The following is a 57,671-nucleotide window of genomic DNA, read 5'->3' on the forward strand; positions in this document are numbered from 1 at the left end:
GTTCATAACTTAAATCCTTTTTATTTGAACCAAAAAGAACTTTAAATAGTTTTGGAACCCTTTTTAGTTGATTCATCGGAAATGCAATACATACTGCAGCAAATGTACCGATAAAAATAATTAATGCTGCGGCAGGATTTAATAAGGCTGTTATGTCAGCGCCCTTGACGACCATCCCTACTACCACTGCTACAAATCCTAAAATAAGTCCAATAATTGTTGCAAAATCCATTCCCATTCACTCCTAGTCTATACAAGAAGTTCTCTATTCTCGATAATCGCTACATCTTCTTATGTATATATATTACATAAAAAATGCATTTCATGAAAGATAAGAAATGAATTATATAAAAAAATACTACAAATTCACACATTTTCTGACATTTTCTTTGCATTTCTATTACGTTATGACTCTTATATTCCTTTTCCAACAAACTAGATTTATAATAAAAAAAACATTACACATTTTATGAAGAAGGGACTGTGATTACAAGGCATCATGAAAAAGATAATAATTATTTCTGCCACTACTATTGTAATCGGTATCACATCTTTCGCTTACTTTGGTTCTAAAACACCACTAAATAATGAAGCAAAAGCTGTCGAAAGTCAAAAGCATAATAACCATAAAAAAGAAGAGATTCCTGCTTTTCCAAAAGCTGATCATAATGCAAAGAAAATAGACAATGACTTTTCAGTTGTAACAAATCCAAAATCTAATCTTGTCTTAATTAATAAACATCGAAAACTACCAGATGGATACATTCCTGAAGACTTAACGAGACCAAATGTACCATTTATTAGTCCAAAAGATAAAGAAAAAACATTGCTGCGAAAAGATGCTGCAGAGGCACTTGAAAACATGTTTAAAGCTGCGAAAAAAGAAGGGCTTGATCTTACAGCTGTATCTGGTTATCGTTCATACAAACGCCAAAAATCGTTGCATGATACATACGTTAGACGTCAAGGAAAAGCCGAAGCTAATTCGGTAAGCGCAATTCCTGGTACAAGTGAACACCAAACGGGTTTAGCAATGGATATTAGTTCAAAATCAGCTAAATTTCAATTAGAGCCTATCTTCGGGGAGACAGCAGAAGGAAAATGGGTCGCAGAACACGCTCATGAATTCGGCTTTGTCATTCGTTACTTAGAAGATAAAACAGATACAACAGAATATGCATATGAACCATGGCACTTACGCTACGTTGGTAATCCATACGCTACATACCTATATAAACATCACTTAACATTAGAAGAAGCGATGGAAGACAAAAAATAAAAGAGCAAATTGCTCTCTTATTTTTCTTTCACTCTATTATTGTATTAATTTCTTCTTCCATTCTTCAGGCCATGGTTCGCCTCTTCCTGTTTTTTTCGACGCTTGAACCATCATTCCACGACCTACTAAACAAACCTCTCCTGCTGCATTCTTCACCATATAATGTAAATCTAAAGAAGAATTCCCGACCGATCCTGCCTTTACATACACCTTCAGCTGTTCATCAAAATATATTTGCTTAATAAAATTACATTGTAAATCCGCAACAACGATCATCGTTTCTGATGATGCATGTGTCCACTCTTGCATAAATCCAAGTTCTTTAAACAACGCAATACGAGCTTCTTCAAAATAAGTAAAAGCAACGACATTATTTACATGTCCAAACATATCTACTTCACCAAAACGAACCTTTACAGGGTTGTAAAACGAAAAACCACTTTCCCATTGCTCAAAGTCTTCAATATAAGAAATCCTCTTCATTGTTATCTCTCCTTTTCACCTTTAAATAAACAGAATAAACAGAAAAATACAGTTATAAATATTGCCTCTTCGATATGAAGAGGCAATATTTATTAATAGTTATTATCGCTACCAAAGAAATCTTTGAACGATTGAATTGTTGTATCACGGTTTAATGCCGCAATTGAAGTTGTTAAAGGAATACCCTTCGGACATGATTGCACACAGTTTTGAGAGTTACCACAGTTTGCTAGTCCTCCATCTCCCATAATTGCACGTAAGCGATCTGCTTTATGCATTTCACCCGTTGGATGTGAGTTGAATAAGCGAGCTTGTGATAACGGTGCTGGTCCAATAAAGTCAGACTTACTGTTTACGTTTGGACATGATTCTAAGCAAACACCACATGTCATACATTTTGAAAGCTCATAAGCCCATTGACGCTTTTTCTCAGGCATTCTTGGTCCTGGCCCTAGGTCATACGTACCATCAATTGGAATCCACGCTTTAACGCGTTTTAGAGCATTAAACATGCGACTACGATCAACTTGCAAGTCACGTACAACCGGGAATGTCTTCATCGGTTTTAAGCGAATTGGTTGCTCTAATTGATCGATAAGTGCCGTACATGATTGACGTGGTTTTCCGTTAATCACCATCGAACATGCACCACATACTTCCTCTAAGCAGTTCATATCCCATGCAATCGGAGTTGTTTGGTTCCCTTTTGAATCAACAGGATTACGACGGATTTCCATAAGTGCTGAGATAATATTCATATTCGGACGATATGGAATTTCAAACTCTTGGTCAAACGCTTGCGCATCTGGCCCGTCTTGTCTCGTAATGATGAGGCGGATTGTTTTCTCAGACATGTTGTTTATCCCCCTTCTCTTCACCCTTAGCAGCTACATCGTGTTTTGAAGAATAATCACGTTTACGCGGTTTAATTAATGAAATATCAACGTCTTCGTAATGGAATGCTGGTGCATTTCCTTCTCCCTCAAATTTTGCCATCGTAGTTTTTAAGAAGTTTGCATCATCACGATTTGGGAATTCAGGTTTGTAATGCGCCCCACGGCTCTCATTACGGTTATATGCGCCAATTGTAATAACACGTGCTAACTCAAACATATTTGCAAGTTGGCGTGTAAATGAAGCACCTTGGTTACTCCATCTTGCTGTATCGTTAATGTTAATACGTTTGTAACGAGCCATTAATTCTTCAATTTTCGCATCTGTTTCTAATAATTTTTTATTTTCACGAACTACTGTAACGTTATCTGTCATCCATTCTCCAAGCTCTTTATGAAGAACATACGCATTTTCGTTACCATCCATCGTTAAAATATTGTTAAATTTCTCTGTTTCGATTAATTCATTTTGTTCATATACAGTAGATGAAACAGCATCCGATGATTTAGAAAGACCTTTCATATATTCAATTGCGTTTGGTCCCGCTACCATACCACCATAAATTGCTGATAATAGTGAGTTCGCACCAAGACGGTTACCTCCGTGCATAGAATAATCACATTCACCTGCTGCAAATAAACCTGGAATATTTGTCATCTGTTTATAATCAACCCATAGTCCGCCCATTGAATAGTGAACAGCTGGGAAGATTTTCATTGGTAGTTTACGAGGATCATCCCCTGTAAATTTCTCATAGATTTCAATAATTCCACCTAGTTTAATATCTAGTTCTTTTGGATCTTTATGAGAAAGATCTAAATACACCATGTTTTCACCGTTAATACCTAGTTTTTGCTCTACGCAAACATCAAAGATTTCACGTGTTGCGATGTCACGAGGTACAAGGTTTCCGTAAGCCGGATATTTTTCTTCTAAGAAGTACCATGGTTTACCATCTTTATATGTCCAAACACGTCCACCTTCACCACGTGCAGATTCACTCATAAGACGTAATTTATCGTCTCCAGGAATTGCCGTTGGGTGAATTTGAATGAACTCACCGTTTGCATAGTATGCGCCTTGTTGATATACAGCAGAAGCTGCTGTACCTGTATTGATAATGGAGTTTGTTGATTTTCCGAAAATGATACCAGGGCCCCCTGTTGCCATAATCACGGCATCTGCTCCGAAACTTCTAATCTCCATAGTTTGTAAGTCTTGTGCAACGATTCCTCGGCACACACCTTCATCATCAACAACAGCTCGTAAGAAATCCCAACCTTCATATTTCGTTACAAGTCCTGCTACTTCGTGACGACGTACTTGCTCATCTAATGCGTAAAGTAATTGCTGTCCAGTTGTTGCACCAGCAAATGCTGTACGGTGATGTTGCGTTCCACCAAATCGACGGAAATCAAGAAGTCCTTCTTCCGTACGGTTAAACATAACACCCATACGGTCCATTAAATGAATGATACCAGGTGCTGCTTCACACATTGCTTTAACTGGTGGTTGGTTCGCTAAGAAGTCCCCACCATAAATTGTATCGTCAAAGTGGATCCATGGAGAATCCCCTTCACCTTTCGTATTTACGGCACCGTTAATTCCGCCCTGAGCACATACAGAATGTGAACGTTTTACTGGTACTAAAGAAAACAGTTCAACATTTACTCCTGCTTCTGCCGCTTTAATCGTTGCCATTAAGCCAGCCAAGCCACCGCCGACTACTATAAGTTTCCCTTTCATGCTCTCCCACTCCTTACTGGTTTGCTAGCTGTGGATCGATGAACGCTAATAATGCACTCACACCTACATAAGATAAACCTAAGAAAATAGCTAATGTTACATAAGTAGAGATTCTTTGTGAACGTGGAGATACTGTAATTCCCCAGCTGATGCAGAATGTCCATAGTCCATTTGCAAAGTGGAAAATTGTTGAAACAACACCAACTAAGTAGAATGCAAACATAGCTGGATTGTTTAAAATATCTGCCATCATATCATAGTTTACCTCTTTACCTAACATTGCTTGAATACGAGTTTCCCAGACGTGCCAAGAAATGAAGATCAGCGTAACGATACCTGAAATTCTTTGGAAGACGAACATCCAGTTACGGAAATAACCGTAAGAAACCGCATTGTTCTTAGCTGTAAATGCAATATATAAGCCATATATAGCATGGTACAGTATCGGTAAAAAGATGATGAAAATTTCTAGCGCATACCGGAATGGAAGGAGCTCCATAAAGCCTGCAGCTTTGTTAAAAGCCTCTGCTCCTCGTGTTGCAAAGTTGTTTACAATTAAATGTTGCGTCAAAAAGACACCAACCGGGATGACCCCCATTAATGAGTGCCACTTACGAAACGTATACTCGCGGCCTTTCATGTCCCCATTACCCCCCTTGAATGTTTGACTGCTGTTTTCAGATTAGTTTACAACAATAATGTTTTTTCACTATTGGCATAAGAAAAACTGAAAAAATTATTCGAAATATTTCAGCATAATTTGATACCAAGTTCATTTTACTCCTATTTTTGTCGAAGCGTCAAGAAAACGTATACATAATTTGCATATAATTTGCCAATTCTTTTTTTCTTCTTATATATTCAGATTTTCCTAAAGAAAAATCTGTTTTTATAAATGTGAAATGTTATATAATAATCCCTATAGAAAGAGGGGAATATTGTGAGCAAAAATACAATCGATACAACATCTTTAGAAGATGTTTCATTGAACGCCTTCGCTTATGAATTGCTACGTGAAGAATTACTACCTGATTTAATCGGCAACGATTTAGATGGTATTTTATACTGGTCTGGTAGAAACCTTGCAAGAAAATATCCGCTAGAAACAATTGAAGAAGTCATTCAGTTCTTTGAAAAGGCTGGCTGGGGCACTTTAAGCATTGTTGAACATAAGCGTCGTGAAATGCAGTTCCAACTTAAAGGTACACTCATTGCAGAACGTCAAAAACAAAAACGACATTCTTCTTATCAACTAGAAGCCGGATTCATCGCTGAACAAATCCAAAAGCAACGGAACGTCGTTGCAGAGTCATACGAAGAAAAGAAAAAACGTTCTGACTCTATTACATTTCTTGTAAAATGGGATATAAAAGATCTCATTGAAGTGTAAGCATTACCTACAGTCAACTAGACATATCAGTTTAGTTGACTTTTTTGTATTTTCATTCAGATGTGTTTATTTTAAATCTTCAGAAATTATATCAAAAAACAGAAGACGTTGTAAACTACAACGTCTTCTTATCTGTTAAATACGTATAAATCGTCTCCGCGACATTTTTTGGCATACCCGCTTCGACAAATTCCTCTATAGAAGCTTCTTTCATCTTCTTTAATGAACCAAAATGTTTTAACAATACCTTTTTCCGTTTATCACCGATTCCTGGAATATCATCCAACGCTGATTGAATGACAGATTTCCCATGTAATTGACGATGGAATGTAATCGCAAATCGATGCACCTCATCTTGAATACGCTGCAATAAATAAAATTCTTGGCTATTTCTCTCAAGCATCACAGGTTCCGGTGGATCCCCAATAATTAAATGGGAGGTTTTATGTTTATCATCTTTTACAAGACCTGCCATCGGAATATATAATCCGAGCTCATTCTCTAAAATATCACTTGCAGCCGCTAGATGGCCTTTTCCTCCATCAATAATAATCAAATCAGGTAAAGGTGAATTTTCTTTAAGCGCCCTTGTATAACGGCGCCTCACAACTTCCCTCATAGACTCATAATCGTCTGGTCCTTGAACCGTTTTAATTTTATATTTTCGATACTCTTTCTTCGCCGGTTTCCCATCGATAAAAGCAATCATTGCAGAAACGGGATTTGTTCCTTGAATATTTGAGTTATCAAACGCTTCAATACGATACGGTGTTTCAATCCCAAGCTGCTTCCCTAAATGATCTACCGCTTTAATCGTTCGTTCTTCATCACGTTCAATTAAGTAGAACTTCTCTTCAAGAGCAATCTTCGCATTTTTATTTGCTAATTCTACAAGGTCTTTTTTCTTACCACGTTTCGGCTGTGTTGCTTCTACTTCTAAAAACCGCTCTACTAATTCCGAGTCTATACTTCCTGGAACGACAATTTCCTTCGGCTTAAAATGACTACTGTTTTCATAAAATTGGCCGATAAAAGTTAAAAAACCCTCTTCTGGTTCATCGTAAATTGGAAACATAGAAACATCGCGTTCAATTAGCTTTCCTTTTCGAACAAAGAAAACTTGAACACACATCCATCCTTTATCCACTGCATATCCAAACACATCACGATCCACTAAGTCACTCATAATCATCTTTTGTTTTTCCATAATCGCATCAATATGAGCAATTTGATCACGCAACTCTTTTGCACGTTCAAACTCTAGTTTCTCTGAGGCCTCATACATTTTTGTTTCTAATTCTGAACGAACTTCTTTATGTCCACCATTTAAAAACTTAATAATTTCATCTACAATTTCTTTATTTTGTTCTTCCGTCACTTCTTTCACACAAGGTGCTAAACATTGACCCATATGATAATACAAACAAACTTTATCTGGCATATTCGTGCATTTCCGAAGTGGATACATACGATCTAGCAGTTTTTTCGTTTCATGAGCAGATTGTGCATTTGGATAAGGACCAAAATATTTCCCTTTATCCTTTTTTACGTTTCGAGTAATGAGTAAGCGCGGTTGCTTCTCCGCCGTAATTTTAATAAAGGGATATGTTTTATCATCTTTTAATTGAATATTATATTTCGGATCATATTTTTTAATTAGATTTAACTCTAAAATAAGCGCTTCTAAATTCGAAGAGGTTACAATATATTCAAAATCAACAATTTCTCCTACAAGCCGCAGTGTTTTCCCATCATGTGAACCAGTAAAGTACGAGCGCACACGATTTTTAAGCACTTTTGCCTTTCCGACATATATAACCGTTCCTTGCTTATCTTTCATCAAATAACAACCAGGTTGATCTGGTAAAATGGCCAACTTCTCTTTCAAATGTTCGTGCACTCGTCTCCCTCCATTTCTACATACTTAGCATTTTTATTTCCCCTTGAAAACATACTATGCCCAAACACCCAACATACGTTCTTTTATTGTAACGGAAAGACTGTAAAAAAGAAAATAAAAAAAGCTACCAAATGGTAGCCCCTTTATTTTAGAAGTGTTTAGAAACTAATTCTACTAACGCTTCTTTCGGTTTGTAACCTAACGCTTGATCAACTACTTTACCGTCTTTTAATACGAAAAGAGCTGGAATACTCATTACTTCGAATTGACGAGCAGTTTCTTGGTTTTCATCAACGTCTACTTTTACTACTTTTACTTTTTCGCCTAGTTCTGCATCGATTTCCTCTAATACAGGAGCGATCATTTTACAAGGTCCACACCAAGGTGCCCAGAAATCTAATAATACAACACCTTCGCTAGTTTCAGCTGCGAAGCTTTGGTCATTTGCGTTTACAATTGCCATTTTATTTCCTCCTTCAAGTATATTCTACCAAGAGTATATCATTAACTTATATACGTGGCGAATAATATGTATCGTTATGTATTGTAACAAAAAAATGTTCCTTTATACTATATAAAAATACGGATTAAAAACTAAAAAGATGAGAGACAGGGGATCTCTCACCTTTTTCTATATATAGGGGTACTTCACTTGGAACTCAAGGGTACTTAAATCATGAATGTACTTTTAACTTTTTAAACTCTTCTGTTAAAAGAGGTACAACTTCGAATAAGTCACCGACAATACCGTAGTCAGCTACTTTAAAGATACTTGCTTCTGGATCTTTATTAATCGCAACGATGATTTTTGAGTTAGACATACCTGCTAAATGCTGAATCGCACCAGAAATACCACATGCAATGTATAAGTCTGGCGTAACAACTTTACCAGTTTGACCGATTTGTAATGAATAATCACAGTATTCAGCGTCACAAGCACCACGAGATGCCCCAACAGCGCCGCCTAGTACGTCAGCTAACTCTTTTAATGGTTTAAAGCCTTCTTCACTCTTTACACCGCGTCCGCCAGCGATAATAACTTTCGCTTCAGAAAGATCAACACCTTCTGCCGTTTTACGGACAACATCTTGAATGATTGTACGTAAATCTTTCACATCAACTGTAATAGAAGATACGTCACCGCTGCGAGACTCATCTTTTTCCAGAGTTGCAATGTTATTTGGACGCACTGTCGCAAATAAGATGCCGTCTGTTACAATCTTCTTCTCGAATGCTTTACCAGAGTAAATTGGACGAGTGAAGATAACATTTCCACCTTCAACCTCTAAAGCAGTTACGTCAGAAACTAAACCAGCTTCAAGCTTCGCTGCTAATTTTGGTGATAAATCTTTACCAAGTGCTGTATGTCCAAAGACAATACCTTCTGGATTTTCTTCAGCATGTACAGCTAAAAACGCTTGTGCATAACCATCAGATGTATATGATTTTAATTTATCATTTTCAACTGTCACAACGCGATCTGCACCGTAATGAATCAATTCTTTTGCAAAAGAGGCAACGCTGTCTCCAATTAGAAGACCTACTACTTCACCGCCTTCTGCAATTGTTTTTGCTGCTGCTACCGCTTCAAACGAAACGTTACGTAGCGATCCATCACGAACTTCACCCATTACTAATACTTTACGAGCCATAGATTTTCCCTCCTGCATATATAATTTCGTATTTTATTAGATTACTTTCGCTTCTGTATGGAGCAACGATACAAGTTCTTTTACTTGATCTTGCAGCTCGCCTTGTAACACTTTTCCTGCATCTTTCTTAGGAGGCAAATAGATTTCAATTGTTTTTGTCTTTGCTTCCACATCATCATCTTCTAAATCTAAATCATCTAATTCTAATTCTTCTAGTGGCTTTTTCTTCGCTTTCATAATACCTGGAAGCGATGGATAACGCGGTTCATTTAAACCTTGTTGTGCTGTTACTAAAACTGGTAATGAAGTTGCAATCACTTCTGTATCCCCTTCAACATCACGCTCAATCTTCACATTTGTACCGTCAATTTCAAGTTTTGTAATTGTCGTTACATACGGAATATTTAACGCTTCAGCTACGCGTGGTCCTACTTGTCCAGATGCACCATCAATTGCAACGTTTCCGCCTAAAATTAAATCTGCATCTTTATCTTTTAAATATTCAGCAAGCACTTTTGCTGTCGTGAACTGGTCACCATTTTCTACATCATCTTCAATATTAATTAATACCGCTTTATCACAGCCCATTGCTAATGCAGTACGAAGTTCTTTCTCACTATCTTCGCCACCGACTGTTACAACTGTAACTTCTCCACCTTGTGCGTCTCTTACTTGAATTGCTTCTTCAATTGCATATTCATCGTAAGGGTTGATGATGAATTCCGCTTCGCCATCGTAAATTGCACCGTTTTTAATTACGATTTTTTCTTCTGTATCAAATGTTCGTTTCATGAGTACGTAGATGTTCATTCCATTTACCCCCTTGTTTTTCAGAAAGATTCTATCAATTTTAATTTTCTGTTAATTTATATCAAAAAATAATTGAACTACCTGCCACTAAATGAAGGTTTACGCTTTTCTAAAAATGCAGCTACACCTTCTCTTCCATCTTCACTCGTAAATACTTCACCAAAAATCTGTGATTCACGTTGTACACCTTCATAGTAATGAGACGATTTTGTCGTTTGCAATAATTCTAGTACAGCACGAGTTGTTGCTGGACTTTTTCCAGCAATTTGTTTTGCGACTTTAAGCGTATCATCTAAAAGTGATTCTTCAGAGAACAATCCGTTAACAAGTCCCCACTTTAACGCTTCTGCACCAGTAATTGGTGTACTTGTTAACATCATTTCACAAGCTTTCGCTTTCCCAACATAACGTGGTAAGCGCTGTGTACCTGCAAAGCCAGGAATTAATCCAAGTGTTAATTCGGGTAAACCAAGTTTTGCACTTTCAGTTGCAAAGCGCATGTGGCAAGACATAGCAAACTCAAGGCCGCCGCCCAGTGCCGCTCCATGAATTGCCGCAATAACTGGTTTTGAACATTTTTCAACACGCTCAAACGTAACTTGTCCAAGCTGTGCTAATTCTGTTGCTTGCTTCGCTTCAGTAACAGATGTAAATTCTTTAATATCTGCTCCCGCTGAGAAGAAACGTCCTTCACCGTGAATAACAACAACACGAATGTTATCATCCTTTTCCACTTGATCAATTAATTCAGTAACGTCATGCATAACTTGTGAAGACATCGCATTTGCTGGTGCGTGATTTAACGTCGCCACCGCGATATGATCTTCAACTCTTACAGATAGGAATTTCAACATGATCCCTCCCATTATTGACGATAGCCACAAGCTGCAATAAGTAGCCCGTGTACCGTTTTTGAAAGTGCGACCAGATCATACTTATGATCGCTCATTACCCAATTGGTCACAACTTCATCTACTGTTCCAAAGATCATTTGTCTTGCCACGCGAACATTTAAATCTGCTTGAAATTCACCTTGTTTTATACCAGTCTCTAAAATCTCATCCATAACTTGTAAGTAGCCTTTTAATACTTCATTTATTTTAAGGCGCAAGTCTTGATTGGACTGCCTCAGCTCTAATTGCGTAACGATAGCAAGAGGATCATTTTGCGACAACAGCAAGAAGTGCGTTTCTACCAACATGAATAACTTCGATACAGCGCTTTCAATTCCTGCTGTTTTTTGACGAATTGTTTCGACAAATTCTCCCATCTTCTCTTGGAATAAGGATATTAATATATCTTCTTTATTTTTAAAATATAAATAAATCGTGCCATCAGCTACCCCAGCTTGCTTTGCGATTTTAGAAACTTGCGCTTGGTGGTACCCATTTTCCGCAATCACAATGACTGCCGCATCAATAATTTGATTGTATTTCGGTCTATTTTTCTTCACTTTACTGTCCCCTTCAAGAAGATGACTGAATGAATAGTCATTCATATTCTTATAATACTGACTATTTAGAAAAGTGTCAATCCTATTTTTTCAAAAAGAAAGGGCCTTAGCCCGTTTGCTCATCCTCATTCTTTCTCTTCTCTTCATCTATTAGAACACGTCGTAAAATTTTCCCTACTGTCGTTTTCGGCAATTCATCTCTAAACTCATATACTTTCGGCACTTTATAAGCCGCTAAATATTTACGTGCAAACTGATTTAATTCTTCCTCAGAGCACTCCGTACCTTCTTTTAACACAACAAATGCTTTAACTGTCTCTCCTCGGTACGGATCTGGAACTCCAATTGTCACTACTTCTTGCACTTTTTCATGCTCATATAATACTTCTTCAACTTCACGAGGATACACATTAAATCCACTCGCGACAATCATATCTTTCTTGCGATCTTTTACATAGAAGAATCCATCCTCATCCATGTAGCCAACATCACCTGTATGGAGCCAGCCATCTTGCAATACAGCCGCTGTTTCCTCTGGCTTATTCCAGTACCCTTTCATAATTTGAGGACCTTTCACTACAATTTCCCCTATTTCTCCTGGCGGTAATTCCTCACCAGTTTCAAGTGACATAATGATTGCTTCTGTATCTGGCCACGGAACTCCAATGCTACCTGGCACTCGCTTTTCCCATAAAAAATTACTATGTGTAACCGGAGAGGATTCTGTTAAACCATATCCCTCTACTAGTTTACCACCTGTAACTGTTTCGAACTTTTCCTGTACTTCTACTGGCAGTGGTGCTGATCCACTAATACAAGCACGAATAGAAGAAATATCGTATTCTTTTAAAAGTGGGCTATTTAAAAGAGCGATATAAATAGTTGGTGCCCCTGGAAATAGTGTCACTTTATGCTTCTTAATCGCTTCAAAGACCATTTTCATATCAAACTTTGGAATAAGGACCATTTTGTATCCTTGCATAACACTCAAATTCATAACAGCCGTCATGCCGTACACGTGGAAAAATGGAAGAACCCCAAGAACGACTTCTTCTCCTTCTTTGCAATTATATAACCATTGAACTCCCATTAACGTGTTAGAGACGAGGTTTTTATGCGTTAACATAACGCCTTTCGGAAATCCAGTTGTTCCTCCTGTGTACTGTAAAAGAGCTAAATCATTTTCAGGATCACAAGGCACCTCAACATCCGTATCCACTTCTTTTTCTACTGAATTCCAAAGATGAATCGTTTCACTCTCTGATACTTTCACAACTAAATTCGACTGTTTTTTCTGCACAAATGGATACAATAGATTTTTAGGGAATGGTAAAAAGTCCGCAATACGAGTTACGATAATATGCTCAATTTTTGTAGCAGATTGAACATTCGTTACTCTTGGAAACACTAAATCGAGACAAAGAATTACTTTTGCTCCCGAGTCATGAAGCTGATATTCTAATTCTCTTTCTGTATACAGTGGATTTGTTTGTACTACGATACCTCCCGCAAGTAATGTACCGTAATAACCAATTACAGCTTGCGGACAATTCGGCAACATAATAGCAACTCGATCACCCTTTTCCACACCGAGCTTTTGAAGATAATTTGCAAACCTCTTTACCTTATCATGGAAGTCCGAAAACGTAATATCCTTCCCTAAAAAGTGAAGCGCTTTCTTTTCTGGGTAGCGAGAAGCCATCTGTTCTACATATCTATGAAGCGGCTGAATATCATAAGAAATCGTACTAGGAATTTCCTCTGGATAACTTTTCAACCATGGTTTTTCCACCTTCATTCCCCCTTCAAATACATAAAAAATAAAGTGAAACTTTAATCAGTGGAGGTTTTGTTCAGCCCCACTGATTATTAGCCCACACCAATCGGGCTTTTACGGACAGTTAATCACCCAGCTAACTTCTTTACTTTCGCTGAATTTTAAGGCGGGATCTTACTGCCCACAAATAGCGGGATAAATGAATGTTCATTCATGATGGTTATTTTCATTATATTATAGTCACCATAGCGTTACAATCATAATATTCTGACTTTTTTATAACTATGCTTTACTTCATTAACTTCTTATTATATGTAGAAACTCTCCTAATCTTAAAAGAGTAAGAGAGTTATGGTTTAGCTCAATCTTATTATCGTTAACACTGCTCCTGGAGTAGTTGTTGATAATGTTGCAACAGCTAACAAACCAAATAATTGCAAACTAATTGCACTCCCCGCCGCAAGAGTCGTAATAATTGTCGCACTAAATGATGTCGTTGCTAATGCAGGAGAATTAATAGTCCCAGCAAGCGGTGCCCCATTAATTGTAATTCGTGAACTAACTAATAATGAAGCCGTTATATTAATTGAATATGAAATATAATAATTCCCTGCATTTGCAGCCGTAAATACTGTGTTCCCCGCAGACACTGTGATACCCGGACCGATATTCTGATTGTTTGGAAGCGGGACATTTGTTCCACCTAGTAGTACCGATATTGCTGTACCCGACGTATTATTTGCAAATGCGTACGTTGCCGTTATACTTGTGCCTGTTGCTCCCGTTGCTCCTGTTGAGCCTGTTACTCCCGTTACTCCGGTTGAACCTGTCGCTCCCGTTGGACCTGTGTCGCCTGTCGCTCCCGTTGGGCCTGTTACTCCTGTTATTCCTGTTGCTCCTGTTATTCCTGTCGCTCCCGTTGGGCCTGTTGTTCCTGTTATTCCTGTCGCTCCCGTCGGGCCTGTTGCTCCTGTTGCCCCCGTCGGACCTGTATCGCCTGTTGCTCCCGTTGGACCTGTGTCGCCTGTCGCTCCTGTTGCTCCTGTTGCCCCCGTCGGACCTGTTGGACCAACTTTAGGGACTGTCCCATCGCAACTAAAACAGCATGAATCAACATGTACACCATTTTGATTATTACACCCACAATATCCATTTATGTTATTGCTCCATGAAGACATGTTGATCACTTCCTTTACATTCGATCTTTTTAGCGCAATCACCGAATTAAAAAACACCTATCTAAATGACAAAGAAATACTTTGCCTAGTCGGGGATAAAACACAGATTTCTTCCATACATTCTAGTAATTATTACATGCGATTCACTCTCCTTTTGCTTGTACTTTCGCCTCATCTCCACAGATTATTAACCATACACATTACACTTTCGTACACAGCCAAGTTCCCATTTAAACTTTCCACATTCGCCAATATTTTTAGTAAAGAGGCTTATTCTTCATAAATAGCGACTGTAACATATAAAAATCCGTATAATCTGTTATTTTTCGTCAAAATTTTAAAAATATATTGACACTTAAAATACCCTCATAGTATGATTTTGGTGTTGTAATTGATAACCATTTTCACTTGTGGTGCTAGTTACAAAAAACACTTAATTTGGGGGCAGAAGATGAAGAAAATTCTCAGTATTTTCATAGTAGTTCTTCTATTCGCTGTTGGATGCGGACAGCAAAAAGAGGAGAAAAAAGAAATAAAAGCGGACAATAAAAATCAAGCTATAACAATTAAACACGCTGAAGGGGAAACGAAGTTAGATAAACCAGCGAAAAAAGTAGTTGTACTTGAGTGGGTATATTCAGAAGACTTATTAGCACTTGGTGTTCAGCCAGTAGGGATGGCAGACATTAAGAATTATAATAAATGGGTAAATACAAAAACAAAACCGAGTAAAGATGTTGTAGATGTAGGGACACGTCAACAACCAAACTTAGAAGAAATTAGCCGTTTAAAACCAGACTTAATTATCACAGCTTCATTCCGTGGTAAAGCAATTAAAAATGAATTAGAGCAAATTGCACCAACAGTTATGTTTGATCCATCAACAAGTAATAACGATCACTTTGCTGAAATGACAGAAACATTTAAACAAATTGCAAAAGCAGTTGGGAAAGAAGAAGAAGGTAAAAAAGTATTAGCTGATATGGATAAAGCATTTGCTAATGCAAAAGCAAAAATTGAGAAAGCAGACTTAAAAGATAAAAACATAGCAATGGCACAAGCATTTACTGCTAAAAACGTACCAACATTCCGTATCTTAACTGACAATTCTTTAGCTTTACAAGTTACAAAAAAATTAGGTTTAACAAATACTTTTGAAGCAGGGAAATCTGAGCCAGATGGTTTCAAACAAACAACTGTAGAATCATTACAAAGTGTACAAGATTCAAACTTCATTTACATTGTAGCGGATGAAGATAACATTTTTGACACGCAACTAAAAGGCAACCCTGCTTGGGAAGAATTAAAGTTCAAAAAAGAAAACAAAATGTATAAATTAAAAGGCGACACTTGGATTTTCGGTGGTCCTGAGTCTGCAACATCTTTAGCAACACAAGTAGCAGATGTCATGACAGCGAAGAAGTGATTACACGATGAATAGCCTAAAACATACACTTCGAGCAAGTCTTGTATTCGGAGGAGGAGCAGCTCTCTTGCTCCTCCTTTTCTTTATTCATATCGGACAAGGTCAAGCAAACATTTCCTATAGTATGATTATTGATGCTCTTATCTCACCGAACCAATCGCTAGAACATCAAACTTTAATCATGCTTCGATTACCTAGAGCTGTAATTGCCATTTTAGCTGGAGGCGCTCTTGCTGCATCAGGGGTTATTTTACAAACGTTAACGAAAAATCCACTCGCTGAATCCAGTACAATGGGTATTCACTCTGGCGCATATTTCTTTCTAGTAGCGGCTACAATTTTCTTACCGAAAGGTTTACAAATTAATTCTCTTCTGTTCACATTTATCGGCGGTGCTATTACTGCTTTATTTGTATACCGTATTTCTGGTGGAAAAAAGGGAACCCCACTTAGAATGGCATTAGCTGGTATGGTCGTTACATTAATGCTTTCTGCCTTTACCGGAACGATGCAGCTTTTCTATGAAAATGAAACAGCTGGTTTATTTTTATGGGGAGCTGGCTCTCTTATTCAAAATAACTGGGATGGCGTTCAATTTGCTTTTCCATTTATCATTATTTCTTTCCTAGTTTTACTATTTATGTCTCGTAAACTCAACATTCTCTTACTTGGTGATGATGTTGCTATTTCTCTTGGTGAAAAAACAGCAGTAACACGTCTTATCGCCTTCATTGCTGCAATCTTTTTAACAGCAGTAATTGTTACTGTTGTTGGACCAATTGGCTTTGTCGGCTTAGTTGCACCTCATTTAATGCGCCTTATCGGATACCGTCAACACTTTACTCTTCTTCTCTCTTCTTTCTTATGGGGGGCAGTATTATTGCTTGGAGCAGATGTTGTCGGTAGATTAATAGATCCAACCGGTGCAGAACTTCCTGTTGGGGCAGTCACAGCAATGATTGGATCTCCTTGGCTTATTTACTTAGTGTATCGAATGATGAAGTCGAAACAATATATGAATGATAACGGTGCGAATGCAGCTGGAGCTAGTTCCCGCTATTACTCTTATAAAAAGGTAATCCTTATTTCTATCACACTTTGTATTGTGACGATTGCTCTTGGTGTTACAATCGGTAGTAACACTTATATCGAAAGCATTACAAATGTTATATCAGGTCAATTAACACAATTTGACAAAAACATGATGATAAATCTTCGTTTACCAAGAATGCTCGTTGCTGCTATTGCTGGCGCATGCCTTGCAATAAGTGGGCTTGTTTTCCAAGCTATATTACGAAACCCACTTGCCGATCCTTCTATTATTGGTATTTCATCGGGAGCTGGTGTCGGTGCTTTAACTATTATGTATGTCTTTCCTACACTTCCTGGTTTCTTCCTACCAATTGGTGCATTTATCGGAGGACTACTTGCAGTAGGAATTGTCCTCTTCTTCTCATGGAAATCAGGGTTTAGCCCAACAGCTCTTGCTTTAATAGGAATTGGTATTTCTGCACTTGGCTCAGCAATTATTCAAATCTTTATCGTTAGAGCCAATTTGAATGTTGCCGCTGCTTTAACATGGTTATCTGGCAGCACGTATGCAAGAGGATGGAATCACTTAGAAAATATCATTCTATATCCATCTCTAATTCTTGTATTCATTATCTTTTTCTTAATAAAACAACTTGACGTTCTCGTACTTGGAGACGATTTAGCAACTGGACTTGGGCAACCAGTAAATAAAACACGGCTTGCTCTAATTGTGCTAGCGACACTACTTGCATCAGTAAATATCGCTGCTGTCGGTACGATTGCCTTTCTAGGCCTTGTCGCACCTCACTTAGCAAGAATTGTTGTTGGTATAAATCATCAAAGACTATTCGTTTGCTCAGCACTGTTTGGAGCAATCCTTCTTGCCATCGCTGACTTACTCGGCCGAACAATTGCATACCCAAAAGAAATTCCTTCTGGACTTGTCGTTGCTGTACTTGGAGCACCTTATTTCTTATGGTTGATGAGGCAGAGCGGGAAGAAGGTTAATTAAAAAAGAGGCTTCTTATGTGAGAAGCCTCTTTTTTAATTCATTCTCATAAGCCTAAAGGAAACTATCTTTTTTTCACGAATTTAACCTATGAACATAACTAGGGGGGATAACAATGTATCAAACACTTAAAGGCTTCTTGCAATCATGGACATACGAGGCTGAGTCTACTCAAAAGATGCTCGATGCATTAACAGATGAATCTTTGTCACAAGAAATCGCACCTGGGCACTGGACGTTAGGCAGGGTTGCTTGGCATATCGTGACGGCAATTCCTGTTATACTATCTGGCACAGGGCTAAAGTTTGAAGGAGAAACAAAAGATTATCCTGTTCCAACTTCTGCAAAAACAATTGCAGATGAATACCGTAAAGTGAACGCGGCTTTCGTTGAAACACTTCAAAATAAATGGACTGATAAAGACTTAGCTACTATTAACGACTTCTTTGGTCGTCCTATGCCGAATTCTATATTTTTAATGACACTTATTAATCATCAAAATCATCACCGCGGGCAAATGACAGTTTTAATGCGACAAGCTGCCTTAACAGTCCCTGGCATATATGGTCCTTCAAAAGAAGAATGGGCTGCGGCTGGAATGGAAGCTCCTAAAATGTAACAACAAAAAAGACAAGGTGTTTACACATCTGGTCTTTTTCTGTAACTTGTTTCATGTGAAACTATTTTTTACTAAATGATTGTTTTATGGGAAAGATAGGTTAAAATAAATACATATTATGAAGAGGAGTAACCAAATTGAATACAAAAAATTAAAAAATAGTTATGGGAACTATTTTACTAACTTCTCTTATTGGAGTTATTAGTGTATCTCTTTATTTCACCTATTATGGTACCCCTTGGGGAAAACAAGCAGCAATTACGGAATCAAAAGAGTATATTACAAAATATTTTAACCTAAATGCAGAAGTCAAAAATACTTCTTACGATGCTAAAATGAATAGCTATGCAATCTCCTTTGAAACAAGTACCGACGGCGAGTTTACTATCGAATATAAAAATCCTAATAACTTTAACATTTCTCCAGAAGTGCAAAAGTATTTAAGCACACACTCTAAATTTATAGAGTAGTAACGAAGCGTACATATACAAAAAAGAGTTGGTGTAACGCCAACTCTTTTTCACATATTCTTATCATACAGTTATATCTTCCTTCTCTATATTTTTAATGCCGTAATATGCAATCACAACTCCAATTGTCGCCAATGCTAGTTGAAGGGGAAGAAAAGTTGCTATAGAAAACGCTGGGTTGCCATTCATTGCAATTGAGACAACGATAAGAGATGAAACAATTGTAGTTGGCACGGAACGTTTACGCATTCCGAAATATAATGGGATTAAACTCATTCCCGCAGTTGCAATGGCTAAAGGAACTAGTTTTATTCCTTCTTGCATCAATTGATCTACTGTGAATGAATTAGGAAGAATTGAAAAATAACTATCTATCCCAAAGAAAACTCCTACTACTAAAATGTTAGATACAATAACTGTTATAAATGTTACTATCGCTGTAATAGTCAACTTACTAGCCATCATTTCCTTTCGGTTAATAGGATAAGAAAACATAAGTAGTATTGTTTTGTTTTTATATTCGCCAATTATTAACCTTGCGATTAATACACTACCAAAAATAATAAACGTTGCTCTTACTATTGTGCTAGCCATTAACAATATCGTCTCTGGATTCCTTATTTCTGCATCACCTTCTACTTGAGCGATGATGCTCACAAAGATCATTAATGCCAGTATAACAACATTTGCAATAATTGCTCTCTTCACGTACCAACCAAGCTTAAACTTTTTCAATTCTAGCTTCATTAAATGTAGCATGATAGTGTCCTCCTTCCTCCTAAGATTTAATCAATATAAATGACTCCTGTTTCACTTAAAATCTTCGCTTCATTTTTTGCATCACCAATCGTTCCTACTTTTATTTTTTCTGTATTTTTATCTTTCTTAAGTCCTTTTAAATCCACTATTACGTCAGCCGAATTACTTTTAGCCATAAGCTTCAATGATGCCGGGACACCTTTATACCGTACGCCAATATCCCCTGATTTTGTTTCTACAAATAATGATTTTCCTTCTGTCATATCTTTCAGTAAGACTTCCCCAGATGTTGAAGTGATGTTCATATTTGAGTTACTTACATTTGTTATATAGTTATCACCAGTCGCAGACTTTATATTTAATTCTTGTACTGAACTATCTTTTACAACTACCTCTCCACTTTGCGATATGAATTCACCTTTCTCCGCTGATAGTCCTACAATCATTCCATCCCCAGATTTCCCTTTTGTCACAATGCTTTTTACTACTATATCGTTTATTTTCACATCACCCGATTTATTATTTAATACAATTTTATCTATCTCTTTCTTCGGAATAGCTATACATATACTATTTTTCTTTCTAAACGTAAAACCATTAAAAAATTTGGCTGCCTTTTGTTTTTGCTTAATCACAATTTTATTTTCTTCATTTTCTATCTTGACGGGATCTATCTCTTTATCTACTTGTTCACCTTGAGCGGAAATTACTATTTTATTAGCGTCTGTACTTTTAAATTCAATATCCCAGTTTTCATTGTCTACTTCTATTTCTTTTATATTATTTATCTCAAAAGACTTTTCTTTCTTAAAATCCTTCCCCTGAAATATCTTAAAACCAAAAACCGCACTAGCAATTGTAATGAATAATATTGCAATTACTATTATTTTTTTCACCAGTCATACCCCAGTTCGTTGTTGTTTTAGGCTTGCTTCACGCCACATCGATCTTGTCGATTTTACGAAACGATAGATAACTAATGAAAATTCCTAATAAACAGAGCACGATTGGGATAGCTATAAAATCAAACATACTTACTTGACCGTTTCCAGGACCATAGTTACCACTAATCAGCATGCCAATTATTACTGCCGAAGTAATCGTTGTCGGTGTCGATTTCTTTCTCATTCCAAAAAATAAAGGAATTAAACTTATACCAGATATCATAAATGCACTTATAAAAGTACCTGGAACGATAGCTATTATTTCACCTATCGTAGCAGGTGTTTCAATCAGTCCCATCATTGGACTCACAAAATATACGAGCAAACTAATAATGAAAGTCGCGATAATCGTGCTCACAAAACAAAAACAAAAAACAATTGTTAATTTCGCACTCATTAGCATTTTCCTTTGAAGCGGATACATAAATGATAGTTGTATCGTTTTATTCTTATACTCATCAATTACTAAACGTGATAAAATGACCGAACTAAAAATAATGAATGTTATCCTAATAAAAATATTTACTAAAGCCATATTCTGTGTGAAGTCAAAGAAGAGTACGTCTCCCTCGGCTTTCATTCCCCATGCCATAAGGCTTACTACAGCGAAAATTGCTATAATACAAATTGCTACACTTTTAAAGTAACTAGATAATTGATGTTTCTTCCATTCGAGCTTCATTAATTTAAACATATAAACCACGCCTCCATTCTTTATATACCTGTCTCTACGCTGCTAACATTCTAATTCCAGCAGTAACGAAGCTTAACATTCCTATCATTAGTAGAATTAACAACCATTTCCGCCCTGGTTTCCTATAATATAAAATCCCACTTATGAACATTACGACCAATCCACTTACTAGATTTACTAACAATCCATTAAGCATGAATGCCCTCTCCATCCATTACATTTAAGAAATATTCCTCTAAGGAACTATGTTTCTTATTAATACTTTCAATTTCCACATCGTTCATAATAAGTGCTTTTGAAATGGCTTGCTGAGACACTGCCGTATCATACACACGAATCATATTTCCGCTCATTATTTTATAATTTTTTATGGCAAGTTTATCTTCTAAAATATAAGCTGCACGCTTCACATCAGGAACAGTAATTTCAATGTACTCTGTTTGTTTTCCGTTAATACTCTTCATTGAAACTTCTTTTATTAGTTTTCCATTTTGAATTACACCAATTGTATCCGCCATTAGTTCCATCTCACCTAAAATATGACTAGAAACTAATAATGTAATGCCATATTCTTTGCAGAGCATTTTAAATAAGTCTCGTAACTCTTTAATACCAATTGGATCTAAACCGTTAATTGGTTCATCTAAAATGAGCAGTTCTGGCTTTGTTACGATTGCCCTTGCAATACCAAGTCGTTGTTTCATTCCCAATGAAAAATCTTTTACTTTTTTATTATCTATCCCTTGCAGTTTCACTAAATGTAATGCATGGTCAATTTCATTTTTATCGTAATAGCCCATATATTCACAATGTAATTCTAAGTTTTCTTTCGCCGTTAATTTATCATAAAAGATTGGATATTCAATAATTGTCCCCATTCTTTTTAATACTTCATAAGATGTGTCTGTTAACTTCTCACCGAAAATTTCAATCTCACCGCTCGTCGGTTTTATTAAATTTGTAATCATTTTCATAATCGTTGTTTTACCAGCACCATTCGGTCCTAAGAAACCGTATATCTCTCCTTTTTTCACATGCATGTTAACGCTAGAAATAACTTCTTTCCCTTTAAACACTTTCGTTAACTGATTCGTTTTTAATATATAGGTCATGTCACTTTCCCCTTTCGCACTACTTTATATTTTTATAATAGACAACGGAAATCTCTTTTTTCTTACCCGTTTCTTACAAATTCCTTACGCTGAAAAAAAAGCTTGTAGAATCTACTTCTCTACAAGCTAAAACTGCATCTTTTTTAATGCAACTGTAAAAATTGTTTTTTCATACGGCTTACTAGAAAGATGAATTTTTCCATCCATCGCTTCCACCAGTCTTTTCGTAATCGTTAACCCTAAACCGCTTCCTTGGTACAATCTATTTCTCGAATCTTCAAGTGTGTACATACGCTCAAACACTTTATCAATATGAGATTCATCAATCCCTTTTCCTTTATCCCATACGTATATATACACATTCGTTTCATCATCTCTTAACGTCATACCCAGTATCTTTCCATCGTCTCCATATGTAATTGCATTTGATATTAAATTGTTCAATACCCTACCTAATACTTCTACATTTCCAAGTGCATATATATTTCTTTCTGGTATATCAATATGAACTTGAAACCCTTTCGCCGTCACTAAATCATAAAAAGATAAAATCTTCTCACGACAAACTTCATTCATATTTACTTTTGTCATCTCAATTGCCTTGTCACCAGATTCTAGTTTTGCTAAATCAAAAAACTTATGAATCAGTTCCATTACTTCTAGTGTTTTCACATGCACCTTTTCAAGTAATATTTGCTGTTCTTCTTTATTCATCGTTTTATCCTTATTTAACATTTCTGTATATCCAAGAATAACTGTTAGCGGCGTCTTTAAATCATGTGAAATATTTGAAAGCATTTTTCTCATCGAAATTTCTACTTTTGCATGATCTGCATTCGTTTTCTGTTTTGCATCTAATAATTGATTAATTGCCACTAATAATTTTTGCAATTCTAGATCATCTGTCATAACGAGTAACTTCTCGCCTGTTTGTACATTTACAATACTTTCCAACTTTTCATATGTGTATCGTAGATTTTTACTACTATTTTTTCTCATTTTATATTGTATGTAAATGACACATAACAATATAAAAATAATACTTATTAACAAATTGACCATATTACATCACTTCCAACTTATAGCCGATGCCCCATAACGTTTTAATATATTCTGGATTAGATGGATCACTTTCGATTTTCTCACGCAATCTCCTCATATGAACATTAATAACGTTATCATCTCCATAATACTCTTCGTTCCAAACTAACGTATATATTTGCGATTTTGTAAATACACGATTTTGATTCTTTACGAACAGTTTTAAAATCTCAAATTCTTTTAAAGTAAGTTTGAGAGGCTTCCCGTTTTTTTCTACGGTAAAATTAATTGGATCGATTGTTAAATCGCCAATTTGAATCATCTTTTCTGTTTCTTCTGTAGTCGAATATTTCGTAGATCTTCGAATACCTGCCTTTACACGTGCAGCTAATTCAATCATAGAAAATGGCTTACAAATGTAATCATCTGCTCCAAGTCCTAATCCAACAGCTTTATCAACATCTGTATCTTTTGCCGACATCATTAAAATCGGAACAGCACTTTTTTCTCGAATAATTCGTACAACCTCTAAGCCATCTAGCTTTGGCATCATAATGTCGAGGATAATCAAATCAAATGAACCTTTTAAATATGTGTTCACGCCTTCTTCTCCATCAGACGCAATTGTTACTTGAAAGCCCTCTTTTATCAAATACTTTTCCACCATCTCTTGAATTGAGATATCATCTTCAACTAATAAAATATGATGTGACATATGTCTATCCCCTTTTTACAAACGTTAACAACTCAATTGTATCCTAACTACTACAGACTTGAAACAAATATATGAATTTTCAAACCAACTTCCCTTCCTTCCTTAACAATGATATGATGAAATTCACTATGATTGTTCATAATTAACTTTATATAAAGGAGACTTATCATGTCAGAAAACAAAAAAGTAAGCTTAGCTGATTTAATGCGCGAACAACTTGCAAAGAAAAAGCAAGGAAATGGAAATGGTCAAAATGCAAAAAATCAAAGCCAAGAAACGAAAAAATTGCAAAACCAACAAACAAAGAAAACAAACAACCAACGTAGACGTACAGGTGTGTAAATGAACGGACAAAAACGTTCTAATATCGCGCCCGGTCTTGAAGTTGATATTGTATTAAAACAAGATCAACGAACAGGCAAATTAACACGTGGAATTGTAAAAGATATTTTAACAAACTCCCCTTCCCATCCGCATGGCATTAAAGTACGATTGCAGGACGGGCAAGTCGGTAGAGTACAAAATATCGTTCAATAAGAAAAGGAGCTCAAGTAAACTCGAGCTCCTTTTCTTTATTAACCTTTAATTTTCTCGATGAAAACTACTTTTAAGTAGTCTCCTTCTTTAAATTGATCAATGGTACGGAAATCTTCTGGTAAAGAATGTTCTTCTAATATTTTATATTTGCCATTCATTTCTTTAAATGCTGTATCGATAAAGCCTTTAAACTTTTTCATATCGAATGCGCTACAATTTGTAGAAGCAACGATAATTCCGTTATTTTCTGTAATGGCAATTGTTTCTTTTAATAAGTTTTTATAATCTTTCGCTGCACTAAATGTATATTTTTTTGAGCGTGCAAAGCTTGGAGGATCAAGTACGACCATATCAAATTTCATTTTTTTCTTCGCTGCATATTTGAAGTAAAGAAATACATCTTCTACAATAATATCTTGCGCTTCATAATCAACTTCATTTACACTAAACTGCTCAATCGTTTTACTTAAACTACGATTTGCAAGGTCAACACTCGTCGTTTTACTCGCTCCGCCAAGCGCTGCAAATACAGAGAAAGCACCTGTATAAGAGAACATATTTAACACTGTTCTTCCCTTTGCATATTTATCACGAATTTGTTTTCGAACGTTACGTTGATCTAAAAATACCCCAACCATTGCCCCATCATTTAAATAAACCGCAAAGTTTACACCGTTCTCTTTTACGATAAGTGGGAACTCGCCGCGCTCTCCTGCTACGAAATCATCACCCTCAATATATTTCCCTTTCGTATCAAAACGCTTTTTCTCATAAATACCTTTAAAGTTTGCTACTTTTTGAAGAGCAGCTATAATCTCATCTCTGAAAGTGTAAATCCCTTCACTATACCAACTTACTACGTAGTAGCCACCATAATAATCGATAATTAGTCCTCCAAGACCATCACCTTCACCATTCACCACACGGAATGCTGTCGTATCACTTGATTTGTAAAATTGCTTTCGTTTATGTAAGGCAGATTTGATTTTACTTTCAAAGAAAGATTGATTAATTTGTTCACTCTCTTTTCTCGTTAAAATCCAGCCATATCCTTTATTTTGTTTTCCATAATAACCTTTTCCGACAAAGTTGTTCTTCTCATCTACTACTTTGATGATTGTTCCTTCTTCACGAACATCATTTAAATTTTGAATCGCATCTTTTAAAATAAGCGGATATCCACTTTTAATTTCTTTTATAAATTTCGGTTTTATTTTTACAGTTACTTCTGATCGCATATAATAACTTCCTTTCCATTTGCATGCTTTCTCTACAGGAAGCATTTAAAAACGAGCCTGAAAAAACAGCCCCGTTTCACTATACCATATTATTGCTTTGCTAGTACAACTAGCTCATCCCCTGGCATAACAGCTATATATTTATACAATGTTGAAAAAGTAAGACTACCATCTCGATGGCGAATAAATAATATTAAATCCTCTGAATCGCTTTCTTCTTTATTAATTTTTTGTTCTTCTGCAACTTGTATCGTTTTAAAAATATAACCATCTTCAATTTTTCTATTTAACTCTTCATAAATTTCATTTTGACCAAACAGTAAATGAGCTTTTTTTGAAAGAGAAATGCGTTCTTGTTCAATCTTTTCCACATCATGGATTGGAAGTAAAAATGTATTATGATGTCCAAACTGCGGTACGTATGTATTTGCAACTAATACATTATAAGAATCCGTATCTGTAACTGCAATTAAGTATTCATACTGATTCATATCAACTTCAAATTGTAACTGTTCAGAGAGTACTTGGCCATTATATGTATTAAGCCCTTTCACCTTTGCACATTGCAAATGTTCTTCAGATACATCTACAATTAAGCTCGGAACACCCATCTCTTTACAGTGCAATGCAAAAGCAGATGAGAATGTACTCGCACCTGAAATTAAGATTCCTGGTGGCTCCGTATTTGCCAATCCTAATTTCTTCGCTAAAAATCCAATTGAAAATCCGTGAGCACACACGGTCGTAATAACGAGTGCAAATGTAAGTGCCGTTAATATAGCAGCGTCTTTATAACCTTCTTGTAATAACTCCGTCGCAAAGTAACTTGAAACCGTTAATGCAACGATACCTCGCGGTGCAATCCAGCCAACTAGCGCCCGTTCTGCTTTTGTTAACTCTGTTCCAATTGTCGATATCCAAATCGATAAAGGACGTACAACAAACAACATCATAAGTACAAAACTTATAATAGGCCAGCTGAAAATCTCCATAATAGTTGTTCTTGGAAGCGATGCTGTTAATATAATAAAAACAGTCGACGTTAGTAGTACTGAAATATTTTCGTTAAAATGACGAATATCACCGATAGAAGAAATATATTTCTTCATCCGTGCAAGCGTAATCCCCATTACGGTTACAGCTAGCATACCTGTTTCATGCATCACTTCATCCGCAATGCCGAAGCATAATAATACCGTAACTAACAAAATTGGTGCTTTTAAATATTCTGGTACTTTTCCCTTTAAAATCATATAACTCATAAAAATACTAAATACATAACCGAGCACCATTGCAAATAATGAACCTGCAAAGAAATACAGCAACGTATGTAATTGTACATTATCTTTCGTTAAGAAATTTACAATTTGAAAGGCAAATACAGCAAGTAAAGCTCCAAATGGATCAACAATAATCCCTTCCCATTTTAAAATTGCAGCTGTTCTTGGTTTTAATCGTGCTTGGCGTAACAACGGAATAATTACCGTTGGACCTGTCACAATAAAAAGTCCTCCAATAATAAATGCAACCGCCCAATCTAATCCAGCGACGTAATGAGCTGCAAGTGAGCCAGCAATCCACGCGATAAACGCACCAAACGTAACGATACGAAATACTGGTTTTGATAGTCCCCTCAGTTCACGTATATCTAAACTTAAACTACCCTCAAACAATATAATTGCAACAGAGAGTGATACGAGTGGACTAAAAACATCTCCAAGCACCTCTTTTGGATTAATAATACCGAAAACTGGACCAATTAATAATCCAGCAACTGCCATAACAACAATGGCAGGAAGCTGGAAGCGCCATGCAGTCCATTGTGAAGCAATACCTAACGTAATAATAATAACGATACTAAGTAAAAGTGATTCAACCATAATACCCTCCTTATTCATAGTATTGCGACAGCAAAGTATAAACCATACTTTGCTTCTATATATTTTCAATAAATTCTATTTACATAATATATAACCAAGTTAAATATATAGTCAACCCATTCAAAAAAAGAACACTGTACTTACATAAAGGGAAACTTTAATCAGCCCTCACCTAACTTCTTTGCTTTCGCTGAATTTTGAGGTGGGGGTCTTACTGACCGGCAAATAGCGGGATAAAAAATATTATCATAAACTAAGATTACCATTGACAATGATAATGATTTTCATTATCATTTAATGTATATGAGTTCTTGAAAATATAGCTACATTTATAGGAGGAATAAACATGATTATTGTTACAAATACAGCTAAAATTACAAAGGGAAATGGACATAAATTAATTGAGCGTTTTAATAAAGTAGGTAAAGTTGAAACGATGCCAGGCTTTTTAGGTCTAGAAGTTCTTTTAACGCAAAATACAGTTGATTATGATGAAGTAACAATTAGCACTCGCTGGAATGCAAAAGAAGATTTCCAAGGTTGGACAAAGAGCGCTGCATTTAAAGATGCTCACTCACATCAAGGCGGAATGCCAGAATATATTCTTGATAATAAAATTGCTTACTATGATGTAAAAGTTGTACGTATGCCAATGGCCGCAGCACAGTAAAAACAGTCCTTTTTTAAAGTATAGAATATGAGAAGCGTTATCTATCACTTCTCATATTCTATACTTTTTTCTTTAATTTCTTTTTACTAATTTTGCATGTACAACTAGCCTCCCAGCCTCTGGATCAAGCGCATAATCACAAGTAGAAAGTGTTACGATTTCATCATTAGCCGTCAATTCCGTATCCGTTTTGTACAGTGATTTTTCTTGAATTTCCTTTAAGAACGATGTATATGCTGCATCATTTTCAAAATCCGTTTCAATGTAATAAAAGTCCGTTGTTGTCGTGTATACTGAAAAAACTTCCACGTCGTATCCTTCAAATAATGTATCGTAATATAATTTACGATGAGACATAAAAAAGTCTTCATCCAACATCTTTTTTAAACTACCAAACATAGAACCGTCTTTCATACGATGGCCATATAAAATCGTATTTCGATTTTGAGATTTCACATCATTACGATGGTCCATAAAAATGCTTCCCGCTCTCATATCTTCACCTTTATAATTACGAAATAAATAGTAATCATTATCTTTTGCTTGAACGATTGGATAATTAATTTGTGTATCATCCATCGTAATCCATCCGACTATCTCTGGATTAATTTTCTGGAGATCCTGAAACTGTTTACGTACCTCTCCATCTTCTGATTTTTCTTCCATTGGACTTCTTTTGTAAATATGTTGTGCCTCAGCCATTACTTTACGATTTTCATAATAATCCATGAAAATCCCGCCCAACTCATACATTGAATAGAAAAAGATTCCTAAAAACACAATTGTAAGTATGCGTTGAAAAAAAGAATTCTTTTTCCGTCCTTTCTTACTATTCAAATTATCACCTCAAAACGGATTATGCTCAGCCTTTAGATTCCCATAGGTACCATGTACAATCCGGTATCTTCATCCTGCTTTACAATGACATCTACACCATATATTGCTTTAACCATTTCTTCTGTTATTACATCATTAGGATTACCTTTCGTAATGATTTCTCCATCTTTCATAACGATAATATGGTCGCTATAACGAATGGCTTGATTAATATCATGTAATACCATTACAATCGTTAGTCCATGAACTTCATTTAACTCTTTCACTAACTCTAATATTTCTAGCTGATAGTAAATATCTAAATATGTGGTCGGCTCATCTAAGAAGAGCATTGGTGTATTTTGAGCTAATGTCATTGCGATCCAAACTCGCTGCCTCTCTCCACCAGATAAAGCATAAATTGGCTTATCACGCTTACTTTGTAAATTCGTACATACTAGTGCACGCTCAATCGCTTCTCTATCTTCATCTGTTTGCGGAGAGAATATATTTTTATATGGCATACGCCCGAAGCTTATTAGCTTTTCCACTGTAATATCTGCTGGAGCCTCATTTTGTTGATGGACAACCGCTAGCTTTCTAGCAAACTCTTTCGGTTTATATTCACTAATCGCTTTTCCATCAAGTATTACTTCTCCACTGCTAGGAGCGTGGTTTCTAGACATGACACTAAGTAATGTTGATTTCCCACATCCATTCGGTCCAATGATTGTTGTAATTTTTCCAATTTCTATTTCACTACTAACAGACTTTAATCGATTTGTTACGTTATCGTATGAAAAGGTTACATTTTTAATTTCCATGAACTTTATCACTCTTTCTAAGCAAGAATATTAAGAATGGACCACCAATAACCGCCATAATTGTTGCTGCTGGAATTTCGTTAGGTGGCACAATTAACCTTCCAATCGTATCTGCCGTCAAAATTAATAACGCCCCTGCAAGAGCAGAAAATGGAATTAATACTTTATGGTCTGAACCGACTAATTGTCTTGAAATATGTGGAACTAGTAATCCTACAAAAGCAATAACACCTGCAATCGCTGTTGATACTGCCGCTAAGAGTACTGCAATGGCAGAAATAATAAGACGAACTCTCGTCACGTGCAAGCCTAAGTTTTTCGCAGTCTTATCTTGTAGCGATAATAAGTTACACCAAGCTCCTACGAACAGAGCAAGAATAAGACCAACCGTTCCATAAGTCACCATTATTTCTACATCGCCCCACGTCTTCATTGTTATGTTAGAAGTCGTCGTTTGCTTAATACTCTTAATAAAATACCCACAAATCGTAACGAATGATTCATTTAACCCAGTAAACATTGCATTAATGGCAATACCAATTAAAATAATGCGAAGCGGGCTTAATCCTGATTTCCATGAAAACGAATAAACGAGATAACATGCAAGCGCACCACCTAAAAAGGCGAATACGGGTGTCCAGAAAAAGAATTGCGGGAACAACGTAATAATAATAAGTGTCATAAAACTAGCTCCTGAAGATATACCGATTACCCCAGCATCGGCGAGTGGATTTTTCATAACAGCTTGAAAAAGCACACCTGAAACAGCAAGAGCCGCTCCAGTGAACAACGCAATAATAATACGCGGAAAACGTAAATCTTTAATGACTTCAACATCTTCATTTCCACCTGTAAATATCCCTTGTACAAGTTCAACAATACCTACTTCTAAACTCCCTTTCATCGCTGACAATGATGTCATAACAATAAGCAATGCAGTAACAATGAGGAAACTCCAAGTTTTTTTATTCATTCTACTCTTCCTTTATATTAAAATGCATCACGGATACATCATTTTTTTCAATTCATCTAACGCTTCAATTGCTGCTAAATTGCCTGTCGTTCCAAATAAACGCTCTTCTAAATCGTAAACACGGTTATTTTTAACCGCAGCAAAGTGTTTCCAAATATCATTTGTTTTAAATTCTTTATCAAACATTTTTACAACTTCATCAGGCATACCATGAGCTGCTCGTAAAATAATATCTGGATCAGCTTTCTTTAAATACTCTGTATTAGAAGCTAAATATTCTACTTGTTCACCTTGCACAATATTTTTACCACCTAGTTGTTTCACTAAATCTCCAATATAAGAATGCTCTGTTGCTACTAAATAACTTCCAGGCACACCTAATAAAATAAGCACTGTCGGTTCTTTCTTTCCTTTTACTTCTTTTTGAATGCTAGAAACCTTTTTATCTAATTTAGTTACTACTGCTTCGGCCTGTTTTTCACGCCCATATTTCTTACCTAAATCGCTAATAGAACTTTGCATATTTTTCAAACTCGTTAAATCTAAAAAGTTTGCTTTCATACCCACACCATCAAAAACTGGCTTTAATTCATATTCAAGTGTTGTCACAGATAACACTTCTGAAGGCTTTAATGACTTTACCTTTTCCATATCTGGACTCATTGGATTCCCAACTTCAGGTAAACCTTTATATCGCTTCGGTAAAGTTTTAGAACTTGTTGGAACGCCGACTAAATCTACTTCTAACGCATCCATAATTTCAGTAACAGCCACTGTTGTTGCAACGACGCGCTCTTTACTTTCACTCTTTACCTGCTTTGCTGATTCTTTTTTTGGTGATGAGCACCCGGCTATACTCATTAACAAAATGATAGCCATTAGTACACTTACAATTTTCTTCACTCTCAATCACAACTCCTTTCCATACAATATGAAACAAGTCTTGATGCACGCGAATATGCATCAAGACTCCAAAAATTACAATCTACCTGCTCTATATTTACGAACTAGTAAAGCAAGTGAACCTAGCAGTAACACCATGTATAAACCAAGTTGTGCTGTATCTGCAGTTTTTGAGTTTTTCTCTTTTTTTGAATCATTTTTTGTATCTTCTTTTTTCTTCTGACCATCTGCATTTCGGTTAAAATCAGGAGTACCTACTGTTTTTACATTATCTACTTTCGGTGTAGTCACTGGATTTTTCGGTTCATTTTTCGGTTCCTCTTTAAGAGTTCCTAACGCGCCGATATTATTTGTATCAAATTGAATTTGCACATCGTAGAAATGATGGTAGTTCATCTCATCGATGTCTACCTTTACTTTTGCGTTTAATTTTTTAAATAGATCTTCTACTTCAAACTGTACTACTCGTGTATTTGCATTTTTATCTTCGCTTACTACTTTCGCATCAGCGAATAGTTCATTGTTTTCCGTTTGGAATTTCGTAATCCACGCACTATTTTTCAGCGTCATCTCAATATATTTTTTACCATCTTTTACGATTAATTTCGCTGGATTTACAACATAGTCATGCATCTTTGAAACCTCATCTGTTTTATCTTTTAATACTTTAAATGTAATATCATATTGGCCATCTACTAAATTTTTCGGATCAACTATTACTCTCGGTTTATTATTTTCATCTTGGTTGTTGTTTCCACCTTGGTTGTCATTCCCGCCTTGGTTGTCGTTTCCACCTTGGTTGTCATTCACGCCTTGGTTGTCATTCACGCCTTGGTTGTCATTCACGCCTTGGTTGTCGTTTCCACCTTGGTTGTCATTTCCGCCTTGGTTATCTAACGGCTTAATGCTACCTTTATCAAATGCAAATTGAATATCGTAAAAATGGTGATAATTCATTGAATCGATATCTACTTTTACTTTTGCATTTAACTTTTTCGATAAATCTGGTACTTCTACTTCCACTACGCGTGAATCAGCTTTTTTATCTTCACTTATTACATTTGCATCAACAAACGAACCATTTTTCTCAAATTCAAATTTTGTAATCCAAGAACTGTTCGTTAACGTAAATGATACATACTTCTTACCATCTTTTACTTTTAGCACACCTGGACTTTTTGTATATGTGTTCATCATTGAAATTTCGTCTGTTTGATCTTTTAATGCTTTGAAATTGATGCTGTATTCACCATCTTTAATTGTCTCAGCATCTGTTTTTTTATTTTCATCTGGTTTTTCTGTTTCTGGTTTTTCTACTTCTGGTTGTTTCTCTTCATTTTTAATTTGTTCAAGTTTATCTTGTTCAAATAAAAGTTGTACATCATGCGTTTGCTTATAATTTCTTGATGCCATTTCGATAAATACTTTTGTATTTAGTTTTTCAGATAAATCGTTTACTTCAAACTCTACTACTCTTGTATCTTTTTCCTTATTCTCACTTACTACTTTTGCATCAACAAATGTGCCATCTTTTTCCGTTTGGAAATTTTTAATTAATGAGCTACTTTTCAATGTTACAATTGCTTTTTTCTTACCGTTTTCTACTTTTAATACTCCTGGATTTACCATGTAAGTATTCATCTTAGATTCTTCATCTGTTTGATCTTTTAACACTTTAAATGGAATGCTGTACGCACCATCTGTAATTGTGTTAGAATTTGGTTGTTGATCTGGGTCAGGCTTTTGGTCGGGCTTCTGACCTGGATCCGGTTTTTCATTTGGATCTGGCTTATTAGCTGGGTCCTCTTTTTCATTTGGTTGTTCCACATGAATTGGTGTAATACTATTTTGATCAAATGCAATACGAACGTCGTACTCATGATGATAATTTAAAAAATCAATATCTACTTTTACTTTTGCATTTAATACCTTCTCTACATCTTCTACATCAAATTCTACTACTCTTGTATCTTTTTCTTTATTTTCACTAATTACATTTGTCGCAACTAGCTTACCTGCTTTTTCTGTTTCAAACTTCGTAATCCATGAACTATTTGTTAATGTAAAGGATACTTTCTTTTTCCCATCCTTCACTTTTAAAGTCCCTGGGCTTACTGAATATTGATACATCATCGATTCTTCATCTGATGTATCTTTTAAAACTTTGAAGCCAATTGAATATTCACCGTCAGCCAACTTGGTAGCTGCTTGAACTGCAAGTGGTTGTAATGTTGATACGAATGTAAATATCATTAAAAACATAGCAACAATAATTTTTGTATACCTGTTCAATGGAACGACTCTCCCTTTTGAAAATTATTTAATACTGCTCCCATCAAATACAAAGCGAATATCATATGAAGCATTATAATTAATAATTGGAATATTAATTTTCACCTTTCCATTTAGTTTTTTTGACAAGTCAGCAACTTCAAATTCTACTACTCTAGTATTATCTTTTTTGTTTTCACTTAACACGTTTGTTTCTACAAATTGACCATCTTTTTCTACTTGGAAACTTTTAATAGAAGCACTATCTTTCACTTTAAATGAAACATATTGTTTTCCATTTTTAACTGTTAATGTTGCTGGGCTTTCAAAATAACTATTCATTCTAGACGATTCATCTTTATCGCCTTTCCATACAGTAAAAGCAATATTATATTTTCCATCAGCTAGTTTTGTAGCAGCTTTTGCATCTTGTAAACCTAGTGTTGCGATAAACGTAAATAAAACAGCAAATACGGCAATAATCATTTTAAATTGTTTAAACATATATTCATCACCCTTCAAAAGATTTATTTACTCAACTTCACTTTACGAATTAAGAAAGCACCTGAAATAAGAATTAACGCTACAAACAATCCAATACGTGCTTCATCGCCTGTTTTTGGGTTATCTGTTTTTTCAGCTTTTCCATTTTCATTTTTTGTTTCTTTGTTCACTTCTTTAGCTGTTTCCTTACTCTCTACTTTTGTTTTCTCTTCTTTTACTTGTGTATCTGTTTTCGCTTGATCATTATTTTTTGTTGTAGCAGCTACGCCGTTATCGCCACCTACAGCTTTTACATTTGCATCAAAAGCAAAACGAATTGTGTAGTGGTGGTCATAGTTTGCATTTGGTACAACAACATGAATTTTTACAGCTGCCGGTTTGGATAAATCATCTACTTTAAACTCTACTGTTCTTTTATCTGCCGATTCATCTTTACTAACAACTTTCGCATCAACAAAATTCCCATTCTCTGGTGCTTTAAATTCTGTAATCCAAGCACTATGATTCATCGGAACTTGTACTCTCATCTCACCGTTTTTCACTATTAATTTTGCCGGCTTTTCAAAATAGTCATTTGCCATTGAAGCTGAATCATTTTCCGCTTTTTGAATTACGTAATTAATATCGTAAGTACCATCAGCTAGTTTTGCTGAAGCATTCCCGTATGGCATTACAAGAAAAGCTAGCATACATACGAACGTTATAATAAAAGCGGGTAATACAGAAACCTTTTTCATTTTTCTTGTTTCCTCCTTGGTTATCTTTCATTTCACTTTTTGAAAATGATAATTATTCTCAATTTATAAGAAAAAAATAATCTCTTCTACCTATTATTTAATTAGCATTCTTTTATGTAACATAAGTATTATTGATTATCATTCTCATTTAATATTAAAAATAATATCTCACCCTATTCCTTATACGAAGGCATAGAAACTGAGAAAAAATTATAAAACGTATTTATTGATTATCATTCTCAATGCGAATCAAAAAAAATAAACTATCTCTTCTCCTCTTTTTTCACCTCTTCCCATAACAACACTATAGTTATAGAAACCCCTTTTCCCTCACTTCCCTTCCAATATTTCCACAACTAAGTCAATCTTAGCCTACTCATAAATTTTTTGTCAACTATATTACGTATAAAATTTTTAATATCTGAATTTCTCTATATGCGGCTTTTTTTACAAAAAAAGAGACTTTCTATAATAGAAAGTCTCTTTTCTCTATTTCTCTACAGCAATTTCCTGCTTTTGAAACTTAGAAACTATATAACCAAATCCTATACCGATTATCCCTGGAACTAACCAACCAATTCCTACACTATATAATGGAATCTTATCTAAAATAGGTGCTAGCGCTGCAATTTGAAGGTTTGCATTGTGTAATCCATCAAAGAAACTTATTGCAAATGCTCCTACAATCCCGCCCACATACATCGCTAATGGAAGACGAACGTAGTTTTCAACAAGTGATAATACGATAAGTACGATTCCAATTGGATAAATTGCGATTAAGATTGGTAACGCTAATGCATTTAACTGAGTTAACCCAAGGTTTGCTACCATAAATGCTAATACACAGAAAATGAAAACGACTTTTTGATAAGAAAGCTTTGGTAATAAGGAAGAGAAGTAATCACCACAAGCTGCAACAATACCTACAGAAGTTGTTAAACATGCTGCTGTAATTGCGATCCCTAGTAATAAAGTTCCGTAGCTACCAAATAAATGATTCACGACATTTGTTAAAATAATTCCTCCGTTTGCGCCCATTCCAAGTGACACACTAGAAGCTCCAAGATAAGCAAGTGCTAAATACACAAGTAGTAGACCAAGCGCTGCAATAAATCCTGCAAAGATTGTTACTTTTGCAATACTGTTTTTATTTGTAATGCCATTTTCTTTTAACGCATGAATTACAACATTTCCGAATACCAGTGCTGCAAGTCCATCTAAAGTTAAATATCCATCAATAAATCCTTTAAAGAGAGGAGCACTATACGCTTCTGTCGGTGCACCAAATTCTCCAATTGGTGTAATAAGTGCTTTACCTACGATAATTGCAATAACAGCTAATAATATTGGAGTTAGCACCTTACCAATACGACCCACTAATTTCGAAGGATTTAAAGCTAAATAGAAAGTGACTGCAAAGAAAATAAGTGTAAAGATAACAAGTGGATATGACTGACCAGCTATCTCACTTGGTAAAAACGGTGCAACACTCATCTCATAAGCTACTGTTCCTGTACGCGGTACACTTACGAATACGCCTAAACATAAATAAATTGCAGTGATAAAAACAAGTGCGAATATAGGATGTACACGTCCTGCTAGCTCATTAATATCTCCCTTTAAAGCTATAACAATTACTCCTAATAAAGGTAGTCCAACCCCTGTTACGATAAAACCAAACAGCGCGATCCATACGTCCGTTCCAGCACCTTGCCCTAACGCTGGTGGAAAAATCATATTACCTGCACCAAAAAACAGTGCAAATAACATTAAACTTATTGCAAACATCTCTGAAAACTTTAAAGATGATTTCATTTCTACTAACCTCCTAAAATATATAATTGACAAAATATTCTGAATTAAAATCCGTCACATATTCTCTTTCAAGCATACTTCCCCGTAAAAGAACGCAAAAAACACCCGTCCCTAACAAAGGGACGAGTGTTGAAATCGTGGTTCCACCCTTATTCTAATAAAATGAATTTATAACGAAATAAGCTCATTTTATAGCTCGTGTAAATTGATAACGGTTTTATCCGCCAAGAATTACAATGCATCATGTATGCAGTTCACTCTTGAAGTTTAGAGGTGGTAAGCTTGTCTTTTCGTATTAGGAAGCTCACAGCCTAAGGCTTCCCTCTCTGAGAATCGTAAAATACAACTCATGTCCTCATCATTACTTTTATAAAATATCTTGTCGAAACTTGTTGTTTTTTATTATATGGGCTATTTTTTAAAAAATCAATAGTTTTATTTTTTCTGACAAAAAAATATAGGAAGAAAATTTTCCCTCCCTATAACTGCCCTATTAAAATTTCCAACTCTTCAGCTGTAACGCTCCGCCACTTTCCAACTTCAAGCTCATTTAGCTCTATATTCATAATGCGTACTCGCTTTAGCTTTATTACAGTAAATCCGAAAGCACGACTCATTCTACGAATTTGCCTGTTCATTCCTTGCGTTAAAACGATACGAAATGTTGATTGATCGACTCTTGTCACTTTGCACGGCTTCGTCATTCCATCTTTAATCTTTACACCACTGGACATCTCATCAATAAACCAGTCCGTAAAAGGTTTATCGACTGTGACAACATATTCCTTCTCGTGCTCATGATCACCATGTAAAATTTGATTCGCAATGCCGCCGTCATTCGTTAATAAAATAAGTCCTTCCGATGCTTTATCTAATCGTCCAACTGGAAAGATTCGCTCTGGGTAATTGATATAATCAATTATATTATCTTCAATATGATCAGCTGCTGTACAAATAATGCCGACTGGTTTATGGAAGGCGATGTACACCTTTTCTTTCTCTTCTTTTACAATAACTTTCCCATCAATCGTTACCCTATCACCATCGCTCACAAGTGTACCGTGCGTACATATTTCGCCGTTAATAGCCACGCGTCCAGCTTTAATGAGGCGATCTGTTTCACGTCTGGAGCATGATTTTGCTTCGCTTATGTATTGGTTGATTTTCATATTCTATTCCTTTTCATATATATTAAAAGCGTCAATCTATGGCAATATCATTATGCCACGATTGACGCTTTTTCACTTCGCAAAAACAACTAAATAAATAACCCCAATCACCAAAAATATTCCGCAACAAGCTAACAATACTTTTGCAAGTTTGTCCATAAACATATAATGGTTTCCCCTTTGTTTCGTTGTTTTCTATTTTAATTCGACAACTGTTACGCCTAGGCCTCCCTCGCCCATGTCACCGTAACGGAAGGTTTTCACGCCGCGATGCTTCTTCAAGTAATCTTGTACACCTTGGCGAAGTGCTCCTGTCCCCTTACCGTGAATAATTGATACGCGAGGATAGCTTGCAAGCTGGGCATCATCTAAGTATTTCTCAACGCGCGCCATTGCATTTTCAAATCGTTCACCACGAAGGTCAAGTTCTAATGAAACGTGATAGTCTCTACCTTTTACCGTTGCAACTGCTTTTTTCTCTGTTTGCTTCGGTGTGTTAATGTATTCCATATTAGATTCTTTTACTTTCATCTTCAGAATACCGATTTGTACGCTCCACTCTGTATCGCTTACTTTTTCAAGTAGTTGACCTTTTTGACCGAATGTTAATACTTTTACTTCATCACCTGCGCGTAACTGTTGTTTCGGCGCAGTGTTTTTCACGTTTACTTTTTGTTTCTTCACAAGCTCTGGCGCTGCACCTTCTAGACGGCTCTTCGCTTCAATTAGCTCGTGATCTTTCACGTTTGCAAGTTGTGCTTTACGCAATTGACGAAGTTCTTGAATAATGCCTTCCGCTTCTTTCTTTGCAGCTTCGACTTTTTCTTCCCCTTCTTTTTGCGCTTTTAATAATCGTTCATCACGATCTTCGTTAAATTCAATGATTTGACGTTGTAAATCGCGATGAAGTTTTTCAGATTGCTTGCGAAGTGCTTCTGCTTCGTTCCAGTCACGCTCTGCGTTCTTTTGACTTTCTTCTAACTTCGCAATCATATTTTCAATTTTATTCGTATCTGTACTAATGTGATTACGAGCTTGATCAATCACGCGATCAGATAGCCCAAGGCGTTTCGAAATTTCGAAGGCATTACTACGTCCTGGTACACCGATTAATAATTTATACGTTGGGCTTAATGTATTTACATCAAACTCAACGCTCGCATTAATAACTTGCTCACGGTTGTATCCGTATGCTTTTAATTCTGGATAATGCGTCGTTGCAACAACGCGAGCACCGCGATTACATACTTCATCTAAAATCGAAATTGCTAGTGCAGCACCTTCTTGTGGGTCTGTTCCAGCACCTAATTCATCGAATAAAACTAAGCTTTCAAAATCAGCTTTTTCCAAAATATCAACAATGTTCACCATATGTGAGGAGAACGTACTTAAACTTTGTTCAATCGATTGCTCATCACCGATATCAGCAAATATATTTTTAAATACACAAATCTCTGACTCATCCATTACTGGAATGTGAAGACCAGATTGCGCCATTAATACACAAATACCAACTGTTTTCAGCGTAACTGTTTTACCACCTGTATTCGGTCCTGTAATAACAATTGTCGTGAAATCTTTACCTAACATAATGTTATTTGGCACGATAATTTCTGGATCAATGAGCGGATGGCGTGCTTGTCTTAAATCCATGTAACGCTCATTGTTTACGATTGGTTTTGTTGCTTTAATACGCTTCGCATAAAAAGCTTTCGCAAAGATGAAATCAAGATTCGCAACTACTTCTACGTTAGATAAAACGATATCGGCTTCTACTGCCACTTCTTCTGTTAACATCAATAAGATGCGTTCGATTTCTTGTTTTTCTTTCACACGTGCTTCTTGAAGCGCGTTATTTAATTCTACAATGACTTGCGGTTCAATAAATAACGTTTGTCCAGAAGCTGATTGATCGTGAACAATACCGCCATATACGCCGCGGTATTCTTGTTTTACTGGGATTACGTAACGTTCGTTACGAATCGTTACAATCGAGTCAGACAGCATCTTTTGTGCGTTTGAAGAGCGCGTCATATTTTCTAACTTTTCACGAATACGGCTTTCCGCCGTACGAATTTGAGTACGAATACCACGCAGTTTATCACTTGCGCTATCAACTACTTCACCGCCGTCACCGATACAATTTGTAATTTTCTTTTCTAAATCATATAAAGATACAATTTGAGCGACGTGAGTTTCTAAAATCGGAAGCTCGACACCGTTATCAGCCATATCTTCAATGAAACGTTTCATATTACGACTACCATACATCGTATTCGCAATATCAAGTAATTCATTTGGACTTAACATACTCCCAATTTTTGCACGCTTCACATTGGAGCGAATATCTGTAATACCACCTAATGGTGCACTACCTTTTAAACGAATAACTTTCGCAGCTTCATCCGTTGTATCTTGCATTTCTACAATTTCTTCAAAATCAGTGCTCGGCACTAAATGCTTCACTTTGTCACGACCAAGTGAAGATGCTGTATGTTCAAGTAATTGTTCTTTTACTTTATTGTATTCTAATACACGCAACGTTCTTTCTAACATGTTGCAGGTCCCCCTTGTGTTACTTATTACGTTTAATATAGTCTAATAAACGTTCAATATCCCACGTGTTAATCACGTTATCTTTTTGAATCCAACCTTTACGTGCTGCTGCTACACCTGTTTCCATATCTTCTAACATTTCAAGCGTATGAGCATCCGTATTAATCGCTACTTTCACACCAGCATCTTGTGCTTGTTTTAATAATTTCGCACTTAAATCTAGACGGTTCGGATTCGCATTTAATTCTAAAACTGTATTTGTTTCTTTTGCGAGTTCAATTAATAAATCTGTATCTACATCATAACCCTCACGACGCCCGAGAAGACGTCCTGTCGGATGGGCAATCATTGTAACATGTTTATTCTCAAGTGCAGTACGTAGACGCTTCATAATCGTTTCACGGTCTTGTGAGAAGCTAGAGTGAATCGCTCCAATGACATAGTCTAATTCTTCTAATACTTCATCATCAAAATCAAGCGAGGCATCTGGTAAAATGTCCATTTCAATTCCGCGTAAAATTGTAATGTCTGGATACTTTTCATTCATACGTTCAATTTCTTTTGCTTGCTCACGAAGACGCTCTTTCGTTAAACCATTCGCTACTTTTAAGTATTGCGAGTGATCAGTAATCGCCATAAACTTATATCCACGAGCACGGCACGCTTGTACCATTTCTTCAATAGAAAAAGCACCGTCACTCCAAGTTGTATGCATATGTAAATCACCTTGTATATCGGAAAACTGAATTAAGTTCGGATACTCTTTAATTAATTCAATTTCTTTTCCATCTTCACGCACTTCTGGCGGAATAAATGGCAGACCGAAATGAGCAAAGAAGTCTTCTTCAGTCTCAAATGTTTTCACTTCACCTGTTTCTAAGTTCTCTACACCGTACTCACTAATTTTCTCGCCTTTATCTTTTGCGATTTGACGCATTTTTACGTTATGGTCTTTTGATCCTGTAAAATGGTGAAGTGTTGTAATAAACTCTTCTGGTTTTACTAAGCGGAAATCGATTGAAATATCATATTCATATTGAAGACGAACAGAAACTTTCGTATCCCCACTTGCGATTACCTCAATCATATTATCGAATTGGAGTAAATGCTCACGTACCGCTGCTGGTTCTGTCGTTGCAATGATAAAATCTAAATCTTTCACTGTTTCTCTCGCGCGGCGCAAACTACCAGCGCGAGAGAAACGAATTACTTCAGCAATATTCGACAATTTCTCCTCTATTTCCCCGGCAATAGGCAATACCATCGCAATTGGTAAACGCTCTGGACGAGAGCCTACTTGATCGATTGCTTCTAATATTTTCTCTTCTGTCTTCTTACCGAAACCAGCTAAAGCTTGTACTTTATTTTCCTCACAAGCAGCTTTTAACGTCTCCATATCAATAACGCCTAGCTCTTTATATAACTTAGCCACCTTTTTACCACCAAGACCTGGTAGTTTTAATAACGGCAATAAGCTACTTGGTACTTCTTTTTCAAGTTCTTGTAATACTTCAGATGTTCCCGATTCTATATATTCTTGAATAACTGCTGCTGTTCCTTTTCCGATGCCCGGAATCTTCGTGAAATCTTCAATTTCAGAAAGACTACGATCGTCACTTTCTAATGCTGCTGCCGCTTTACGAAATGCAGATATTTTAAATGGATTCGCGCCTTTTAGTTCCATAAAAAGCCCGATTGTCTCTAATAATTTGATAACTTGTTTTTTATTTACTTTCATCATTACCCCGCCTTTCTTTCATAGAAAAAAACTTCTCTTTCCGAAAAAAGAGAAGTTATACTCTGCTACCTGTCTGCCATAGTTCCTTCACCTTTTCAGATAGAATCGGTGTATCGTCTACAATTATTTTGCTAATTGATGATTTTTGTAATGGTGTTTGTACTTGTTCAATCGGAAGAATGTTTCCAATGATAATTAAGACAAACAAAACAATATATACTTCTAAAAATCCGAGGATTGCCCCGGCAAACGCATTTACTTGCTTTAAAACCGGTATTTCTGCAAACATATTTAACAAATTACCAAGTAATGAAAGTGCTATTTTTGTAATAATAAACAATATGATAAACGCAAGCGCTTGATAAAATACTGTCTCAATATTATTTGCATCAATCCATTCTGGAACAGATACGTTTTTATCAAATGGATACGGAATAAATTTCGCAAGTGCTGGCGCTAAATCTTTACAGTACCAGTATGCAACAAGGTATGCGATAATAAAGCTTGTTAACTTTACAAGTTGCAGAATAAACCCTCTGCGTAAGCCGAGGAAAAATCCCATAACAAGCAGTAAAATGATAATAATATCAATCATGTTATTCCATTCCTTTTTTTGTCATACTTTCTTTCAATTTCTCATGTTCTTCTTTTAATTTTATGTAATCGTGTATGACGTTTACCGCCGTCAATACCGCTAGTCTACTCGTGTCAAGCGAAGGATTCTTGGCATTGAGTTCGCGCATTTTATCATCCACAATCGCTGCTACCATGCGGATATGACTTGTACTTTCATCGCCAACAACTGAATATTGCTGACCATAGATTTCTACATTAATTCGACTTTTCTTTCCCTTTTGTTGTGACAACTCACCGGCCTCCAATCACGTACAGAATCCTAAAGTTTATCATACCATGAACCTTCATAATATGGAAACAGAAAGAACAATCCGATATGATAAAAATAACAATATAAAAAAAGGGGCGACCATTATGTCAAATTCTATCGTAATTCAAACAAATTCTACAGTAATTGAAGACATGAAACAACAATATAAACATTCGCTTAGCCCGAAAATTCCGCAAGGCGGTATCTTTATGGCTAAGGTGCCATCTTGCACGATTACAGCGTATAAATCTGGAAAAGTAATGTTCCAAGGAAGCCGCGCTGAAGCAGAAGCTTCTCGTTGGCAAACTGTCTCTCAAAGACCAAAAACAACTGTAAAAAAAACTGTCGATTCCCATCGTTATGCGCCGCCTGCTTCCATCAGTACAATGTCTATTGTAGGGTCTGATGAAGTTGGTACGGGAGATTTCTTTGGACCGATGACAGTCGTTGCTGTATATGTGGATGCAAAGCAAATTCCACTACTAAAAGAACTTGGTGTAAAAGACTCTAAAAACTTAAATGACGATCAAATTACTGCCATTGCGAAACAACTTCTACACGTTGTTCCTTACAGCTCTCTTGTCCTTCATAATGAAAAATATAACGAGCTATTTGATAAAGGAAACAACCAAGGTAAGCTAAAAGCCTTGCTACATAATAAAGCTATTACAAACTTATTAGCTAAAATGGCACCTACAAAACCTGAAGGCGTCTTAATCGATCAATTCACACAACCTGATACATACTATAAATATTTAGCAAAACAAAAACAGGTACAGCGTGAAAATGTTTATTTCGCTACGAAAGGTGAAAGCGTCCATTTAGCAGTAGCCGCTGCTTCTATTTTAGCTCGCTACTCATTCGTAAAACAGTTTGACGAACTAAGTAAAAAAGCTGGTATGCCACTTCCAAAAGGTGCTAGTAAACAAGTTGATATCGCTGCTGCTAAATTAATTCAAAAGCTTGGTAAAGAACGATTACCTGAGTTTGTGAAACTGCATTTCGCTAATACGGAGAAGGCGCTTCGCTTATTAAAATAGTATCGACAAAAACAGGAGCCTACAAACTCCTGTTTTTTGTTTCATCCTACTATTGTCCTTATAGTTTTGTTATAATTATAATATGCAGATTATTCTAACATAGGAGGAGATCTACATTGCTACTTCTACAAATGATTCTAAATATTTTACTAGGCGATCCACACGAAAGACAGTTCGAAATTAGAGAAAACATTCAGCTACTAAGTGAACAACCAGCGTTCAACGATTTAATAGAGCGTTATGGTCGATCTTTCTTATTAAACTTTCGGATTCGAAGATTTATCGGGAAACACGATGCACGCTTGTTAATACATAATCCAACAAAACTACAACACTTCTGTGAAGAACTTGAATGTATGATTAGAAAAAGGAGTTTTTTCATATGAACGCTGTAAAAGTTAAAAAGATATTATATGTTTTCGTACACCTCGTAGGCCCACTTTCTTACTTCACTATTTCTACCATTTGGGGAGCTTTTTTCACTACTAAATCCACATTCGAAAATATATCTGATAATCTTGGCATGATGGCCATCTATTACGTGTTCATGAGTTTACTGTGGTTTTTCTATTTAGATCGATTAGACAAAGACATAAATAAGATTACAAAAGAAATTAACGATAATAAGATGTAACACATAACAAAGGAGAGCCCTTAAGAATCTCCTTTGTTATGTTAGCTTCGTTTCTGCTTCTTATTTGATGAAGATACTTTATGAGAACCTGTTTCATGTGTCGTCGTTCCTTGTCCTTCAACTTCTGGAGAACCTAGGCTTGATCTTGAATGATCTTTTTTCACTTTTTTACTCATTTATATTCACCCCTTCACGTTACTTTTTGCTACGGGAGAATAAACTATACAAAATAAAAAAGCGAGAGGAAATCCTCTCGCTTTTTTCATATTTTAGAATTCAGAAGAACCTGGAGTTCTTGGGAATGGAATTACGTCACGGATGTTAGCCATGCCAGTGATGTACATTAGGAAGCGCTCGAAACCTAGACCAAATCCAGCGTGTTTTGTACCGCCGTATTTTCTAAGTTCTAAGTACCACCAGTAGTCCTCTTCGTTCATACCTAATTCTTTAATTCTGTCTACTAAAACGTCCATTCTTTCTTCACGTTGGCTTCCGCCGATTAATTCGCCGATGCCAGGAACTAGAAGGTCAGTAGCAGCTACTGTTTTACCGTCTTCATTCAAACGCATGTAGAATGCTTTAATGTCTTTTGGATAGTCAGTTACGAATACAGGGCGTTTGAAGATTTCTTCTGATAAGTATCTTTCGTGCTCTGTTTGTAAGTCAATTCCCCATTCTACTGGGTATTTGAAGTCAGCACCTGATTCTTGAAGCACTTTAATTGCTTCTGTATAAGTGATGCGACCGAAGTCAGAGTTAATTACGTTGTTCATGCGCTCAAGAACTGTTTTATCAACGAAGCTGTTGAAGAATTCCATTTCTTCTGGTGCATGCTCTAATACGTATTTCATTGCATATTTCAGCATATCTTCTGTAAGGTTCATTACGTCCCCTAGTTCAGCGAATGCAATCTCAGGCTCAACCATCCAGAACTCAGCAGCGTGGCGAGTTGTGTTTGAGTTTTCTGCACGGAATGTAGGTCCGAATGTGTATACGTCACGGAATGCTAATGCATAAGCTTCAGCGTTCAGCTGTCCACTTACTGTTAAGTTTGTTTCTTTACCGAAGAAGTCTTTTGACTCATCAACTTTTCCGTCTTCACCTTTTGGTAGGTTATTTAAATCTTGCGTTGTTACGCGGAACATTTCGCCAGCACCTTCTGTATCACTACCAGTGATGATTGGTGTGTGAACATGTACGAATCCACGCTCTTGGAAGAATTGGTGAATCGCAAATGCTGCGATAGAACGTACGCGGAACGTTGCAGAGAATGCATTTGTTCTTGGACGTAAGTGAGCGATTGTACGTAAGTATTCAAACGTATGACGTTTCTTTTGAAGTGGGTAATCAGAATCTGATAAACCCTCGATATCAATTTTTTCTGCTTTAATTTCAAATGGTTGCTTCGCTCCAGGCGTTGCAATTACTTTACCTTCTACTTTAACTGAAGAGCTAAGTGGAAGTTTTGCAATTTCTTTGAAGTTCTCTAGTTCTGTATCGAAAACGATTTGAACGCTTTTGAAGAAGCTACCGTCGTTTAATTCGATGAAACCAAATGCTTTTGAATCACGTAAGTTACGAATCCACCCTGATACTTGTACTGTTTGATCTGCATACTTTTCTGTATCTCTATACAGACTTTTTACTAATGTGTTTTCCATAGTGAAATTCTCCTTTGCTCATATATTTAAATACAAAAAAACCTTTCATCCATAAAGGGACGAAAGGTTAAACTTCGCGGTACCACCCAATTTGTCATAAAGACCAACTTTAACTCGTATGTAATACATACTTCCCGGTTTATAACAGGCCGGATTCCCGTCTAAGCCTACTCTTGAATATAAGATTCAATTTCGGTTAGCAACTCCAAGGTGTTCTTCACATATACCGCCTCATCAGGCTCTCACCGTCCCTGACTCGCTTTGGATTATAGTATATACTACTTTTCCTTATCATCGTCTTTCATTTTGTTAAACTAAAATTAATGTACTACATTCGAGAGAAAGATGCAAGATGCCAAAAAATATATGAGCGATTTTTGTAATATATCGACTTACCGATAGTGTCCGACAACCAATCCAATAAAAAAATTGCCGGAATGAATCCGGCAATTTTCTAATTACTTACGTAACTCCGCACCGAATTTCTCTTCTACCGTTGTTAGTACACGGTTATGTGCTTCTGTTACTTCTTCGTCTGTTAATGTACGTTCTGCATCGAAGTAAGTCATAGAGAATGCAAGTGATTTCTTGCCTTCTTCCATTTTTTCACCTTCGTATAAGTCGAATAATGTTACATCTTTCAGAAGTTCTCCGCCAGCTTCAGCAATGACTTGCTTCATTTCACCAGCTTTTGTTTCTTTTGTTACTACAACAGCCATATCACGCGTCATAGATGGGAAACGTGGAATTGCTGCGTAGTAAGTTTCTTCTGCGTCTGCACCGAATACTTTTACAAGAGATAGTTCGAATACGAATGTATTTTTCACATCTAATTGTTTTTCTGCTTCTGGGTGCAATTGACCGATGAAACCAATTACTTCGCCATCCAATACGATGTCAGCTGTACGGCCTGGGTGCATACCTTCACGTTTTGCTGGTGCATATGTGATTTGGTTTGAAACGCCAAGCACGTCGAATAGTCCTTCTAGTACACCTTTCACAACGAAGAAGTCTACTACTTTCTTCTCACCTTGCCATGCATGGTGAAGAGCAAGACCTGTCATAACACCTGCAAGATGTTGTTCTTCTTTCGGAAGTTCTCCTTCTTCTGTCGGTAAGAAGATAGAACCTACCTCGTATAAAGCAACGCTGTCGTTTTTACGAGCGACATTGTATGAAACTGCTTCTAGTAATTGCGGTACTAAGCTTAAACGAAGTTGGCTACGTTCTTCACTCATTGGAAGTGCAAGACCTACAGGCGCCTTTTCGTTTGGCTCAACCATATATTGTTTCGCTTTATCAGCGCTTGTTAATGAATACGTGATTGCTTCATATAAACCAGCACCCTCTAAGAAGCGGCGTACTTTACGACGTTTCGTTTGTGCTGATGTTAATTTACCACGAGTCATCGTTCCAGAAGGTAATGTAACTGGAATATGGTCATAACCGTATAAACGGCCCACTTCTTCTACTAAGTCTTCTGAAATTGTAATATCAGGACGACGTGCTGGTACATTTACATGGAATGTTCCTTCTACTTCTGTGAATGGGAATTTCAAGTTTGTGAACATTGTACCCATTTCACTCGCAGAAATATTTGTACCTAATACACGGTTTACTTTTTCAGCAGTAACAGATACTGTACGCTCTTGTACTTGTAAGTTGTCAGCTTCTACCACACCTTCAAGTGCTTCACCACCAGCATATTTCGCCATTAAAGCAGCTGCGTGTTGAATTGCTTCAAATGTACGTGTTGGGTCGATTCCTTTTTCGAAACGTGCACTTGATTCACTACGAAGACCTAAGTCTTTTGATGTACGACGTACTGTTTGACCTGCAAAGTATGCAGACTCAATTAGAACGTTTACTGTCTCATTTGTAACTTCAGAATCCGCCCCGCCCATTACACCAGCAACAGCTAAAGCTTTCGTGCCGTTTGTAATTACAAGATGGTGGCTTTGTAATGTACGCTCTTGATCATCTAACGTTTCAATTTTTTCGCCTTCTTTTGCAAGACGAACAACGATTTCTTTTGAACCTAATTTATCGTAATCGAATGCATGTAGCGGTTGACCGTATTCCATTAAAATGTAGTTTGTAATATCAACTACGTTGCTAATTGGACGAATGCCAGCTGCCATAAGACGAGTTTGCATCCACATTGGTGACGGACCAATCTTTACGTTTTTAACCATTTTTGCAATGTATAATGGGTTTTCTTCTTTCGCTTCTACGCTTACAGAAATATAATCAGAAGTTTTTTCTGCTGTTTCTTGTAAGTCGATAGCTGGAAGTTTTACTTCGCGGCCATAAATAGCAGCTACTTCGTAAGCAACACCTAACATGTTTAAGCAATCTGCACGGTTTGGTGTTAAGCCAAGCTCAAGTACTTCATCGTGTAAGTTTAAAATTTCAAGTGCATCTGCACCAACTTCAGCGTCACTTGGGAAGATGAAGATACCATCTGCGTATTCTTTTGAAACTAACTTTCCATCAATACCAAGCTCTTGAAGAGCACAAACCATACCATGAGAAGCTTCACCGCGTAGTTTTGCTTTTTTGATTTTGAAGTTACCAGGAAGTACAGCTCCAACTTTTGCAACTGGTACTTTTAAACCTTTTGCAATGTTAGCAGCTCCACAAATAATTTGAACTGGCTCTTCTTCACCGATATCGATTAAGCATTTGCTTAATTTATCAGCTTCTGGGTGTTTTTCACATTCTAATACGTGACCAACTACAACACCTTTTACACCTTTATTTAATACTTCAACGCCTTCTACTTCAATACCACTTTTCGTGATTTTGTCTGCTAGTTCTTGTGCTGTTACATCTTTAATATCTACATACTCTTGTAACCAACGATATGATACGAACATATTTATCCTCTCCTTCCCTTACGCTCGTTTGAATTGTTGTAAGAAACGTACATCATTTGTATAGAAATGACGAATGTCATCTACTCCGTATTTCAACATTGCGATACGCTCTGCGCCCATACCGAATGCGAAACCTTGATATTCTTTTGAATCATAACCAGCCATTTCAAGTACGTTCGGGTGAACCATACCTGCGCCTAGAATTTCAATCCAGCCAGTTCCTTTACAAGTGCCGCAACCTTTGCCATGACACATCATACAAGAAATATCCATCTCTACAGATGGCTCTGTGAATGGGAAGAAACTTGGACGAAGACGGATTTCACGATCTTCACCGAACATCTTTTTCACGAATACTTGCAGTGTACCTTTTAAGTCACTCATACGAATGTTTTTATCAATTACAAGACCTTCAATTTGCATGAACTGATGTGAATGCGTCGCATCGTCGTCATCACGGCGATACACTTTACCAGGACAAATAATTTTAATCGGGCCTTTTTCTTTATTATTTTCCATCGTACGTGCTTGCACAGAAGATGTATGTGTACGTAGTAACGTTTCTTCTGTAATGTAGAATGTATCTTGCATATCACGTGCTGGGTGATCTTTCGGTAAGTTTAGTGCTTCGAAGTTGTAGTAGTCTTTTTCTACTTCTGTTCCTTCAGCTACTTCATAACCCATACCGATGAATACATCTTCAATTTGCTCAACAACAGCTGTTAACGGATGGTGACAACCTGTTTCAACAGGACGACCTGGCAGTGTAACATCGATTGTTTCAGTAGCTAATTTCGCTTCGATTACCGCTTTTTCTAAGTTACTAATTTTGTCATCTAAACGCGTTTGAATCGCTTCACGCACTTCATTTACTAATGCTCCCATACGTGGACGCTCTTCTGCTGACAATTTTCCCATGCCGCGTAATACTTCTGTAATTGGGCCTTTTTTTCCTAAATACGCTACGCGTACGTCGTTTAAGCTCTTTAGCTCTTTCGCTTCTTCAATAAGCTCTAACGCTTTTTGCTTTAGCTCTTTTAAACGTGCTTCCATTTTGGAACCCTCCTAATTTTAAAAATAAAAAAACCTCGCTCCCAAAAAGGGACGAGGTAAATTCGCGGTACCACCCTAAATTGACAGAACAAGTCTGCCCACTCATTAGTTATAACGATCAATTCTGACCGGAACGCCTTTACATATACATGGTCCTGGCGTCAACTCCAGAGGTGAATTCACTTCCGTCTACCATAAGAATGCTTTCAGTCTACGGCACTCTCTCCCTATATGGCGATTTTGTAAGTTACTCTTCTCTATCAACGTTTTTCGTTATTTAACTTTTAATATAATGTACTTCAACTTATTATAAGAAGTTTTTTATTTGTTCGCAACCGGGCTTTGCAAATAATACGTTAAAATCCCTGCTGCAACCGCAACATTTAATGATTCTGCCCCGCCGTAAATCGGAATATACAAGTTTTGATCCGTTTTTGCAAGAATTTCTTGGCGTACGCCGTTCCCTTCATTTCCTACAATTAATGCAAAACTGCCAGCCGGCGTTACTTCACCATACGGAACTCCATTTTCAAGAGCTGTTCCATATACAGGAACGTTATTTTCTTTTAACTTGTCTACCCATTCTTCTAAGTTCCCTTTTACAATTGGTAAGTGGAAAATAGAGCCTTGTGTAGAGCGGAGTACTTTACTATTATAAACATCAACACAACCTTCTCCAAGCACAACGGCGTGAATACCAGCTGCATCAGCTGTACGAATAATTGTTCCTAAATTACCTGGGTCTTGCAGGCCATCTAATAAAAGGAATTTCCCATCAGTAAGAGCTACTTCTTTCTCATGCTTCTCACAAACAGCAAATACACCTTGTGTCGTTTCTGTTTCACGAAGTATTTTGACAATCGCCTCAGGTACGATATACATTTCCACATCATTAACTGTCCAATCTTTCGGAAGGTCTGTCTGATCTGAAACGATAAGTTCCGTTACAATTCCTGCCTTCAAAGCTTCCTCGACTAAGTGGAATCCTTCTACAAAAAATAAACCTTTTTTATCGCGTTCTTTTTTCGTTTGCAGCTTTTTCCACTGCTTTACACGCGGATTTTGTACTGAATCAATGTTTTTCATAATATGTATTTCCCTCTCTTCTTGTCTTATCATTATAGCCTATTTTTCATACATATTTACATAAAAAAGAACAAAAACTAACGTCAGTTTCAATTCTGAAGAAGAGGTGAAAGCAATGAGTTTTAATTTACGCGGTGCCGTATTAGCGAATGTGTCTGGAAATTCACAAGATCAATTACAAGAAACAATCGTCGATGCAATTCAAAGCGGTGAAGAAAAAATGCTTCCAGGTCTTGGCGTTTTATTTGAAGTCATTTGGAAAAACGCTGATGAAAATGAAAAGCACGAAATGTTAGAAACACTAGAGCAAGGATTAAAAAAATAAGCAATTTCAAAATCACCTTTGCATCAGCTAAGGTGATTTTTTTGCGGAAAATTTTTTTCTTCTCCTAAACATTTCTACTTTACTAACGAACTATGATGGAGTACAATGTTCAAAATACATTTAAACCGATCGATTTTTCTTCATATACACCATAAGATAAAAGGAGTGAATGTTTTATGCACCGTATTACGCTTGAACAAATTTTTAAACACCACATTACACAAAAATACGTAAACCGTTCTGGAATGGTCCACGCGATCGCTGTCGCTTACCATGCGTTTCACCTAGCCAAAAAGCATCACGCCTCAGTCGATGCTGCCACAAAAGCTGGCTTCCTTCATGATATCGGACATCATACGTGGTACACAGGCGGCGAATGGGATTATGACTTATATAAAAAGAATGATATCCATGCAATTAAAGGCGCTGAAAGAGCACATAAATTACTTATTAGATTAGGAGAACATCCAAAACTAGCAAAAGAAATTTCTATTGCAATTCTTCTTCATACAGATTCTTTCTTAGTGGAACAAGAAATTGAAAGAACATCTCTTCAAAATATTATTAAATGGGCAGATGAAGCAGATGAAGAACCGGGCGGAGCGCATCATTATCGAACAATTTCTTATGAAAAAGCACTTAAAGCAATTCAGCAATTAGATCGATTGGTAGAGCGTGAATTGCAAATAGAGCAAGCAAAATTGAATAACAAGACAGAACATAGTTATCAATGAGAAAGAGGCATCACTACAGGGTGATACCTCTTTTGTTATTTTGTGGAAAATACACCTTTATATGTAATATTTAAATATTACGCCTGAAAACAAAATGCCTTATAATTAAATATACAAATATAAAGAGGTGATTCTACATATGCAACCCGCTACACAACTTTCTAATGAACAGAAATACTCTATGTCATGGGGACAATTTATTAGCTCCGTTGTATTCGCTTTTTTCGGAACCGGACTTATTACTGTGTTCCTCGCAATGCCCTTAACAATTTATACAGCCGGTCTTACAGATAAAAAACAAATTGCCCTGTATGAATCTATCGTAAATACTGCAAGTATTGTATTACAGCTAGCCGTGTTGTTATTCTTCATTTTTAAATTCGAACCCGCAAAAAAATTACTACTACAATCATTTAACTTTAAAGCACTGAAAGAATGGCGTACATACGTATACTTACTTCTTTTCTTCGCTATAAACATTTTACTCAATTACATCTTGTTAAATTATGTGTTCCAAGACGCAACAAAGCAGCAATCTTCCGCACTAAACTTAGATGTCTTTAAGCAATATGAAATATTATTACTTCTCGGCTTTGCAATACTCACACCAATTTTTGAAGAGCTTATTTTCCGTGGCTTTATACTTCGCTTTTTCTCAGAACGCTTTCCATTTTGGATTGCAGCGATTATAACAAGCTTCTTCTTCGGTATCGCTCATACATACTCACTTGGGGTAATGGTCATTACTTTCTTCATGGGATTATTAATGGCTATTTTATGTAAAAAAACAAAATCCATTATTCCAGCTATGTTATTTCATATTATGAATAATTTGTTGGCATTCTTGAATTAGAAAGAGGTATCCTCACGATACCTCTTTTATTAATTCGTATGATCACTTCTCATCTCTATCAATTTATACATATTTATTAATAATATCCAAAATAAACCTCATGTAGTAAAATATAACTTAATTCATATAAAGGAGTTTACATATGTTCAGTGTTATTTGGATGCTTTTCACGCCACTTCTCTTACTATGCGGGATTGCTGGTGGTATTTTTTTAATAGTAACAGGAATTAAATATCGGAAATTACTCGTTGGTTTAATGGGGCTACTTAGCCTATCCTTTGTCACACTACCTTTTGTTTTTTTAAGTATAGGAATTAATATGGATACAATCTTCCCCATTCCAACTGCTCTTTACTGGGCCCTATTTTCTTTAACTGGATTATTAGCAGGGATAAGTGGATTCCAAGCAAAAATTAAAAGTATACGTAATATGGGATTCATTATTTTTACCATTGGAATATTAGGGGTTATCTTCTGGGTACTCATGTCTGTAGGTGATTGATTCTATATATAACTTTTTTCGAAACCCACAAATCGCAGGTAATACAGAAGTGTTCGGAATATTAACTTGGATGATTTTAGCTCTTACTTTAATGTTATGCCAATTCAGCATTGGTATTTTTTTAATTATTGCTGGTTTCATTAGCATATCGCTTATCGTTGTTCCTATCGTTTGTATAGGTTCTGGAATAGATTTAGAGGAGGTGGTTCCAATTTCGGGAACTTTATATTGGTGCCTGTTCTCTTTAGCTGGACTATTAGCTATTATAAGCGGCAGGCAAATATCGAGTATTTGTTCTATGGGGACGATTTTGTTTATAACAGGGCTGTGCTCCATAACTGGTTATCATCTTTTATATGTTACTGCATAAAAAAGCACAAAAAAGCAGGGAAATTAATTCCCTGCTTTTCTATTTGGTTTATTGCCTGATTGTAAGAAGAACGATAACACCCAAGCGATACCTGCTAGTATCGTTGCGATTAAGAAGGCATCGTTAATACCGTTAATTGCAGATAGCTTTGAAATTTGTCCATATAATAGTTGTGTGCTCATCGCATCTCCTGCTTGAGCCGATCCAGCTAAGGCCGCTAAGCTTTGGCCCATGCCGTGTACTTTATCAACTAAAATTGGGTTGGATGTTGTTAACATATTGCCGTAATCTGCTACGTGAGCAGTTGTTTGTTGCGTCATAAGTGTGATTAAAATCGCTGTTCCGATTGAACCAGCTACTTGTCTTGACGTATTTTGCGTTGCTGTACCGTGAGAAATTAATTTCATCGGCAGTGCGTTCATACCAGCTGTCATAATTGGCATCATAATGAATGACATACCAATTGAACGTATAATATAATCCGTCATAATAACGCTATACGGTGTATCCATCGATAATTTTGTAAATTCATATGTCGCATACGTCGTAATTGCCAATCCAATTATCGCTAATGGACGAATGCCATATTTATCGAATAATTTACCCGCTACTGGTCCCATGATTCCCATAATTAATGATCCTGGAAGAAGTAGTAAACCAGATTCAATTGGCGTAAAGCCACGAATGTTTTGCAGATATACTGGAAGTAATAACATACCTCCAAATAGTGCCATCGTTACGATTGCGTTAATTACTAAAGTAAAAGTAAATACTGGATATTTAAATACTTGTAAATCAAGCATTTTATTGTCCGTTGTTAACTCTCTCCAAATAAATAACGCTAAACCAATTACACCGATAACAAGTGAAATAATGACTTCTGCACTAGTCCAACTATTATTTCCAGCTTCACTAAATCCGTACAATAAGCTTCCTAGTCCAATACTTGAACTAACCACACCGAATATATCTAATTTCGTTTTAGACACTGGCTGAGCTAGTGTAAAGAATTTTAAAGATAGGAACGTAATAATTAAACCGATAATAAACATCGCATAGAACATTACATTCCAGCTATAATTTTCAATCACCCAACCTGTTACAGTTGGTCCGATAGCTGGTGCTAAAATCATTGCTACACCTAGTAACCCCATCGCTGCTCCGCGTTTATGAGGCGGGAATAATGTCATGAAGATATTCATACCAACCGGCATTAAAATACCCGCACCAACTGCTTGAATTACACGGCCTGTCATCATCATTGTAAAGTTTCCTGAAGTAGCACAAATGATAGATCCTACCGTAAAGAATAACATTGCGGCTACGAATAATTTACGATACGTAAATCGTGAAACTAAAAAGGCACTAATCGGTACTAAAATACCATTTACAAGCATGAAGCCTGTAATTAACCATTGTGCTGTTGAAGTTGATACGTTAAATTCATTCATTAACGGAGGTAATGCAACGTTAATGATTGTTTGGTTTAAAATAGAAACGAACATGCCGAGAATTAATACAGCTACAACTGCTTTTACATTCACATTCTCTACAGGCGTAGACATTTGTTTTTTCGGCACTTCTTTTTCTTGTTTTACTTCTTCTTGCTTTCCTTCTTCTTGCTTTCCTGTTTCTAACTCAACTACATTAGAAATTTCCGATTCTTGCTTTCGTTCAATTTCTTTCTCTTCTGTTTCAACTTTACTTACTTCTATTTTACTTACGGTTGGGACTTGTTCTTCTCCCATTTTCGTTTTTTTCTTTCGTAAAAGACGATTTACAAGGAAGAAGACGATTATACAAAATAGTGCATATCCTGCAATTACAATTGAGGACATCTCATCTCCCCCTTACTTATGAATACGAACTGTCACATTCATGCCAGGAACAATATTTACTGATTTGCTATGGTCTAAAGAAATTTTAACTGGTACTACTTGTGTTACTTTCGTATAGTTCGCTGTTGCGTTGCTTGATGGCAACATAGAGAATGTATTCGCTGTTGTTAAGCCAACTTGTTCTACTTTTCCTGTTAACGTTGTATCTGGGTATGCATCTACATACACATCTACATCTTGACCTTTTTGAACATCATCAACATCTGTTTCTTCAATGTTTGCTGTTACCCATAAATTGTTCATATCGAATGCGTAAGCAATCGGGCTACCAGCTCCAACGAAAGCATTTGTTGTTGCGTTTGATTGTACAACCGTTGCATTTTGTGGAATTGTTACATCTACTGTTTGTTCTCCATTAGCTGCCGCTACAGTAACAGTACCTAGTTTATCGTTCTCATTATAATTTTTTCCTACTTCAGCTTTCCAGTCAGTTAGTTTACCTGCCACTGGTGAAGCAACCGGAATTACCTTTCCATCAATCTTTGCATTGTCTGTTTTTAAGTAATTTTCCGTTTGGTTGTAATAGTAATAACCGCCAATACCGCCGCCAACTAGTACAATTAATGTGATAATGTTGATAATTACCATTCTTCGAAACTGATTCATTGCATTCCTCTCCTTATATCGCATATAATTTTTTTCTAAACTATTTATGTCCTTATTGTTTAGATTGTTTAATTGTTAATTATATTAACCTTTTAACAAAAAAATCACACCATCTGCAGCATAAATCGAA

At 36.3% G+C, this 57,671-nt stretch carries 59 protein-coding genes and 3 other annotated features (1 of these 62 only partly in view); of the genes, 17 read left to right on the top strand and 42 right to left on the bottom strand.

What is annotated here, in order from left to right; genetic code table 11:
- Window positions 1–232, bottom strand: partial view of a flagellar motor stator protein MotA gene (motA, locus tag BAQ53_RS21305; protein ID WP_000344853.1) — the start only. It extends 563 nt beyond the left edge of the window; only the first 232 of its 795 coding nucleotides appear in the window; its start codon is at window positions 230–232; its stop codon lies beyond the left edge, outside the window.
- Window positions 233–499: 267 nt separating this feature from the next.
- Between motA and BAQ53_RS21310 the strand changes: the two genes are divergently transcribed.
- On the top strand, window positions 500–1,279 hold the full coding sequence (locus BAQ53_RS21310) for a M15 family metallopeptidase (RefSeq protein WP_000720203.1): 780 nt from the start codon (window positions 500–502) through the stop codon (window positions 1,277–1,279).
- Window positions 1,280–1,315: 36 nt separating this feature from the next.
- On the opposite strand, the gene BAQ53_RS21315 is transcribed toward BAQ53_RS21310, so the two are convergent.
- The 4 genes from BAQ53_RS21315 to sdhC all read right to left on the bottom strand — a co-directional run bounded on the left by BAQ53_RS21315 (window position 1,316) and on the right by sdhC (window position 5,042).
- Window positions 1,316–1,762: an acyl-CoA thioesterase gene (locus BAQ53_RS21315; RefSeq protein ID WP_000822733.1), complete on the bottom strand. Its 447-nt coding sequence runs from the start codon at window positions 1,760–1,762 to the stop codon at window positions 1,316–1,318.
- Window positions 1,763–1,854: 92 nt separating this feature from the next.
- Entirely contained in the window at window positions 1,855–2,616 is a 762-nt protein-coding gene (gene sdhB / locus BAQ53_RS21320) for a succinate dehydrogenase iron-sulfur subunit (protein WP_001291827.1), read from the bottom strand.
- Window positions 2,609–4,402 carry a succinate dehydrogenase flavoprotein subunit gene (gene sdhA / locus BAQ53_RS21325; protein WP_000676750.1) on the bottom strand — a complete coding sequence of 598 codons (1,794 nt, stop codon included), beginning with the start codon at window positions 4,400–4,402 and terminating at the stop codon, window positions 2,609–2,611. The genes sdhB and sdhA overlap by 8 nt, the downstream gene beginning before the upstream one ends.
- 13 nt (window positions 4,403–4,415) lie before the next feature.
- Window positions 4,416–5,042 (bottom strand): succinate dehydrogenase cytochrome B558, encoded by a 627-nt coding sequence (sdhC, locus tag BAQ53_RS21330; protein ID WP_000678354.1) that lies wholly within the window; start codon window positions 5,040–5,042, stop codon window positions 4,416–4,418.
- A 300-nt stretch (window positions 5,043–5,342) separates the two neighbouring features.
- Between sdhC and BAQ53_RS21335 the strand changes: the two genes are divergently transcribed.
- Complete coding sequence (locus BAQ53_RS21335; protein WP_000042226.1) at window positions 5,343–5,792, top strand: YslB family protein; 450 nt, start codon at window positions 5,343–5,345, stop codon at window positions 5,790–5,792.
- Window positions 5,793–5,907: 115 nt separating this feature from the next.
- Here the strand turns inward: BAQ53_RS21335 and uvrC are convergent, their stop codons facing one another.
- From uvrC to BAQ53_RS21375, 8 genes are all read right to left on the bottom strand, one after another.
- The gene (uvrC, locus tag BAQ53_RS21340) at window positions 5,908–7,692 is read right to left on the bottom strand and encodes an excinuclease ABC subunit C (protein ID WP_000544299.1); all 1,785 of its coding nucleotides are present in this window, start codon (window positions 7,690–7,692) and stop codon (window positions 5,908–5,910) included.
- A 148-nt stretch (window positions 7,693–7,840) separates the two neighbouring features.
- The gene (gene trxA / locus BAQ53_RS21345) at window positions 7,841–8,155 is read right to left on the bottom strand and encodes a thioredoxin (RefSeq protein WP_001018943.1); all 315 of its coding nucleotides are present in this window, start codon (window positions 8,153–8,155) and stop codon (window positions 7,841–7,843) included.
- Window positions 8,156–8,366: 211 nt separating this feature from the next.
- Window positions 8,367–9,344 carry an electron transfer flavoprotein subunit alpha gene (etfA, locus tag BAQ53_RS21350; protein WP_000101942.1) on the bottom strand — a complete coding sequence of 326 codons (978 nt, stop codon included), beginning with the start codon at window positions 9,342–9,344 and terminating at the stop codon, window positions 8,367–8,369.
- Between the two features lie 36 nt (window positions 9,345–9,380).
- A complete protein-coding gene (gene etfB / locus BAQ53_RS21355; protein WP_001029027.1) occupies window positions 9,381–10,154 on the bottom strand; it encodes an electron transfer flavoprotein subunit beta in 774 nt (257 codons plus the stop codon).
- Window positions 10,155–10,231: 77 nt separating this feature from the next.
- Window positions 10,232–11,008: an enoyl-CoA hydratase gene (locus BAQ53_RS21360; protein WP_000911292.1), complete on the bottom strand. Its 777-nt coding sequence runs from the start codon at window positions 11,006–11,008 to the stop codon at window positions 10,232–10,234.
- An 11-nt stretch (window positions 11,009–11,019) separates the two neighbouring features.
- Window positions 11,020–11,607: a fatty acid metabolism transcriptional regulator FadR gene (locus BAQ53_RS21365; RefSeq protein ID WP_000742223.1), complete on the bottom strand. Its 588-nt coding sequence runs from the start codon at window positions 11,605–11,607 to the stop codon at window positions 11,020–11,022.
- Between the two features lie 106 nt (window positions 11,608–11,713).
- Window positions 11,714–13,399, bottom strand: a complete 1,686-nt coding sequence (locus BAQ53_RS21370; RefSeq protein ID WP_000414740.1) for a long-chain-fatty-acid--CoA ligase — start codon at window positions 13,397–13,399, stop codon at window positions 11,714–11,716.
- 341 nt (window positions 13,400–13,740) lie between these two features.
- On the bottom strand, window positions 13,741–14,562 hold the full coding sequence (locus BAQ53_RS21375; protein WP_208906223.1) for a BclA C-terminal domain-containing protein: 822 nt from the start codon (window positions 14,560–14,562) through the stop codon (window positions 13,741–13,743).
- Between the two features lie 451 nt (window positions 14,563–15,013).
- On the opposite strand from BAQ53_RS21375, the gene BAQ53_RS21380 reads away from it, so the two are divergent.
- From BAQ53_RS21380 to BAQ53_RS21395, 4 genes are all read left to right on the top strand, one after another.
- Window positions 15,014–15,988 carry an ABC transporter substrate-binding protein gene (locus BAQ53_RS21380; RefSeq protein ID WP_208906224.1) on the top strand — a complete coding sequence of 325 codons (975 nt, stop codon included), beginning with the start codon at window positions 15,014–15,016 and terminating at the stop codon, window positions 15,986–15,988.
- A gap of 7 nt (window positions 15,989–15,995) precedes the next feature.
- Entirely contained in the window at window positions 15,996–18,032 is a 2,037-nt protein-coding gene (gene fhuB, locus BAQ53_RS21385) for a Fe(3+)-hydroxamate ABC transporter permease FhuB (RefSeq protein ID WP_046945865.1), read from the top strand.
- Window positions 18,033–18,144: 112 nt separating this feature from the next.
- On the top strand, window positions 18,145–18,648 hold the full coding sequence (locus BAQ53_RS21390; RefSeq protein WP_000285030.1) for a DinB family protein: 504 nt from the start codon (window positions 18,145–18,147) through the stop codon (window positions 18,646–18,648).
- A gap of 164 nt (window positions 18,649–18,812) precedes the next feature.
- Entirely contained in the window at window positions 18,813–19,118 is a 306-nt protein-coding gene (locus BAQ53_RS21395) for a YfjL-like protein (protein ID WP_003302880.1), read from the top strand.
- A gap of 63 nt (window positions 19,119–19,181) precedes the next feature.
- Here BAQ53_RS21395 and BAQ53_RS21400 read toward each other — a convergent pair whose 3' ends face one another.
- The 7 genes from BAQ53_RS21400 to BAQ53_RS21430 all read right to left on the bottom strand — a co-directional run bounded on the left by BAQ53_RS21400 (window position 19,182) and on the right by BAQ53_RS21430 (window position 24,383).
- Window positions 19,182–19,877, bottom strand: coding sequence for an ABC transporter permease (locus BAQ53_RS21400; protein ID WP_000902930.1), 696 nt, complete (start codon window positions 19,875–19,877; stop codon window positions 19,182–19,184).
- Window positions 19,878–19,903: 26 nt separating this feature from the next.
- Window positions 19,904–20,773 carry a DUF4097 family beta strand repeat-containing protein gene (locus BAQ53_RS21405; RefSeq protein ID WP_000720986.1) on the bottom strand — a complete coding sequence of 290 codons (870 nt, stop codon included), beginning with the start codon at window positions 20,771–20,773 and terminating at the stop codon, window positions 19,904–19,906.
- A gap of 37 nt (window positions 20,774–20,810) precedes the next feature.
- Entirely contained in the window at window positions 20,811–21,515 is a 705-nt protein-coding gene (locus tag BAQ53_RS21410; RefSeq protein WP_000475557.1) for an ABC transporter permease, read from the bottom strand.
- A 34-nt stretch (window positions 21,516–21,549) separates the two neighbouring features.
- Window positions 21,550–21,711 carry a hypothetical protein gene (locus tag BAQ53_RS21415; protein WP_000931778.1) on the bottom strand — a complete coding sequence of 54 codons (162 nt, stop codon included), beginning with the start codon at window positions 21,709–21,711 and terminating at the stop codon, window positions 21,550–21,552.
- Window positions 21,704–22,627 (bottom strand): ABC transporter ATP-binding protein, encoded by a 924-nt coding sequence (locus BAQ53_RS21420; RefSeq protein ID WP_000221091.1) that lies wholly within the window; start codon window positions 22,625–22,627, stop codon window positions 21,704–21,706. The genes BAQ53_RS21415 and BAQ53_RS21420 overlap by 8 nt, the downstream gene beginning before the upstream one ends.
- Window positions 22,628–22,753: 126 nt before the next feature.
- The gene (locus tag BAQ53_RS21425; protein ID WP_000247688.1) at window positions 22,754–23,689 is read right to left on the bottom strand and encodes a HAMP domain-containing histidine kinase; all 936 of its coding nucleotides are present in this window, start codon (window positions 23,687–23,689) and stop codon (window positions 22,754–22,756) included.
- Between the two features lies 1 nt (window position 23,690).
- Window positions 23,691–24,383, bottom strand: coding sequence for a response regulator transcription factor (locus BAQ53_RS21430; protein ID WP_000018036.1), 693 nt, complete (start codon window positions 24,381–24,383; stop codon window positions 23,691–23,693).
- Between the two features lie 168 nt (window positions 24,384–24,551).
- On the opposite strand from BAQ53_RS21430, the gene BAQ53_RS21435 reads away from it, so the two are divergent.
- Window positions 24,552–24,725, top strand: a complete 174-nt coding sequence (locus BAQ53_RS21435) for a hypothetical protein (RefSeq protein WP_001293578.1) — start codon at window positions 24,552–24,554, stop codon at window positions 24,723–24,725.
- A complete protein-coding gene (locus tag BAQ53_RS21440; protein WP_001014310.1) occupies window positions 24,726–24,920 on the top strand; it encodes a YwbE family protein in 195 nt (64 codons plus the stop codon). It begins immediately after the preceding gene.
- 38 nt (window positions 24,921–24,958) lie between these two features.
- Here BAQ53_RS21440 and BAQ53_RS21445 read toward each other — a convergent pair whose 3' ends face one another.
- Both BAQ53_RS21445 and BAQ53_RS21450 read right to left on the bottom strand, forming a co-directional pair.
- Window positions 24,959–26,158, bottom strand: a complete 1,200-nt coding sequence (locus tag BAQ53_RS21445) for a class I SAM-dependent rRNA methyltransferase (RefSeq protein WP_001255969.1) — start codon at window positions 26,156–26,158, stop codon at window positions 24,959–24,961.
- 89 nt (window positions 26,159–26,247) lie between these two features.
- Window positions 26,248–28,038, bottom strand: coding sequence for a cation:proton antiporter (locus BAQ53_RS21450; RefSeq protein ID WP_046945867.1), 1,791 nt, complete (start codon window positions 28,036–28,038; stop codon window positions 26,248–26,250).
- Window positions 28,039–28,384: 346 nt separating this feature from the next.
- On the opposite strand from BAQ53_RS21450, the gene isdG reads away from it, so the two are divergent.
- Entirely contained in the window at window positions 28,385–28,708 is a 324-nt protein-coding gene (isdG, locus tag BAQ53_RS21455) for a heme oxygenase (protein ID WP_000587818.1), read from the top strand.
- Window positions 28,709–28,780: 72 nt separating this feature from the next.
- Here the strand turns inward: isdG and srtB are convergent, their stop codons facing one another.
- The 13 genes from srtB to zapA all read right to left on the bottom strand — a co-directional run bounded on the left by srtB (window position 28,781) and on the right by zapA (window position 43,880).
- Complete coding sequence (srtB, locus tag BAQ53_RS21460) at window positions 28,781–29,545, bottom strand: class B sortase (protein WP_001086122.1); 765 nt, start codon at window positions 29,543–29,545, stop codon at window positions 28,781–28,783.
- 32 nt (window positions 29,546–29,577) lie between these two features.
- On the bottom strand, window positions 29,578–30,348 hold the full coding sequence (locus tag BAQ53_RS21465; protein WP_000403761.1) for an ABC transporter ATP-binding protein: 771 nt from the start codon (window positions 30,346–30,348) through the stop codon (window positions 29,578–29,580).
- On the bottom strand, window positions 30,338–31,321 hold the full coding sequence (locus tag BAQ53_RS21470) for a FecCD family ABC transporter permease (RefSeq protein WP_001036834.1): 984 nt from the start codon (window positions 31,319–31,321) through the stop codon (window positions 30,338–30,340). The genes BAQ53_RS21465 and BAQ53_RS21470 overlap by 11 nt, the downstream gene beginning before the upstream one ends.
- A 27-nt stretch (window positions 31,322–31,348) precedes the next feature.
- On the bottom strand, window positions 31,349–32,230 hold the full coding sequence (gene isdE / locus BAQ53_RS21475) for a heme ABC transporter substrate-binding protein IsdE (protein ID WP_002164197.1): 882 nt from the start codon (window positions 32,228–32,230) through the stop codon (window positions 31,349–31,351).
- Between the two features lie 69 nt (window positions 32,231–32,299).
- Entirely contained in the window at window positions 32,300–34,516 is a 2,217-nt protein-coding gene (locus BAQ53_RS21480; RefSeq protein ID WP_208906225.1) for an NEAT domain-containing protein, read from the bottom strand.
- Between the two features lie 24 nt (window positions 34,517–34,540).
- Window positions 34,541–34,999, bottom strand: a complete 459-nt coding sequence (locus BAQ53_RS21485; RefSeq protein ID WP_000476163.1) for an NEAT domain-containing protein — start codon at window positions 34,997–34,999, stop codon at window positions 34,541–34,543.
- Between the two features lie 23 nt (window positions 35,000–35,022).
- A complete protein-coding gene (gene isdC / locus BAQ53_RS21490; protein WP_000757952.1) occupies window positions 35,023–35,736 on the bottom strand; it encodes a heme uptake protein IsdC in 714 nt (237 codons plus the stop codon).
- Between the two features lie 489 nt (window positions 35,737–36,225).
- Window positions 36,226–37,551 (bottom strand): branched-chain amino acid transport system II carrier protein BrnQ6, encoded by a 1,326-nt coding sequence (gene brnQ6, locus BAQ53_RS21495; protein WP_208906226.1) that lies wholly within the window; start codon window positions 37,549–37,551, stop codon window positions 36,226–36,228.
- A 115-nt stretch (window positions 37,552–37,666) separates the two neighbouring features.
- Window positions 37,667–37,922: a binding site (T-box leader), on the bottom strand.
- A 108-nt stretch (window positions 37,923–38,030) separates the two neighbouring features.
- A complete protein-coding gene (locus BAQ53_RS21500; RefSeq protein WP_000700748.1) occupies window positions 38,031–38,720 on the bottom strand; it encodes a 23S rRNA pseudouridine(2604) synthase RluF in 690 nt (229 codons plus the stop codon).
- A gap of 195 nt (window positions 38,721–38,915) precedes the next feature.
- Window positions 38,916–41,276 (bottom strand): endonuclease MutS2, encoded by a 2,361-nt coding sequence (locus tag BAQ53_RS21505; RefSeq protein WP_000893712.1) that lies wholly within the window; start codon window positions 41,274–41,276, stop codon window positions 38,916–38,918.
- A 19-nt stretch (window positions 41,277–41,295) separates the two neighbouring features.
- The gene (gene polX / locus BAQ53_RS21510; protein WP_000867512.1) at window positions 41,296–43,014 is read right to left on the bottom strand and encodes a DNA polymerase/3'-5' exonuclease PolX; all 1,719 of its coding nucleotides are present in this window, start codon (window positions 43,012–43,014) and stop codon (window positions 41,296–41,298) included.
- A gap of 55 nt (window positions 43,015–43,069) precedes the next feature.
- Entirely contained in the window at window positions 43,070–43,609 is a 540-nt protein-coding gene (locus tag BAQ53_RS21515) for a CvpA family protein (protein WP_000565412.1), read from the bottom strand.
- Window position 43,610: 1 nt separating this feature from the next.
- Window positions 43,611–43,880, bottom strand: coding sequence for a cell division protein ZapA (gene zapA / locus BAQ53_RS21520; protein WP_000082701.1), 270 nt, complete (start codon window positions 43,878–43,880; stop codon window positions 43,611–43,613).
- A gap of 124 nt (window positions 43,881–44,004) precedes the next feature.
- On the opposite strand from zapA, the gene rnhC reads away from it, so the two are divergent.
- The 3 genes from rnhC (at window position 44,005) to BAQ53_RS21535 (ending at window position 45,574) form a co-directional block, all read left to right on the top strand.
- Complete coding sequence (gene rnhC, locus BAQ53_RS21525; protein WP_208906227.1) at window positions 44,005–44,940, top strand: ribonuclease HIII; 936 nt, start codon at window positions 44,005–44,007, stop codon at window positions 44,938–44,940.
- 116 nt (window positions 44,941–45,056) lie between these two features.
- Window positions 45,057–45,326, top strand: coding sequence for a hypothetical protein (locus BAQ53_RS21530; RefSeq protein ID WP_000925538.1), 270 nt, complete (start codon window positions 45,057–45,059; stop codon window positions 45,324–45,326).
- Window positions 45,323–45,574, top strand: a complete 252-nt coding sequence (locus BAQ53_RS21535; protein WP_000994744.1) for a hypothetical protein — start codon at window positions 45,323–45,325, stop codon at window positions 45,572–45,574. The genes BAQ53_RS21530 and BAQ53_RS21535 overlap by 4 nt, the downstream gene beginning before the upstream one ends.
- Window positions 45,575–45,615: 41 nt before the next feature.
- Here BAQ53_RS21535 and BAQ53_RS21540 read toward each other — a convergent pair whose 3' ends face one another.
- The 5 genes from BAQ53_RS21540 to BAQ53_RS21560 all read right to left on the bottom strand — a co-directional run bounded on the left by BAQ53_RS21540 (window position 45,616) and on the right by BAQ53_RS21560 (window position 52,286).
- Window positions 45,616–45,750, bottom strand: coding sequence for a YuzL family protein (locus BAQ53_RS21540; protein WP_000039594.1), 135 nt, complete (start codon window positions 45,748–45,750; stop codon window positions 45,616–45,618).
- A gap of 93 nt (window positions 45,751–45,843) precedes the next feature.
- Entirely contained in the window at window positions 45,844–47,235 is a 1,392-nt protein-coding gene (gene asnS, locus BAQ53_RS21545) for an asparagine--tRNA ligase (RefSeq protein ID WP_000432177.1), read from the bottom strand.
- A 52-nt stretch (window positions 47,236–47,287) separates the two neighbouring features.
- Window positions 47,288–47,539: a binding site (T-box leader), on the bottom strand.
- A 154-nt stretch (window positions 47,540–47,693) separates the two neighbouring features.
- Window positions 47,694–50,114, bottom strand: coding sequence for a phenylalanine--tRNA ligase subunit beta (gene pheT, locus BAQ53_RS21550; protein WP_046945875.1), 2,421 nt, complete (start codon window positions 50,112–50,114; stop codon window positions 47,694–47,696).
- 18 nt (window positions 50,115–50,132) lie between these two features.
- A complete protein-coding gene (pheS, locus tag BAQ53_RS21555; RefSeq protein ID WP_000388226.1) occupies window positions 50,133–51,167 on the bottom strand; it encodes a phenylalanine--tRNA ligase subunit alpha in 1,035 nt (344 codons plus the stop codon).
- A 44-nt stretch (window positions 51,168–51,211) separates the two neighbouring features.
- Window positions 51,212–51,440: a binding site (T-box leader), on the bottom strand.
- Between the two features lie 48 nt (window positions 51,441–51,488).
- Window positions 51,489–52,286 carry a TrmH family RNA methyltransferase gene (locus tag BAQ53_RS21560; protein ID WP_001986644.1) on the bottom strand — a complete coding sequence of 266 codons (798 nt, stop codon included), beginning with the start codon at window positions 52,284–52,286 and terminating at the stop codon, window positions 51,489–51,491.
- Between the two features lie 82 nt (window positions 52,287–52,368).
- Here BAQ53_RS21560 and sspI point away from each other — a divergent pair, with 82 nt between their 5' ends.
- From sspI to BAQ53_RS21585, 5 genes are all read left to right on the top strand, one after another.
- On the top strand, window positions 52,369–52,578 hold the full coding sequence (gene sspI / locus BAQ53_RS21565) for a small acid-soluble spore protein SspI (protein WP_000009509.1): 210 nt from the start codon (window positions 52,369–52,371) through the stop codon (window positions 52,576–52,578).
- A 176-nt stretch (window positions 52,579–52,754) separates the two neighbouring features.
- Window positions 52,755–53,312, top strand: a complete 558-nt coding sequence (locus tag BAQ53_RS21570) for an HD domain-containing protein (RefSeq protein ID WP_000554786.1) — start codon at window positions 52,755–52,757, stop codon at window positions 53,310–53,312.
- A 139-nt stretch (window positions 53,313–53,451) separates the two neighbouring features.
- Window positions 53,452–54,165: a CPBP family intramembrane glutamic endopeptidase gene (locus BAQ53_RS21575; RefSeq protein WP_001182121.1), complete on the top strand. Its 714-nt coding sequence runs from the start codon at window positions 53,452–53,454 to the stop codon at window positions 54,163–54,165.
- 142 nt (window positions 54,166–54,307) lie between these two features.
- Entirely contained in the window at window positions 54,308–54,667 is a 360-nt protein-coding gene (locus BAQ53_RS21580) for a hypothetical protein (RefSeq protein ID WP_000493173.1), read from the top strand.
- 49 nt (window positions 54,668–54,716) lie between these two features.
- The gene (locus BAQ53_RS21585; RefSeq protein WP_033673112.1) at window positions 54,717–55,037 is read left to right on the top strand and encodes a hypothetical protein; all 321 of its coding nucleotides are present in this window, start codon (window positions 54,717–54,719) and stop codon (window positions 55,035–55,037) included.
- 23 nt (window positions 55,038–55,060) lie between these two features.
- Here BAQ53_RS21585 and BAQ53_RS21590 read toward each other — a convergent pair whose 3' ends face one another.
- Window positions 55,061–56,875: a DHA2 family efflux MFS transporter permease subunit gene (locus tag BAQ53_RS21590; protein WP_000095301.1), complete on the bottom strand. Its 1,815-nt coding sequence runs from the start codon at window positions 56,873–56,875 to the stop codon at window positions 55,061–55,063.
- 12 nt (window positions 56,876–56,887) lie between these two features.
- The gene (locus tag BAQ53_RS21595) at window positions 56,888–57,541 is read right to left on the bottom strand and encodes an HlyD family secretion protein (protein ID WP_001071419.1); all 654 of its coding nucleotides are present in this window, start codon (window positions 57,539–57,541) and stop codon (window positions 56,888–56,890) included.
- Between the last annotated feature and the right edge of the window lie 130 nt (window positions 57,542–57,671).

Origin of the sequence: Bacillus sp. B25(2016b) (assembly GCF_001679765.1) — a bacterium.
GTDB classification, from domain to species: Bacteria; Bacillota; Bacilli; order Bacillales; family Bacillaceae_G; genus Bacillus_A; species Bacillus_A thuringiensis_K.

What these genes read in the sequence shown, in the direction of transcription:
- BAQ53_RS21560 (WP_001986644.1), bottom strand. Translation starts at nt 52,286, where the DNA reads ATGATAAGACAAGAAGAGAGGGAAATACATATTATGAAAAACATTGAT.
- etfB (WP_001029027.1), bottom strand. Translation starts at nt 10,154, where the DNA reads ATGAACATCTACGTACTCATGAAACGAACATTTGATACAGAAGAAAAA.
- BAQ53_RS21425 (WP_000247688.1), bottom strand. Translation starts at nt 23,689, where the DNA reads ATGGTCAATTTGTTAATAAGTATTATTTTTATATTGTTATGTGTCATT.
- BAQ53_RS21440 (WP_001014310.1), top strand. Translation starts at nt 24,726, where the DNA reads ATGAACGGACAAAAACGTTCTAATATCGCGCCCGGTCTTGAAGTTGAT.
- BAQ53_RS21430 (WP_000018036.1), bottom strand. Translation starts at nt 24,383, where the DNA reads ATGTCACATCATATTTTATTAGTTGAAGATGATATCTCAATTCAAGAG.
- sdhC (WP_000678354.1), bottom strand. Translation starts at nt 5,042, where the DNA reads ATGAAAGGCCGCGAGTATACGTTTCGTAAGTGGCACTCATTAATGGGG.
- rnhC (WP_208906227.1), top strand. Translation starts at nt 44,005, where the DNA reads ATGTCAAATTCTATCGTAATTCAAACAAATTCTACAGTAATTGAAGAC.
- BAQ53_RS21540 (WP_000039594.1), bottom strand. Translation starts at nt 45,750, where the DNA reads ATGAGTAAAAAAGTGAAAAAAGATCATTCAAGATCAAGCCTAGGTTCT.
- BAQ53_RS21485 (WP_000476163.1), bottom strand. Translation starts at nt 34,999, where the DNA reads ATGTTTAAACAATTTAAAATGATTATTGCCGTATTTGCTGTTTTATTT.
- BAQ53_RS21395 (WP_003302880.1), top strand. Translation starts at nt 18,813, where the DNA reads ATGGGAACTATTTTACTAACTTCTCTTATTGGAGTTATTAGTGTATCT.
- BAQ53_RS21580 (WP_000493173.1), top strand. Translation starts at nt 54,308, where the DNA reads ATGTTCAGTGTTATTTGGATGCTTTTCACGCCACTTCTCTTACTATGC.
- isdC (WP_000757952.1), bottom strand. Translation starts at nt 35,736, where the DNA reads ATGAAAAAGGTTTCTGTATTACCCGCTTTTATTATAACGTTCGTATGT.
- BAQ53_RS21445 (WP_001255969.1), bottom strand. Translation starts at nt 26,158, where the DNA reads ATGCGATCAGAAGTAACTGTAAAAATAAAACCGAAATTTATAAAAGAA.
- BAQ53_RS21470 (WP_001036834.1), bottom strand. Translation starts at nt 31,321, where the DNA reads ATGAATAAAAAAACTTGGAGTTTCCTCATTGTTACTGCATTGCTTATT.
- etfA (WP_000101942.1), bottom strand. Translation starts at nt 9,344, where the DNA reads ATGGCTCGTAAAGTATTAGTAATGGGTGAAGTTCGTGATGGATCGCTA.
- BAQ53_RS21570 (WP_000554786.1), top strand. Translation starts at nt 52,755, where the DNA reads ATGCACCGTATTACGCTTGAACAAATTTTTAAACACCACATTACACAA.
- polX (WP_000867512.1), bottom strand. Translation starts at nt 43,014, where the DNA reads ATGAAAGTAAATAAAAAACAAGTTATCAAATTATTAGAGACAATCGGG.
- BAQ53_RS21435 (WP_001293578.1), top strand. Translation starts at nt 24,552, where the DNA reads ATGTCAGAAAACAAAAAAGTAAGCTTAGCTGATTTAATGCGCGAACAA.
- BAQ53_RS21380 (WP_208906224.1), top strand. Translation starts at nt 15,014, where the DNA reads ATGAAGAAAATTCTCAGTATTTTCATAGTAGTTCTTCTATTCGCTGTT.
- sdhB (WP_001291827.1), bottom strand. Translation starts at nt 2,616, where the DNA reads ATGTCTGAGAAAACAATCCGCCTCATCATTACGAGACAAGACGGGCCA.
- BAQ53_RS21390 (WP_000285030.1), top strand. Translation starts at nt 18,145, where the DNA reads ATGTATCAAACACTTAAAGGCTTCTTGCAATCATGGACATACGAGGCT.
- BAQ53_RS21375 (WP_208906223.1), bottom strand. Translation starts at nt 14,562, where the DNA reads ATGTCTTCATGGAGCAATAACATAAATGGATATTGTGGGTGTAATAAT.
- BAQ53_RS21450 (WP_046945867.1), bottom strand. Translation starts at nt 28,038, where the DNA reads ATGGTTGAATCACTTTTACTTAGTATCGTTATTATTATTACGTTAGGT.
- BAQ53_RS21420 (WP_000221091.1), bottom strand. Translation starts at nt 22,627, where the DNA reads ATGACCTATATATTAAAAACGAATCAGTTAACGAAAGTGTTTAAAGGG.
- BAQ53_RS21360 (WP_000911292.1), bottom strand. Translation starts at nt 11,008, where the DNA reads ATGTTGAAATTCCTATCTGTAAGAGTTGAAGATCATATCGCGGTGGCG.
- sdhA (WP_000676750.1), bottom strand. Translation starts at nt 4,402, where the DNA reads ATGAAAGGGAAACTTATAGTAGTCGGCGGTGGCTTGGCTGGCTTAATG.
- BAQ53_RS21535 (WP_000994744.1), top strand. Translation starts at nt 45,323, where the DNA reads ATGAACGCTGTAAAAGTTAAAAAGATATTATATGTTTTCGTACACCTC.
- BAQ53_RS21465 (WP_000403761.1), bottom strand. Translation starts at nt 30,348, where the DNA reads ATGGAAATTAAAAATGTAACCTTTTCATACGATAACGTAACAAATCGA.
- BAQ53_RS21590 (WP_000095301.1), bottom strand. Translation starts at nt 56,875, where the DNA reads ATGTCCTCAATTGTAATTGCAGGATATGCACTATTTTGTATAATCGTC.
- BAQ53_RS21500 (WP_000700748.1), bottom strand. Translation starts at nt 38,720, where the DNA reads ATGAAAATCAACCAATACATAAGCGAAGCAAAATCATGCTCCAGACGT.
- BAQ53_RS21410 (WP_000475557.1), bottom strand. Translation starts at nt 21,515, where the DNA reads ATGTTTAAATTAATGAAGCTCGAATGGAAGAAACATCAATTATCTAGT.
- BAQ53_RS21595 (WP_001071419.1), bottom strand. Translation starts at nt 57,541, where the DNA reads ATGAATCAGTTTCGAAGAATGGTAATTATCAACATTATCACATTAATT.
- BAQ53_RS21315 (WP_000822733.1), bottom strand. Translation starts at nt 1,762, where the DNA reads ATGAAGAGGATTTCTTATATTGAAGACTTTGAGCAATGGGAAAGTGGT.
- asnS (WP_000432177.1), bottom strand. Translation starts at nt 47,235, where the DNA reads ATGGAAAACACATTAGTAAAAAGTCTGTATAGAGATACAGAAAAGTAT.
- isdG (WP_000587818.1), top strand. Translation starts at nt 28,385, where the DNA reads ATGATTATTGTTACAAATACAGCTAAAATTACAAAGGGAAATGGACAT.
- sspI (WP_000009509.1), top strand. Translation starts at nt 52,369, where the DNA reads ATGAGTTTTAATTTACGCGGTGCCGTATTAGCGAATGTGTCTGGAAAT.
- brnQ6 (WP_208906226.1), bottom strand. Translation starts at nt 37,551, where the DNA reads ATGAAATCATCTTTAAAGTTTTCAGAGATGTTTGCAATAAGTTTAATG.
- fhuB (WP_046945865.1), top strand. Translation starts at nt 15,996, where the DNA reads ATGAATAGCCTAAAACATACACTTCGAGCAAGTCTTGTATTCGGAGGA.
- trxA (WP_001018943.1), bottom strand. Translation starts at nt 8,155, where the DNA reads ATGGCAATTGTAAACGCAAATGACCAAAGCTTCGCAGCTGAAACTAGC.
- BAQ53_RS21310 (WP_000720203.1), top strand. Translation starts at nt 500, where the DNA reads ATGAAAAAGATAATAATTATTTCTGCCACTACTATTGTAATCGGTATC.
- pheS (WP_000388226.1), bottom strand. Translation starts at nt 51,167, where the DNA reads ATGGAAGCACGTTTAAAAGAGCTAAAGCAAAAAGCGTTAGAGCTTATT.
- BAQ53_RS21415 (WP_000931778.1), bottom strand. Translation starts at nt 21,711, where the DNA reads ATGCTTAATGGATTGTTAGTAAATCTAGTAAGTGGATTGGTCGTAATG.
- BAQ53_RS21400 (WP_000902930.1), bottom strand. Translation starts at nt 19,877, where the DNA reads ATGCTACATTTAATGAAGCTAGAATTGAAAAAGTTTAAGCTTGGTTGG.
- pheT (WP_046945875.1), bottom strand. Translation starts at nt 50,114, where the DNA reads ATGTTCGTATCATATCGTTGGTTACAAGAGTATGTAGATATTAAAGAT.
- BAQ53_RS21505 (WP_000893712.1), bottom strand. Translation starts at nt 41,276, where the DNA reads ATGTTAGAAAGAACGTTGCGTGTATTAGAATACAATAAAGTAAAAGAA.
- BAQ53_RS21515 (WP_000565412.1), bottom strand. Translation starts at nt 43,609, where the DNA reads ATGATTGATATTATTATCATTTTACTGCTTGTTATGGGATTTTTCCTC.
- BAQ53_RS21575 (WP_001182121.1), top strand. Translation starts at nt 53,452, where the DNA reads ATGCAACCCGCTACACAACTTTCTAATGAACAGAAATACTCTATGTCA.